This window comes from Candidatus Binatia bacterium (genome assembly GCA_036504975.1).
Lineage (GTDB): Bacteria > Desulfobacterota > Binatia > UBA9968 > UBA9968 > JAJPJQ01.
In genome coordinates this window covers 1-56797 of sequence record DASXUF010000129.1, presented here as the reverse complement: position 1 = coordinate 56797, position 56797 = coordinate 1, and the positions used below count along the sequence as shown (strand labels likewise).

Genomic DNA, 56797 nt, shown 5'->3' with positions numbered 1-56797 from the left:
GCAAACAAACCCAGCCCGACGCTGAATAGAAGAAAGGCCCAGAGCGCGAGGAGACCTTTGCGCTCTACGTGCCTGGCCAGGAGGAGCGCGAGCGTGGCGACGGTTCCGCCGACGGCCGGCGCCGAGGCCAAAAGCCCGAAGCCCGCAGGCCCGACTTTAAAAATATCTTTGGCAAAAACGGGTAACAGAGGGCGATAGTAACCGACGCCGACGATGGCGAAGTCCAACAGAACGAGGGTCAAAACCGTCCGCTGGCCGATCAGAAAACGCACGCCGCCGAGAAGGCTTTTTAGCGAGAAAGTTTCCTTGACGTGGTCGGGTATGCGCGGAACTTTCAGTAAGAAGATTCCGATCGCCGCGGGAAGATAAAACAGAGCGTTTACCAAGTAGGCGCTGCCCGCATCCATGAAGGCGAAACTGAGGCCTGCGAGCATCGGACCGATAAAATGAGAGCCTTGGGAGATGCTGGAGTTGAGCGATACGGCGTTGGTTATGTGGGAACGGGGCACCAGCCCGGAGACTATCGCTTGGCGAGTCGGATTGAGCACGATGTTGACGCCCGACGTCAACGCCGTGCCGACGAGAATGTGCCAGACTTCTATCGTGCCGGCGATCGTCAAAAGGCCCAAGATAACGGCCACGAAAAAGTTCGCGGCTGTGGTTAGAAAGAGAAGCTTGCGGCGATCGATGAAGTCGGCGAGCGTGCCGGCAAAAATTCCGATGGCAAATAACGGGATGCCCTGGGCGAGGCCGGTGAGCCCGAGCTGGAACGCGGAGCCCGACAATTCGTAAACGTGATACAAATTTTGCGTTTGGCGCATCTGATGCGCCATCGTGACGAAAAGCGACGTTGCGAAAAGCAGGCTGAAATCGCGATAGCGGAACGACGCCCATGGCAGCAGAGGGCCCGTTGGGTTGTCGTTTCCCGGTGGAGTATCGGCCATGGATGTGGTTTCACCGTCGGCTGGTTTCAAATCCGCCCTACTTGTTAGAATTTCTTATGACCTCGTCATAGAGCGCCTTGAGAGGGATTTTTTTCCTTGCGGCGATTCGTTTTAAGTCGTCGTACTCGGGCGTCGCTCGTTTGCTCCCGTCGGATTGTTCGATAATTTTGACCGCCACCGTGCCGAATTTGGTCTTCACGCGGCCGGCGCTGCGCTTCAGGATCAGGCGCTGGACGGGATAATAACGCAGGCCGATCGTCGTGGTCTCGCTAAAGACAATATTCGTTAGATTTTCCCTGAGAACCGGTTCGGCGATGATTCGCAGCAAAGTCCCGGGCCGATTTTTTTTCATCTGGATCGGCGATAGAAAAACATCGCGCGCGCCGGCCGCGAACAATCGATCGAGAACGTAGTCGTAAAACTCCGGATTCATGTCGTCGATGTTCGTCTCGATGACCACCATCTCGTCTTGCGCCAAGCTGGCCGAATCCTGGCCGAGAACCAACCGGAGAACGTTGGGACGATCCGAAAACTCTTTTGCGCCCGCGCCGTAGCCGATTTTTTCCACTGTCATCTGCGGCGTTGCGCCAACGCGTGATCGCAGAGTAGCAATAATGGCAGCAGCCGTCGGCGTGACCGTCTCTCCGTCCAGGTCGATGAACTCGACCGGCAGGCCTGTGAGAAGTTCCAGCGTCGCGGGACCGGGCAGCGGCAGCACACCGTGGCGGGAGCGAGTCACGCCTCGTCCTAGCGGGATGCGCGAGAAATGGAGGCTGTCGATCTTTAGACGGTGAATCCCTATCGCCGTGCCGACGATGTCCACGATCGAATCGGTCGCGCCGACTTCGTGAAAATGGACTTTTTTCGGCGTCACACCGTGGATTTTCCCTTCCGCTTCGGCCAGGCGCGTGAAGATCGCGACGGCGCGTTCCTTAACTTCGGCTTCCAGCGCGCTGCCGTCGATCAAACGGCGGATCTCTTCCCACGTTCGCTCTGCCTCTTTTTTGCCGGTGAGCACGCGAAAGCGGGTCGCGCGAATAGCGCTCAGTTTCTTGGTCCCGATCTCGAGGCGGTATTTCAGCGACGGGATTTTTTTAAGCTCCCCCTTGAGCGTCTCGAATGGAAGGCCGAGGTCGAGCAGGGCCGCGACGAACATGTCGCCGCTCGCCCCGCCGATCAGATCGCCGTAAACGATGCGCATCGGCTAAACTTTCCAGATTGTCGGGATCGTAGCAAGCTCCCTCGGGAAACGCGCTCTCGGCTGCGGCCGATAGGTCTCTACCTTGAGGGCCGCCGCCCAATCCGCACCGAGTGTGATGACTCCACCGGGCGGGGCCTGCGCCGACCTCCACGTCCCTGCGTCCGCAACCTCGCTCGCGCTTCCCTCGGTCGCTCCGGATTTCTCCGGCCTCTCTTTTCTCCCGGGACCGCCCTGTTCCCATAAGCGAAGATCGACTCGGAGGCGTTGTAACTCTCTGCGATGCCGAGGACAAGCAGCATCGATGTTCGAGCCCGTTTTGTTTTTAGGGCGAGTTTCGATGCTGCCCGAGGCGAGCAGTTAGAGTTACAGCCGAGGAGGCGCTGAGCCAAGGGGATAGGGTGGTCCCGTTCTTTCCTCACCACGGCGTGTGGATCTCTTTGCCGCTCAGCTCGACGTAGATCTTCTCGGGCTTAAACGGCTTGCCCGCCAGTCGGTCGGCGAGCCAATCGACGATCAGAGTGCGCGAGCGCGGGTTGCGGATCGAATGCTTCTCGCCTTCGTAAACGACCAGAACTTTAGGCCCGCGGATTTGTTCGATCAGGTCGTACACGAATTCGATCGGGCACAGCTCGTCGTCTTCGCCGGCGACGATGAGATAGGGGCAAGTGATTTTCGAGGCGATCCTGGTGAGCGTCAGCGTCTTGGCGAACTCGTCGAAGGCCGCCTCGTCGTCGTAACCCGACATGTACATGTAGTTGAGCTTGAAGGTCGGCGAGGCGGTGTTGAAGATCGTGTACTGTCCGGGCTCGACGCAAACGCCGCTCACGGCGCAGGCCTTGAAGCGCGGCTCGGCCGCGGCGACGCGCGGCCCCCAGTACGAGCCCATGCTGGAGCCCATGATCGCGAGGCGGTTGGCGTCGATCTCGGGCCGCTTGACCAGATAGTCGCAAGCGAGCTTGCCCGCGTCTTCGTAATTCGACGCGGTACACTTGATGCCGCGCGCGCGCGTCTCGCCCTGGCCGGGGCCGTCGATCGCCAGCACGGCGACGCCTCGCTCCAAAAACGGGTCGTTGTGGAGCGGGTTGTCTTCTTTGACGCCGTCCATGCCGGGGATGTAGAGCACGCAGGGAACTTTTTCGCCCGCTTTCGTGCCGGGCGGCAAGTGTAAAAGCGCGGCGATCGATTTCCCCTCGTACGGCAGATCCACGCGCTCGATCGGCCGGCCGGCGAACTGGATGAACTTGTCGTAGCAGGCGCGTTTTTTTTCGCCCCAGGCGATCCGCTTGGTATTGTTGTCTTCGTAGATCGCCCACATCGCGTTGGTGTAGAAAGTCGCCGCGACGTAGTAGTGCTCGCGCGCTTCCACGTTGTGGCCGGCGCTTTCCGCCTCGCGCGCCAGTCCTTCGCGGCGCTCGGCCGCGCGCGAAAACTCGCGCGGGATGTCGGTGAATTTTTGCACCCTGCGGCCGATCTCGCGCAGCTCCGCCTCCACGCTCGGACCGCAGTTGCGGAGGATCTTTCCGCTCCGGCCCTGGTCCCAATCGATGCCGCGGCTTTGGATCACCTGGTCGAGAAGCCACCTTTGCTCGCGCCAGCGTTTCATTTTTCGTTCAGTCTCAACTCTCATGGTCACCTCATCTCGCCTTCACGAACCTATCGTCGATGAACTTTTTGAGATCGGCGTTCTTGAGCGCGGGCGCGCTTTCGGCGAAACTCTCGCGCACGGCTTCGAGCCCTTTGAGCGAAGGATACGGCGGGCTCGTGAGCGCGCTGGCATATTCGCGGTACCCCGCTTCCAAGATCGAATCCTTCTCCACTTTAGCGTAGCGCTTCAGAACGACGAGCGCCGCCTTGGAGTTCTCCGCATAGATCTTCGCGCCCTCGGTCAGCGCCGTCATGAATGCGCGCGCGACGTTCGGATTGGCGTTGACGTAGCCGCGTTGGGCGGCGATGCCGGAGAAAGTGAACTCTTTGCCCAGGTCCGGGATGAAAAGGAGGCGGCGATAGCCGAGATCGAGCGCGGCGGTCGAGAACGGCGGCGAGAGGATCGCCGCTTGAACCGCACCGGCGCGGAGACCCGTGAGAATATCAGGTATGCCGCCCATGCTGATCAAGCTGACATCTTTCGACGTCAGACCGAAATGCTCCAGAGCCGCTCTCACCGCCAAATCGGCCGCCGAGCCGATGCGCGTGATGCCGATCTTTTTGCCTTTGAGGCTTTCGCCCCGCATGATCGCCGGCTCGGCCACCAAGGTGAAGACCATTTTATGGACGGTCGTCCCGATCCAGACGAAATCCGCCCCCTGCGCCCAGGCCGCCATCATCGGCCCCGGCGCGAGGTGGCCGAAGTCGATTTCGCCGGCGAGGAGCGCCTGCGCCGCCGTCGTGCCGCTACGAAAATAGATCAGCGACGAATCGAGGCCGTGCTTCTTGAAGATCCCCTGTTCATGCGTCAGCCACAAACCGCCGATGCCGGCCGAGATCGCGCTGTAGGCGACCTTCACGGGGCGGTTTTGTCCGGCTGCGCTGCCGGCTACAAGCCAAAACAGCGCGAAGACTAAATGCGCGCTGCAAAAACGCTCAACGTTGGTCACGAGGGGTTCCTTTAAGTCCGCTAAACTCTAGTCAAAAAAGCCCGCGATGGCAATGCCGTTCGCCGCCGAAACATTGACGCTGAGAGGGATTTGTGCCTATAATAATTTCAGTTGGTTTTCCTCTTTTAGTCTGATATCAAAGCCGACAATCAGCCATGCTTTTCGATTTCGCCAATGTTCTGGTTTTTACGGCCTTGGGCGCCGGTTTCGTCGGCGTCAACTTACTCATAGGCAAGCTGCTCAGGCCGAACAACCCCCAGACGCGCAAGCTTTCCACGTATGAATGCGGCGAGCCGGCGGCCGGCAGCGCATGGGTCAACTTCAATATTCGTTTTTACATCGTCTCTTTGATTTTCATCATCTTCGAGGTCGAGATCGCCTTTATGTTCCCCGTAGCGACCGCTTTTCGCCGTTGGGTCGAAAGCGGGCAAGGCGGCTTTGCCTTCATCGAAATTCTGGTGTTTGTCGGCATCCTCTTCCTCGGTCTGGTTTACGCCTGGGCCAAAGGCGATCTCGAATGGGTCAAGAAAGTTCAAGCGCAATAGAGGGGTAACTAAATGCAACCGCTGCTGAATTCACTGCCCGAGACGGTTTTTACCACCAAGGTGGATCAGCTCCTCAATTGGGGCCGGGCCTCTTCACAGTGGTACATGCTGTTCGGCCTGGCCTGCTGCGCCATCGAGCTGATGCAGACCGGCGGGCCGCGCGCTGACGTGGACCGCTTCGGTTGCGTGCCTCGTGCGACGCCGCGCCAGTCCGATCTTATGATCGTCGCCGGGACGCTGACCTACAAGATGGCCAAGCGCACCAAGCTGCTCTACGACCAGATGCCAGACCCCAAGTACGTCATCTCGATGGGAAGCTGTGCCAATTGCGGCGGCTTGTTCCAGGTCGCCTACTCGGTGTGCAAAGGGGTCGATAAAATCATCCCGGTGGATGTCTACGTGCCGGGCTGTCCGCCGCGGCCCGAAGCCCTGACCGAAGGTCTCCTCAGAATTCAAGATAAAATGATGCGCGAGCGCTGGCTGGTGCGCGCTCCGGCGGCGGCCGAGGGGCAGACGGGTACATAGGTGGAGGCCCAAGAGATCTACAATAAGCTGGAGCGGCAGTTTCCGGGCAAAGTTGGCAACTTTCGCGGCGACGTCATCGACCCGTGTCTCAACGTCGACGCCCGGGCCGTCGTCGATGTCTGCCGCTACCTCAGGGACGATCCCGAAACGGCTTTCGAAGTTCTTTCCGATCTGACCGCCCTCGACCTTTCCAAAGAGGACAAGTTCCAGGTCGTCTACCATCTCTATTCCTATTCCAAGCGTCACCAGATCGTCCTGAAAGCCGATCTGCCGCGGGAGGGCACGCCCAGCATCGCCACGATGGAGGGCGTCTGGAAGGCGGCCAACTGGTTCGAGCGCGAGGTCTTCGATCTTTTCGGCGTGATTTTCGAAGGCCACAGCGACCTTCGCAGAATCATGCTGCCGGAGGACTGGGTCGGCCATCCGCTGCGCAAAGACTACGTCGAGCAGGAAGAGTACGACGGCATCAGCACGCAGCGGGCGCCGCTGGTGGAAAAATTATTGCGCTGAGGTGCTTCGATCCTTCGGCTAGCTCAGGACAGGCAAGGTCAGCACGGATTTTAAAATGAGCGAAGCGGTTGTTCCCGAGAGCGAGGCTTTCCACACCGAGGACATGACCATCAGCGTCGGTCCGCAGCACCCGAGCACGCACGGGGTGCTGCGCTTCGTGGTCCGGACCGACGGCGAGGTGATCAAGGACGCGATCCCCGACGTCGGCTATCTCCATCGCTCGATCGAGAAGATCGGCGAGAAGTGCACCTGGCACGGCTATGTGCCGTACACCGACCGCGCCGATTATCTCGCGGCGATGTTCGCCAACCAGGGCTTCTGCATGGCGGCGGAGAAGCTCGGCAACACCGAAGTCACGCGCCGCGGGGAATTCTGTCGCGTCATCGCCTGCGAGCTCAACCGTCTCGCGAGCCACCTCATCTCCGTCGGCACGTTCGGCCAGGATATCGGCGCGATCACGCCGTTTCTCCACGCGCTCCGCGAGCGCGAGACGATCAACGATTTAATGGAAGAGATCTGCGGCGCGCGGCTGACGTACAATTACATTCGCATCGGCGGCGTCGGCTACGACATCACGCCCGAGATCTGCGCCAAGATCACCGTGTTTCTCGATCATTTCGAGCCGATCATCGACGAATACAACCGTTTGCTCTCGTACAATAAAATTTACATCGAGCGGCTCGCCGACGTCGCCGCGATCACCAAAGAAGAGGCCTTTCAGTACAACCTCGTCGGGCCGAACCTCCGCGCGTGCGGCGTCAAGTGGGACGTCCGTAGAGATATTCCTTACTCCGTTTACCCGGAACTGGAATTTGATGTTCCCGTCGGCACTGGCGCCATAGGCACGCTGGGAGATTGCTACGACCGTTACTGGGTGCGCATCCGCGAGCTGGAAGAGAGCTGCAAGATTCTCCGCCAGTGCCTCAAGATGATACCCAAGGGGCCGGCGATCTCCAAGGTCGCGCGCAAGTTCAAGCCGCCCGCGGGCGAGGCGTACGTCCGGGTCGAAGCGCCGCGCGGCGACATGGGCTTTTACGTCGTGAGCGACGGCAGCGAGTATCCGTATCGCGTGAGAATCCGCACCGGGTCGTTCACGGCGATGGGCATCATCGACAAGCTGAGCCGCGGCATCATGGTCGCCGACTTGATCGCTCTCATCGCCAGCCTCGACGTGGACGCGCCTGAAATCGATCGCTGAGAAAATCATGCGGGAATTTGTCGATCAGTTGATCCAGCAAGGCTACTTTCCGGGAGTGCCGCCTCAAGTCGTCTATGCCCTGGCAATGATCCTCGTGGCCTTCGCCGTCCTCTCTTTCTTCGTCGCGCCGCTCGCGGGCGTGACGAGCTGGCTCGAGCGGCGGGTGTGGGCGCGGATGCAGTCGCGCGTCGGTCCCAATCGCGTCGGACCGCAAGGGATTTTGCAGTGGATCGCCGACGGCATCAAAAATCTACTCAAAGAGGACATCATCCCGACGGCCGCGGACAAGATTCTTTTCCCGCTCGCGCCCTATATCGTTTTTGTCGGATTTTTGTGCACCTTCGTCGTGATTCCCTTCGGCGGCGCGCTGATCGTCGCCGATCTCAACATCGGCATCCTTTATCTACTCGCGGTCACGTCGATCGTCGTCGTCGGCATCCTGATGGCCGGCTGGTCGTCGAACAACAAATGGTCGCTGCTCGGCGGCATGCGCTCGGCGGCGCAAATCGTGAGCTACGAAATTCCCGCCGGCCTTTCCGTGCTGACGATCATCTTCGTCGCCGGCACCATGAGCACGCAAGGGATCATCCAGGCCCAGGGCTGGGCGCCCTGGGATTGGTATCTATTTTACAATCCGTTCACCTTCGTCGCCTTCTTCCTCTTCTTCACCTCGGCGCTCGCCGAGGGCAACCGCACGCCGTTCGATATCCCGGAGGCGGAGTCGGAACTCGTCGCCGGCTACGTGACCGAGTACAGCGGCATGCGCTTTTTATTTTTTTTCTTCGCCGAGTGGGGCAACCTCTACGTCATCGGCTCCGTGGCGACGATTCTTTTTCTCGGCGGCTGGCAGGTGCCCAATATACCCTGGGTAACGGATCAGCCGATCGTCCTGGGCATTCTCCAGTTCGGTGTATTCTTCCTAAAGGCGTATCTCTGGGTCTTTGTATCCATGTGGGTGCGCGCGACTTTGCCGCGCGTCAGGGTCGATCAATTGATGGCGCTCTGCTGGAAGTACATGGTGCCGCTTTCGTTTCTCTGCGTGATCGGCACCGCGGCCTGGATGGTCGTCTGGCCGCAGGGAAACCGATGGGCCAGCGTCGCGATGTTCGTCATTGGCACGGCAATCCTGGCTTTGTTCGCTAAGCGCGTGGGCTACCAGATCCGCCACTCGCGGCCGGAGCTCTACCTGAAGCCGTATATTTAGGCGAAGGCTTTGACTTTCTATTCCGACTGAAATATCCACTAGAACAATATGGGAGCATATCTAAAAAACATCTTCGAGACCGTGACGACGATTTTCGAAGGGATGTCGATCACCCTATCGCATCTGGTGCGCCGGCCGATGACGATCCAGTATCCCGACCGGATCGAAAAACCGGTCCAGGAGACGCTGCCGCTCCGCTACCGCGGAATTCTCGAAGTGGATATGGACATCTGCACCGGCTGTCTCGCCTGCGAGAGGGTGTGCCCGATTACTTGCATCACGATCGGCATCGACATGAACAAAGAGACCAAGCAGCGTAGCTTCAGCCACTTCGACATCGACATCTGCAAGTGCATGTACTGCGGTCTCTGTGCGGAGATCTGTCCGACAGGGTCGATTCGCCATTCGCAAGAGTTCGAAGGCGCGAGCTATAACCCGGCCGGTCTGGTGCGCCACTTTGTCACGGAGCCGGTATCGCTTTATAAGCCCAAGAAGGGCGGCGAGACGGATCCGACCATGGCCAAGAAGGTCGAGATCGGACAAAAGTATCTGGACGAGTTTGCCACTCCGGAGGGAACGGGAGCGGCCGGAGCGGGAGAGGGATAGATGGTTGATGAGTCCGGCGCATCGGCCGGTCGCCGTCCTCGATTCCCGATCGTAATTCACTGACCCAAAAAGCTTCGGCTTTTTGGGATTTTTTTTAAGCGCGAGACGAATTTATGGAACTTGCCACGGCAGTCTTCTATCTGGTTGCTATCGTCACGGTCGGCTCCGCCGCGATGGTGGCGTTCTCGCGCAATATCATATACTCGGCTTTTTCTCTTCTCGGGACCTTCGCCGGCGTGGCCGGGATCTACGTCCTCTTGGGCGCGGACTTCGTGGCCGCCGTGCAGCTTTTGATCTACGTCGGCGGCATCCTCGTCCTGATCCTCTTCGCGGTGATGCTCACGCACAGAATTACCGACGTGCAGATTACCAACCGCGCGGCGGGAAGAATTCCGGGGCTCGTGCTCGTCGCGGTGCTGCTGGCGCTTTTGATCCAGACGATCCGGGAGACCCCCTGGGCGAAGGCGAAGGAGATCGTTTATGCTCCGACCTCGGCGAAAATCGGCGACATGTTTCTGCAAGAATATCTGCTGCCCTTCGAGCTGGCCTCGTTGGTCTTGCTCGCGGCGCTGATCGGCGCCGTGGTCCTGGCGCGGAAGGAAATTAAGGAGTGACGAACGAAAGCCGCCACCCGCTCTCCGAGCCCGCGCAATGGGTTCGTGGTTATTCCGACCGGCGGTCATCGGATGCGCGGGCTCTTCGAACGGGCAGCGGCTTTCATTCGAGGGAAGGGAGAAGGTTGGAGATGCTTCGGCGAGGTGACTCGCGCCGCGAGCGGCCGCCTTTGGGAGATTTTTAAGTGGAGATCGGGCTCACTCATTACCTGATTCTCGGCGCGACCGTCTTTTGCCTCGGTCTTTACACCGTGCTCACGCGGCGGAACGCGATCAGCGTGTTGATGGGAGTGGAGCTGATCTTAAATTCGGCGAATATAAACTACGTCGCCTTCGCGCATTACAGCAGCGGCGGCGTGGACGGTCAGATTTACGCGATCTTCGTCATCATGCTGGCGGCGGCCGAGGCCGCCGTCGGGCTCGCCATCGTGCTGGCGATTTTCCAGATCTTCCACACGATCGACGTCGGCGCGATGGAAACGCTAAAGGAATAAGGCGGAAGGATGAAGGCGGAAAAAACAGAGGAAAATTTCATCCTTCATCCTTTATCCTTCATCCTTTTTGGGTAAAGATGGAACATCCGATTCAGACAGATTATTTGAGGTGGATCGTTCTCCTGCCGCTGATCGGCGCCGCGTTGAACGGCCTCCTCGGAGCGCCGTTACAGAAGCGGATCGGCAAGTGGTGGGTGAGTCTCGTCGCCTGCGCGCCGGTCGTGCTGTCGTTTGCGCTGTCTCTCGCCGCCTTCTTCAAGCTCCTTGCGCTCAAGCCCGAAGAGCGCTTTCTGATCGACAAAGTTTATTCCTGGCTTTCGCTCGCCTCGCTCAACGTCGACGTCTCTTTCTGGGTCGATCCGCTGTCCGCAGTGATGATCCTCGTCGTCACCGGCATCGGCGGCCTCATCCATATCTATTCGATCGGCTACATGCACGACGACCGCTCGTACTGGCGCTACTTCGCTTTCCTCAATCTGTTTACCTTCTCGATGCTGCTGCTCGTCACGGCGGACAGCCTGCTCTTGATGTTCATCGGCTGGGAGGGCGTCGGCCTCTGCTCCTGGGCGCTGATCGGCTTTTGGTACCACGACCACACGAACACGCGCGCCGGCAACAAAGCTTTTATCGTCAACCGCGTCGGCGACTTCGGCTTCATACTGGGAATCTTCTTGGTCTTCTGGTCCTTGGACCAGCAAGGCCACGCGACCGTCACGTTCCGTGAGATCGCGAAGCACGCTGCGCTGCTCCAGGGCCAGCAGATCTGGGGAATCGGCGTGGTCACGCTGGCGACGTTGTTTCTCTTTGTCGGCGCCACGGGAAAGTCGGCGCAGATTCCTCTCCATGTCTGGCTTCCCGACGCGATGCAGGGCCCGACGCCGGTCAGCGCGCTCATCCACGCCGCCACGATGGTTACCGCGGGCGTTTACATGATCGCCCGGCTGAATTTTCTCTTTTCCATGGCCCCGTTCACGCTGTCGATCGTCGCGGGCATCGGCGTCGCCACCGCGCTCATGGCGGCGACGATCGCGCTCACCCAGACCGACATCAAGCGCGTGCTCGCCTATTCCACCATCAGCCAGCTCGGCTACATGTTTTTGGCCGCGGGCGTCGCGGCTTACGGCGCGGCGATTTTTCACCTGATGACGCACGCGTTCTTCAAAGCCTGTCTATTTCTCGGCTCGGGCAGCGTAATCCACGCCATGGGCGGAGAGCAGGACATGAGAAAGATGGGCGGGCTCAGAAAGTACATGCCGGCGACCTTTGCAACTTTCACCATCTCGGTCCTGGCGATCGCCGGCGTGCCGGGATTGTCCGGATTTTTTTCCAAGGATGAGATTCTCTGGCAGGCCTTTTCCAGCGAGCACGGCTCGGTCCGGCTCTGGCTACTGGGCGTCGTTTGCGCCGGCCTGACGGCGTTCTACATGTTCCGCCAGGTGTTCATGGTCTTCTTCGGCGAGTGCCGCGCCGACCACCACACGAAGGAACATCTGCACGAGTCGCCGAAGGTGATGACGCTGCCGCTCGTCGTGCTCGCGATCGGCGCGATCGTCGCTGGCTGGATCGGCCTGCCGGCGGTCTTCGGCCCGAATCTTTTTGCCCATTGGCTCGAACCGGTTTTGGGCGGACATCACGAAGTCCACGCCTCGGCGGCCGAGGAGCTGAGCTTGATGGGAATATCGGTCGGCGTCGCCGCGTTCGGCGTTTTCCTCGCCTACCTCATGTACTACAAGCAAGCGCTGTCGCCGGAGCGCTTTTCCTCTCTCGCCGGCGGGCTATTTTACCGGCTGTTCAACAACAAATATTATTGGGACGAATTTTATCAGTTCGTTTTTGTCGGCGGGACGCTGCTGCTCGCCCGCATCGGCGTCTGGATCGACCAGCACATCATCGACGGCATCGTCGATGGATCGGCCAAGGCGACGGCGTTCGTCTCCTGGCTGAACGGCCTTTTCGACAACTACATCATCGACGGCATCGTCAACGCCCTGGCGAACGTCACATTCGGAATGGGCAACAAATTCAGAAAGGTCCAGACCGGCAACATCAACAGCTACCTGTACGTGATTCTCGCCGCGGTAGTGGTGGCGATCATCATCAAGTTGCGCTATTCGAGCTGATTCGAATGGGGGAAGCGAAATATGACAGACCACGTTCTCACCTACATGGTTTTTTTTCCCGTGGCCGGCATGCTCGTCGTGCTCCTGCTGCCAAGCGACCGTCACGGTCTGATCCGCTGGACGTCGGCCATCTTCACGGTTCCCCCGCTGCTGCTCGGGATTTGGCTCTATCGCAATTTCGACGTAACGAATCCAGGTCTCCAGTTCAAAGAGCAGGTCGATTGGATTCCGGCTTACAACATCCAGTATTTCGTCGGCATCGACGGCATCAGCATCTCGATGGTGCTCCTGACCGCGCTCTTGAGTTTTCTTTGCATCTTCGCCTCCTGGGGGATCGACAAGGGCGTCAAAGGCTACTTTGCGCTCTTTCTTCTGCTCGACGCCGGCATGATGGGCGTCTTTGTCGCGCTCGACTTCTTTCTCTTCTACATTTTCTGGGAAGTGATGCTCTTGCCGATGTATTTCCTGATCGGCATCTGGGGCGGGCCGCGGCGTGAGTACGCCGCGATCAAGTTCTTTCTCTATACGCTCTTCGGCAGCGTGCTCATGCTGCTGGCGATCCTGGCGCTCTATTTCACCAGCGAGCCGCACACGTTCGACATGACGCAGTTGATCGCCCGGAGCGGCAAGTACGCCACGACGCCGCTTTCCATGTGGCCGTTCGATCAGTTGCGCTGGGGATTCCAGCACGTCGTCTGGATGGCGCTGTTTATCGGCTTTGCGATCAAGATTCCCGCCTTTCCGTTTCACACCTGGCTGCCGGACGCTCACGTCGAGGCGCCGACGGCGATCTCGGTGATTCTGGCCGGGGTTCTTTTGAAGATGGGGACGTACGGAATTCTCAGGATCAACTACCCGATGCTCCCGCAGGCGACCGCCGACCTGGCGTATGTTTTCCTCGCCGCCCTCGGCACCTGGAACATCATTTACGGCGCGCTCTGCGCCATGGCGCAAAAAGATTTCAAGAAGCTCGTCGCGTACTCGAGCGTGAGCCACATGGGCTACGTCATGCTCGGCATGGCGAGCTTCACGCCGCAGGGCATCAGCGGCGCGGTCTTGCAGATGTTCAATCACGGCACCATCACCGGCATGCTCTTTCTCATGGTCGGCGTTATTTACGACCGCGCCCACCACCGCGACATCGAGGGCTTCGGCGGCCTGGCGTCGATCATGCCGCTCTACACAGGCGTCAGCGCGCTGGCGATATTCGCGTCGATGGGATTGCCCGGCCTTTCGGGATTCATCTCGGAAGTGCTGGTGTTGCTCGGATCGTGGCAGAAATATACCATCCTCACCGTGTTCGCGGCGACCGGCGTGATCCTGACCGCGGGATATCTCCTCTGGACGATCCAGCGCGTCTTTCTCGGCGCGGCCGACGAGAAGTACAAGATGCTGCCGGAGATCACCGGCCGGGAGCTTTTTACCATGATCCCGCTCGGAATCATCGTGATTATCGTCGGGGTTTATCCGAGCGTGGTTCTCGATCTATTGCGCGCCTCGCTGGACCAGCTCAATCAAATCGTCATCCCGCATCTCAGCTAAATTCCCATGGACCTCGGAAATCTCGAAAGTCTCGACTATTTCTATCCGGAGGCGATTCTTACCGGCACGATTCTTCTCGTTATCTTACTGGACCTTGTCCTGAAGAATAAGAAAGTTCCCGCTCTGCTGGCTTTCGCAGGGTGTGGTGTGTCGCTCTGGTTCACGTGGAAGCTCTACGGCGCCTCCGGCGGCTGGCTCTTCCACCGCATGATGGTTCTGGATAATTTCAGCCTCTTCTTCAAGCTGGTCGCGCTCGCCGCCACGATTTTGGTTATCTGGATGTCCTCAGCCAGCCGCGAGATCGAACAGGTGCACCAGGGGGAATACCTTGCGATCCTGCTCAGCTCCACGCTCGGGATGTTTTTCATGGCTTCCTCGACTAACTTGCTGATGGCTTACCTCTCGCTGGAATTCGTGAGCATCACCTCCTATATTTTGACGGGGTTTTTGCCCCGCAACCGGCGCTCTAGCGAAGCGGCGCTCAAATATCTGATCTACGGCGGCGTCGCATCGGGCGCCATGATCTACGGCATGAGCTGGATCTTCGGCATGACCGGGAGCCTCGACTACGCGCAGATTAATCAGGCGCTCGTTCTAGGACAGCCGAACCGGCTCGCTCTTTTCATCGCGCTGGTCTTCATCCTCGCGGGGTTCGGCTACAAGATCGTTTTCGTGCCGTTCCACATGTGGTCGCCGGACGTCTACCAGGGCGCGCCGACGCCGGTCACCGCCTTTCTCTCGGTCGGCTCCAACGCGGCGGGCGTCGCGATTCTCGTCCGTTTCTTTTTTCCGGCGTTGTCGCATCCGGCCGCCGGCGGCGATTGGCAGTTTATCTCCGGCGTCGAGTGGCCGCAATTTTTGCTCGTGGTGAGCATGGTGACGATGACCTTGGGGAATCTCTCGGCTTTGAATCAGCAAAACGTCAAGCGCATGCTCGCCTACTCGGGGATCGCGCACGCCGGCTACATTCTGATGGGACTGGTCGTGCTCAACAACGAAGGTCTCCAGGCGGTGCTGTTTTATATCGTCGTTTACCTCATCATGAATCTCGGCGCCTTCCTCGTGGTCGTGGTCGTCGCCAACGCGACGGGTAAGGAGGACATCGACGTCTACCGCGGCCTCGCCTGGCGCGGCGCCGCCGTCCCGGCGGTCGCGATGGCGATCTTTCTTTTTTCTCTCACCGGTCTTCCTCCGCTCGCCGGTTTTATCGGCAAGTTTTTTCTCTTTGCCGCGGTGATCAAGCAAGAGTTTTATCTGCTGGCCGTCGTCGCCGTCGTCAACAGCGTCATTTCGCTCTATTACTACGCCCGCGTCGTCAAGGTCATGTTCCTCGACTTCCCCGAGCCGGCGGACGGCGAGGTCCAGATGAACGCGGGCGCCGCGGTCATGCTCGGCCTGCTCTCCGCCATGACTCTGCTGTTTGGAATTTACTGGGGCCCGCTGGTCGCCTTCACCAACCAATCGCTTAGATTCTTCGTCAAGTAATTCTCGACGGCGCCATTGACCTTTTTTGGCCAAGTGCCACCGTTTGTGACAATTTATACTCGAAAGCCGTTTCTTTATTTAGGAAAAGTCTAATAAACACAAGCCTTTTTTCAGAAAACTGCCGCTGGCCCTTCGCTTGCTTCTAGTCTTTGCCCGCACAATCGTCTAAGGAGAGGCGGATGATTAGAGACCGGAAGCTTTTCAGTTGGGCGCTGATAACGTTGACGGTGTTGTGGTTGGCTTATCCGCGGCTTGCTTTCGCCGAACAGCCGATGGACCGGATCAAGAATGTCATCGAGCGCGTTTCCGAGGTGCTCCAGGACGTCAGCGCCAAGGCAGGCGCCAACAAAAACGAGGCGGCACAGACAATCCGCGAAATTATTTTGCCGAGCTTCGACTTCGCTGAAATGGCCAGGAGATCTCTGGGCGACCGATGGAAGAGCCTGGACGGAAGACAGAGCGAGTTTATCGGCGCTTTTACCGCTTTCGTTGAAAGCTCGTACATGAACACCCTCGCCTCCTACCGCGGTGAAAAGGTCGTCTATCTGCGCGAGCGCGTGAATCAAAATCTGGCTCAGGTCGACACCCAGGTCGTGGCGCGGAAGGGAGATCCGCTCTCCGTCAACTACCGGCTCCACCTCACGCAAGGCGATTGGAAAGTCTACGACGTGGTCGTGGACAACATCAGCCTCGTCAGCAACTTCCACGCTCAGTTCAAGCGCATTCTCGCCACCGCGTCGCTCGACGACCTGCTCAAAAAACTTCGCGAGAAATCCGACAAACCGGTCTGACGATACCGCCGCCGCTCCCGTGATTCAGGTCATGGGCGTTTTGCTTTTGAACCTTCCATGCCGCGCTGACGCGGCTTGACAACCGATCCAACGAGAAACTAAGAAGTAACATAACGGCGTAGCGGCCGTGTCCGCCGGCCGGAGATTTCTTATGCTCGACCTATCCAAGCGAAAAGAGATGCTCGGCGCGATGCTCAAGGTGCGCGCCTTCGAAGAAAAGCTGAACGAGCTTTACCAGAATAAAGTCATGTTCGGCAGCCCGCACTCCTACCGTGGCCAGGAGGCGATCGCCGTCGGCGTCTGCTCCGCCCTGGTGCCCAAAGACCTTATCGCGAGCTACCACCGGGGAACCGGGCATCTCGTGGCCAAGGGCGCGGATCTTTACCGGCTCCTCTGCGAATGCATAGGGCGCCTCGACGGCTACTCCAAAGGCCGCGGTGGCAAGATGCACATGGGCGACCTTTCGTTTGGTTTTTTGGGCAATACGGGAACTGTCGGCGCGACGGTGCCGTTCGCGACCGGCGCCGCTCTGGCGGCGAAGATCAGGGGCAGCCGGGAAGTCGCCGTGAGCTTCATGGGCGATGGCGCCATGAATCAAGGCGTGGTGCACGAGGCGATGAACTTCGCCGGCCTGTGGAAGCTTCCCGTCATCTATGTAATCGAAAACAATCTGTACGCCATGACCGTAAGCCTGGAGAAAAGCGTCGCGGTCAAGCATCTCGCCGAACGTGCGGCGGGTTACGGTTTCGAAGGCAAGGTGATCGACGGCAACGACGTCGAGCTGGTCTACCATGAGACGCTGAAGGCGGCGGATAAGGCGCGCGGGGGCGAAGGGGCGACGCTGCTCGAGTGTCTCACTTATAGATGGGACGGCCATTTCGGCGGCGATCCGGGGACCGGCTACCGCGCGCGGGAGGAGATCGACCGGTGGAAAGAGCGCTGCCCGATCCGCCGGTTCAAAGAAAAGTTGATCGCGGAAGGAAACTTAAGCGAAGCCGAATTCGAGAAGATCAGCGGGTCGGTCTATGCCGAGTTGGAGGAAGTCTCCGCCAAAGCCCAAGCGTCGCCGCTGCCGCCGAAAGAAGTTGAGATCGAGAGCGTGTTCGCTGAACCGGAATTGGATTCCGCAAACCTCAGGGCAAGCCCCTCCGGCCGAGGGCAATAGATCGTGCCTTGAGGCGGCCTGCAAACGATTGGTTTGGATCGAACGTCGAGAAGAACTGCAAGCATATGGCCAAGCACCTAACGAGTCGTGGCGACTCTAGTCTCCTGTGCCCTCGGCCTCCGGGGCTCGCCCCTCGGTCTGCACGCTGGTTTTTTCTCGATTGAGGTTGATGTTCGACAAGACTATGGAAGCAGTTGCGCTTAGCGGGACCGTTAAAGAGATGCGTATTCAGGAGGCGCTGCGCGAGACGCTGAGATACGAGATGGCGCGCGACCAGCGCGTCTTCGTGATGGGCGAAGACGTGGCGCTCTTTGGCGGCGCGTACGGCGTGACGCGCGGGTTGCTCCAGGAGTTCGGCGCCGAGCGCGTGCGCGACACGCCGATTTCCGAGGCCGCGCTCGTCGGCCTCGCCGTCGGCGCCGCAATCAACGGCATGCGGCCGGTCGTCGAGATCCAGTTCTGCGATCTTTTGCCGCTCTGCATGGACCAGCTCGTCACCCACGCCGCGCGCTACCACTACATGACCGGCGGACGGATTTCCGTGCCGATCGTGATCCGGAACAAATTCGGCACGCGGCCGGGTGGCGGTCCGAGCCATTCGAGCTGCAATCACGGCGCGTTTATTCCATTTCCGGGGCTCAAAATCATCGTCCCGGCGACTCCCGCGGACGCTAAAGGGCTCTTATTATCGGCGATCCGTGATCCCAACCCCGTCCTCTGCTTCGAAAGCCACCATCTATACGGCGTTAAAGGGCCCGTGCCCGACGGTGACTACACCGTGCCGATAGGCCTGGCCAGCGTGCGCCGCGAGGGAAAAGATTTGACGATCGTTACCTGCGGCGGCATGGTCCTCAAAGTGGATGAGGCGGCCGAGAGGCTCAAAGAAAAAGGCATCGCCGCCGAGATCATCGACCTGCGCTCGCTGGCGCCGCTGGACAAGGAAACCATTTTAAAATCCGTCGCCAAGACCAAGCGAGCCATAATCGTCGATGAAGGACCGATCGTCGGTGGACTCACGGCCGAGCTTGCGGCGACGATTCAAGAAAATCTTTTTTCCGATTTAAAAGCGCCGGTCATCCGCGTCGGCGCTGCGTTTATTCCACCGCCTCACAGCGGTCCGCTCGTCGAAGCGATGGTGCCGAACGTGGAGCGAATTGAAACGTCGGCGTTGCGGTTGGTTGGAGGGAAGTAGGCAGAAGGCAGTCTGTCGTCAGGTTTTGTTCTCTCTTTCGAACAGAGGGACTGTGTTCGTCCCTCGACTACTGCAACTCAGCTACCGCCGCCTCGAAGCTCTTAGGGAAACGGTACTCGTAAATCGTCTGCCCATCGACCGGGTCTTTATGCGCGATGAGTCTCGCCCCACGGAACCTCAAGCCCTTGCGAGATCCGACGTCCAGGACAACTGAGTCGACTTCTGGATGAACACGCTTCTCTCGTTCCTCAAAAGAGACCAGTGTGTGTCCCGCGGTGATGAACACCTGTGCACCTGCCAGATCGAGAAGTGAAACGATCTCCCCGGAACTCCGCCAGTAATTGGGGTCGCTAAAAATGCTGCTGCCTCGCACTCGGAATGTGCCGGTCGCTGGCTCATATTCCAGGTTGATGTCCCATGGGCTCGCATCATCCTGCTCAAAATACATCTCGATATCGGGATCCCTGACGCTGCGGCTCGGCTCGATGGCACCATAATGCGGAAACTGGCGTATCTCGATAGGCGTGCGGTAGAAGCGCATCGTAATGGTAGTATTCTCGAAGACCGTATAGGCAAAACGTTCACTGCCCTCCTGGGGGAACAGCGGGGAGTCCTGGCGCACATTAACCGTAAGGACCTTGCCGTTCATGTCCTTGGAACTCGGGTATGCGAGGGCGTCGCCTCGCGAAGATGCGTCCGATTCCCAGCGGGCGATCAGTGGATTGACGGACGTAACGAATCGCTTGACGAAGCCGCGCAATTCGGGGTGTTCTAGCGACACTCGCAGCCAGAAGCTAGCCCGTACGTCAGACAGGGGATTCAGCCCGCGATTGATTTGCGTGAGTAGCCGAGTGTTGGCTTCGAGTTCGAGTTGTGTCCGGTGTTCTGCGTCGCGGCGCGCCTTGTTTGAAAGAATCAACTCGACAGATTGTGCTGCAGCCGATGAAAGTCCGGAGGCGAACACCCCGATAAGCGCAAAGCGCCCCCATCGAGTGATATTGCCGTCATCGTCTCTGTATTTTGTCAGGAGCGCCAAGACGCCGAACGCCATCGACAAACCAATGCCAGTGAACTTGAGGATCGCGAGAATGGTGGTGAGGATGGTGGCCCAATCCAATTGTCTGAATACCTTTCGTCAGCTAACTATCAAGTGAGCTGCGCTAGGCAGAGTCGTCGTCGGCGGCCTATCGCAGACAGCTCTTCAATCCACTTTTCAGATCAGAGATCCTTGACTGCTCCCTTGGCTTTCTCTTTCATCTCCGCTTCTTTTTGTTTTTGGATTGTTTTTACTCTACTTCCTCGGCGTACTCGTCCAGCACAGTGTCCGAAAGATGTGGAAGGTGCTTCTGTGCAGCAAGTTCCCGTAGGCTATCGTATGAAAGATAGGTGCAACTTTCCGCGAGCGGGCCTTTCTCCAGCAGGGAGAACACAGGGCGCCGTATCTCTTGAAACACCTTCTCGCGCTTAGCAGCGGGAGCGACGATATGAAGCCGGATGTTCATGTTCGGCTGAAGCGCGAGGAGATCAGCCATGCGTAGGATGCCGGAGTACACCGAGGTTGTGTGCTCGACCTCAAAGGCGCGAATGATTGACCGACCACGAAGCCATAGCACGTCGATCTGTTCGATCGTCCGCAGGGTAGTGTCGTCGTAATTGAGAGGAAGTCGGTCGAGAAGATTCTGCCCGTTACTCTTCCACTCTTTAAGCACGGCACCACGATCAGCCCGAGGTATCCATATAGACATACCCATTCGTGCACCAATTTGGGCAATCAAGGCTTGAATACGAATTGACTCGCGGCCTTCTGTTTCTTGAGCCGGCTGCGCCTCCTCGACGCCGGCAGCATCGTCTGGAACCGAGACGGCGACAACCTTATCAGGGCGGGTGACAGTGTGAGTGGTAAGTTTCTTGATGTCCTGTTCATCGAGCGGGTACGCCCTACCCTCGACCGTCTGGGCGCGCAGTTTTTCAGCGAGGAACTTACCGTCCCGGTCGTCAAGACGCACAAGGCTTCCGCGAACCTTTCCAGTCCATGCGATAGAGCCCTTCTCTAGGCCACGGGTGAAAGAGAGACCATTCCAGATCGCGTCGTCGTGAATCGGCATGGCCTTTTCGATCTCTAGCCACACTGATGGTCGGACACGAAAGCGGACGACGAACGGGTCATTGTCTGGTACGAAGATTGGAGTGTCGTCAATGAAGGGACCGTCGATGACTTCCAGCAGCCCAAACCAGCGAGACAGGCGTGTGAGGTAGCACACGAACACGTCGCCGGGCTTGATCCGATCCGCCATTCCTTTGTGACGAAGGCGGAACCCAGAGATATCACGGCCAGAGCGCGTGAATGCTTCGTGCGTTTCGGGCGAGAACAGGTCAATATAGTACGCCATGTCCGTGCTTCCACTTCGAACAGCTTAATGGCCTTACAAAACCGGAACTGCGCGCAATATCCCTCATTTGGAGAAATCTTGTCAAACGGCGGGTTCACGGCCGAACTGGCGGCGACGATTCAGGAAAATTTTTTTTCCGACCTGAAAGCGCCGGTCATCCGCGTCGGCGCTGCGTTTTATTCATGGTAGGAGGACAAATCACCACAGAATGTCGGAGGGCGTACTCACCGCAGAGTTCGCATGGTTCGACCCTTCGGCTTCGCTCAGGGCAGGCTCCCTCGACCGCGCCTTTAGTCCCGAGCTTGTCGAGGGATCACCACGAACGGAATTCTTCATAGCCGCGCATCCTGAGCTTCGTCGAAGGACGCGTCCTCCGCGCCTCGGCGGTGAATAGTCCGGGCTAGGTGTTAGACGCCGCGCGTTGTCTTGGTCTGGTCGCGCTGGCAAGACGCTGGTTGACGATCCGCCAAAACGTGGCTACCGCCTTTGGTTTGGCATCGAAGAAATCCTCAAAAAATCCACTGACGTTCAGCGGCGGCGGATAGGCGTATCGCTCGCCTTCTTCGCCTCTTTCTGTGACCCAATCCTCGGGTTTGTCGGGGTCGATAATCTCAAAGAGGCGCGAAGGATAGAGATACGGGCGGCCTTGATCGTTCAAAATGCGGAAATCATTAGCTTCAATTCCAATCACGACATACGGCAGCCCGGTGGTCAGGTCCGGATATCGCGCGTACTTTCGGCGTAGCTTGACAGTCATCGGGATTGTACCTGTCTCCGTTTCAGTTCAACCCGGCCAATACCGGGGTGTTCATACCAATGATACTCGTACTGGTGATCGCCCATATCGAAACGGGGGCTACTCTTCTTCACCCACTTCGACGATTTTCCACCATACGTCTCCACCAGGCGTCGGACATCGCGAATACGCTTGCCTTTGGCAATGACCCGCGATTGGGCGATCATCCATGAAGTCAGTTGAGCAATTGTACCAGTCCTTTCTACAGATGACTAGCTTCTCCTGATGAGATCCGCTTCTCCTAAGGCAGCTAAATGTGGTGCGGGACGAGTTGCCGATCCCACTGGAGGCGTGTGCACGGAGAAAGTTAGCACTAAGCCGCAGATATCTCTCATTTCCATAAATATTGTCAACCAGCGGTCTCACGGCCGAACTCGCGGGGACGATCCAGGAAAATCTTTTTTCCGACTTAAAAGCGCCGGTGATCCGCGTCGGCGGTGCTTTTATTCCTCCACCCCACAGCGGCCCGCTGGTCGAAGCCATGGTGCCGAGCGTAGAGAAAATTGAAGTGGCCGCCTTACGGCTTGTTGAAGGCAAGTAGGCAGAAGGCAGTCTGTCGGCAGGTTTTGTTCTCTCCAAGGCTTTGGGTAGAGGCGCGATCCGCCGCGTCCTTCTCAACCCAATGGTTATGCCGTACGCTTGCGGGGCCGCTGTCTCGATGCCGTACGCGTCAGGCGAGCGATCGTGCGCAACGCCTCGTTCACCGCACGAGCGTTAGGAAAGATTTGGGCGACATCCGGGTCGAGAAGAACAACGTTGGTGCCTTCCGCGTACCGTGCCGCGGTGACGCCGCGGACCGCCTTAGAAAAATCGTACTCGGGCCGCATTGTGTCTTCGTCAGCCCCAAGCGGCCGGGCTTTCCCTTTACTCTTCTTCATATTGCTTTCGTTCATGTCGAGTTGCCAGCCGAGCACTGATTATTCGCGTTCGCGGTGGCCTTTCGGTGTAGGAAACGACCAGCAGGCGATAACGGTCCGACATGCCGAGCGCGATGAACCGTTGTTGCCCTCTGAATGGTCCGGATCTGGCATATTCATTGACAAGGGATCTCCAAATGCCGTAACAGCCTCTACGAATGAAACGCCGTGCTTGCTGAGATTCGCTTCCGCCTTTTCCGGGTCCCACTCGAAGATGTAACCCACCAGCGCATTCTACCCTTCTAGTTCATCCATAACGATGGAGCGGTAGGCATTTTTGATGTTCTCTTCAAGTTCCTCCACGGTTTCTCCTTGCGTCATGATTTCAGGATGCTCCATCAACTTGCCGAGCCAGAACTTGTCCCCTCTCCAGTAGACCATCGTCAACTTGTGTTTCATGAGGTTACTCGTTGTGGCAACAAATTATCATGGGCAATCGATCAATGCCAGACCGCCAAACCCCGCTGATCTCACTTCAGTTCTCTTCTGGTTGAAATGCACACGTGTGTGGGCAAATTTTCCGGTGGAAATCCACCAAACGTTCGCGCCTTCGGCAGAGTTGAGCTGGCCCCTAAATTCTTTGCCGCCTGATTAATCCCCGATTTCGCTCAAACAATTCCGCAATCGGCCGTCTATCCGAAAGTTAAAAAAAACATAGACATTTTCCTCCCGCTGCGATAAGAACGCGCTACAATTTATGTGGCAGCATCGCGGCATTTTCCGTCGCCCGGAAGACGGCAAGGAGGGCGCAGGCATGGAGCGTATTGTATCGGTGAAGGCGGCTGCGATCGCGGCTGGAATCCTTCTCTTATTGTATCTGACGACAACCGTTGTGCCCGCGGGGCATGTCGGAGTCAAGGATTTCTTCGGTAAAGTCTCCGACCAGCCGCTGCACCCGGGGATCAACTTCGTTTTTCCCTTCACTCGGGTAATAAAATTCAGCGTCCAGACCCGGGAAATGAAGGAGTCGGCCGCGGTTCCAACGTCGGAGGGACTCATCGTCAACCTGGACGTGTCTTTGCTCTTTCGCCTCAAACCGGAAGAGGCGCCCAGAGTCTATAAGACGGTTGGGAGAAATTATGAATTCGTCGTTATCGATCCGCAGCTCCGCTCCGTCATCCGCGACGTTACGGCCGAGTACGAGGCGAAGTTCCTCTATTCGGCCTCGCGCGAGATGGTGGCCAAGAACATGTTCAAACACATCGAGCTGCTTATCACTCCCCGGGGCATCGAAGCGGAGCAGGTGCTTCTCAGGGCGGTGCAGCTCCCGCAGCTTTTGACCCAGTCGATCCAGGAAAAGTTACAGGCGGAACAGCAGTCTCAGAGGATGAGATTCGTTCTTGACAAGGAAAAGCAGGAAGCCGAAAGAAAGCGCATCGAAGGCCAAGGAATCGCCGATTTCCAGGCCATCGTATCGAGGGGTATCAGCGAGCAGTTGCTCAAATGGAAGGCGATCGAAGTGGCGAGCGAGCTTTCCAAGAGCCCGAACGCAAAGATCATTGTCCTGGGTGACAAGAGCGGCTTGCCGATAATTCTAAGTGATAAATAGTGGCGGGGTTGGCGGCTACGTCATCGGAATCATGATGTGGGTCTGATACGGCGGACGCTGGCAGAGGCGATCGTACCAAGCGCTTAGGTGCTTCAGCGCGGGGCGCTCGATCGGCAGTTTGAACCAGCGGTAGGCCCAAACGGCCAGCGGGATATCGCCGATGGTAAAATCATTGCCGGCGAGGTAAGGGGTCTTCGCCAACTGATCGTCGACGATCTTCCACGCATTCGTGGTTCTCTCCAGCGCGGTTGCGAGCGCCGCGCGGTCACGCTTTTCTTCCGGCGTGCGGACAATTCCCCAAAAAAGCGGCACGATGGCCGGATTCATCGTGCTCAACTGCCAATCCATCCAGCGGCTGGCGTTCGCGCGTCCTTCCGGACTCGGCGGAAGCAGTTTTCCGCCGCCGTATTTTTCGGTGAGATAGCGGACGATCGTGTTCGATTCCCACAGGATAAAGCCGCCGTCATCGATCGTCGGCACGAGGCCGTTTGGGTTCATATCGAGATAGGGCTTCTCTTTGTTGCCGCCGAATTTGCCGCCGAGGTCCACGCGGTCGAAGTCCACGCCCAGCTCATCGCAGCACCAGACGACCTTTTGCACGTTCGATGAGTCTCGTCTGCCCCAGATCTTGATCCTGGTTGCGCTCGCCATAACCCCTCCTTTTTGGACCCTTACCACCGTTTGGCCATAAAGTGTACCGGGCGCTACCGCTTTTCTCCGCGATCTGATAAGTGAAATTGTTTTAGAGGCGGAAAAATACGGAGGAGGGTAATGGAACATCGATTGGCTTTGGGCGGAACGGTGACGTTGCTTTTGATCCTGGCGCAAACCGCGGCGGCCCAGGACAAGGCCGAGGGCAAGAAACACTACATCACTTATTGTTCCGGTTGTCATGGAGAGAGCGGGAAAGGGAACGGTCAGGCGGCGGTATCCCTGCCGGTCAAGCCGACCAACCATACCGACGGGGCTGCGATGAACCAGCTCCCGGACAAGTTCCTGTTCGAGATCATCTCAAAGGGCGGCCAGGGGGTCGGAAAATCGCCGTTTATGCCGGCTTGGGGCAACCAACTGAGGGAAAAGCAAATCCGCGATGTTATCGCATACGTCAGAAGCCTGGCCAGCCCGCCCTATAACCCGTCTGGCAAGTAAAGAGACGAAAAAATTTGTGCCGGACCCTTGACGTTTGCGGATGCGAGCTTATATTTGCATCCAATCCACGGCTCCGTCCATTATAAATTCACGTTTTATAGAGGAGGTTTCGTATGGCACTCAAGGTTCGTCCCCTGCATGACAGGGTTATCGTCAAGAGAATCGAAGAAGAGGAAAAGACCAAAGGCGGCATCATTATTCCGGACACCGCCAAGGAAAAACCCCAGGAGGGCCGCGTCGTGGCCGTAGGCGCCGGGAAGCATGAAGACGGCAAGGTGATCCCATTGGACGTGAAAGCCGGCGACAAGATCCTGTTCGGAAAGTATTCCGGTACGGAGATCAAGCTCAACGGCGAGGAACATCTCATCATGCGCGAAGAGGACATTTTAGGAATTGTCGAATAAGGAGGGGGATATGGCTGCAAAGGAAGTAAAATTCAGCGAGGACGCGAGGAGCAAGGTTCTTCGCGGGGTAAATATTTTGGCTGATACGGTGACCGTAACGCTCGGTCCTAAAGGACGCAACGTCGTTCTGGAAAAGTCCTGGGGCGCCCCCACCATCACCAAGGATGGTGTCACGGTGGCGAAAGAGATTCAGCTCGAGGACAAGTTCGAAAATATGGGCGCGCAGATGGTCAAGGAGGTGGCGAGCAAGACCTCCGATATCGCCGGCGACGGCACGACCACTGCGACGGTCTTGTCCAGGGCGATTTTCAGCGAAGGTCTCAAGATGGTCGCCGCGGGTCACGATCCGATGGCGATCAAGCGGGGCATCGATAAGGCGGTAGCAAAGGTTGTCGAGGAACTCAAAGCCCAATCCAAGCCCACGCGTGACCGCGATGAGATCGCCCAGGTCGGAACCATCTCCGCCAACAACGACAAGACCATCGGCGACATCCTCGCCGAGGCGATGGATAAGGTCGGCAAAGAAGGAGTCATCACCGTCGAAGAGGCCAAGGGGCTGGAAACCACGCTGGATCTGGTCGAGGGAATGCGCTTCGATCGCGGCTACCTCTCGCCTTATTTCGTCACCGATCCCGAGCGCATGGAGTGCGTCTATGAGGATTGTTACATCCTGATCAACGAAAAGAAGATCTCCAGTATGAAGGATCTGTTGCCGGTGCTGGAAAACGTCGCCAAGACCGGCAAGCCGCTGTTGATTATCGCCGAAGACCTTGAAGGCGAGGCGCTGGCGACCTTGGTGGTGAACAAGATTCGTGGCACGCTGAAGACCGTGGCGGTGAAGGCGCCCGGATTCGGCGACCGGCGCAAAGCGATGTTGGAAGATATCGCGATCCTGACCGACGGCCGGCTGATCGCCGAGGAGCTTGGCATCAAGCTGGAAAACATCACACTGAAAGACCTTGGCCGCGCCAAGCGGATCATCGTCGATAAGGACAACACGACGATCGTCGAAGGCGCGGGGAAAAAATCCGCCATCGAGGCCCGGATCAATCAGATCCGCGCGCAGATCGAGGAGACTACGTCGGACTACGATAAAGAGAAGCTCCAGGAGCGTCTCGCCAAGCTTGCCGGCGGCGTCGCCGTGGTCAAGGTCGGCGCGGCCACCGAAGTGGAGATGAAGGAAAAGAAGGCGCGCGTCGAGGATGCGCTTCATGCCACCCGCGCCGCGGTGGAAGAAGGGATCGTGCCGGGCGGAGGAGTGGCTCTGGTGCGCGCGTCCGCTAATCTCGGAAATCTCCGCGTGAGCGATGACGAGAAAGTCGGCGTGCGGATTATTCAAAAGGCGCTGGAGGAACCGGCGCGCTGGATCGCCCAAAACGCCGGCGCCGACGGTGGTGTCGTCCTGGACAAAATCAGAAACGGCAAAGGCGCATTCGGCTTCAACGCGGCGAAAGAAGAGTTCGAGGACTTGGTCAAAGCCGGCATTGTGGATCCCACGAAGGTGGTCCGCACCGCGCTACAGAACGCGGCTTCGGTTGCAGGCTTGATGATTACAACCGAGGCGATGATCGCGGAGAAGCCGGAGAAGAAAAAAGAGGCGTCGCATTCGCACGGCGAGGAGGATTACTAGGCAGGCCGTCTGCAACCGCCCGTCCGTGAGTCTCTCTCCGGGCCGATGCGATACGTCCGTGTTACGCCGGCACGAGCGGTCTTCATAGTAACTCCGAAGTACGCCTGAGGCTCCTCGTCCCCACGCATCGGCCCTTCGAGAAACCCCCGGGCGGGCGGTTGCATCAGTTGACCGGTGGGAAAAAGATTTTGAGAATGATGATACGAGGGCGCCGGGAAATTCCCGACGCCCTTTTTTTATAAAAAAAAGGGGGGAGAGAATTTCTTCTCTCCCCCCTTGGAACCCAAGCGTCGGCGAATCAGTTCACGCTGACGGTGATCTGCTTCGGCTTGGCCTCTTCGGCTTTCGGGACATAGACTTCCAGGATGCCGTCCCGGTAGGTCGCCTTGATCGCGTCCTGTTTTACGGTCTGCGGCAAGTAGAAGGAGCGGGTGAATTTTCCCGCCAGCCGCTCCACCCGGTGGTACTCAACGCCGTTAACGGGCTCTTCGACTTTCCTTTCTCCGCTCAAGGTCAACGTGCCCTCCTTGACCTCCACATTGAAATCCTCTTTCTTCATCCCCGGCAGCTCGGCGCGGATCAGATACGCCTCCTTGCTTTCTAGGATGTCCACCGGAGGATACCAGACGGCGCCGTTGGCGGCGGCACGCGTGAGCCGCGAGCCGAGGGTGTCCTCGAAGAGGTCGTTGATCCTGGACTGAATGCTGGGCAAACCTTCAAAAGGTTCCCATCTTACGAGATCCATAGTTAATCCCTCCCTTTTCTTATTTTTTTATCTGCAAAAAAGTTAATCACGGTCCGGCATGCTGTCAAGATCCGGCGGCTGCCTTGACAAGGTGGACATCGCGACCTAGCTTCTTAAAGATTGCGGAGGTGTAAAATATGGTATGGGACCCGTGGATGTGGCGGCAGGCGAGCGAGTTGTTGGAACAGGCGGAACGTATCCAACGGAGTTTTTTGCAGGCCGCGCTGGGCGGACTGCAAGCGTCCGTCGATCAAAGAGCGCGCTGGTCGCCGGCGGTGAACGTCGTAGAGACCGACGAGGACCTATGGGTGATTTTCGCCCTGCCGGGAGTCGCCGCCGATCGAATCGAATTACGCCTGGAAGGCGGCGCTTTGATCGTTTCCGGACACCGTCCGCTGCCCGAGTGTTTTTCGGACGGAGAGCTTAAAGTGCTCGAAATACCCTGTGGACGGTTTGAGCGGCGCTTGCAGTTGCCGCCGGGCATTTCACTCTCGCTAGGAGAGGTGCGCCGGCGCGAAGGATTATTGTTCGTTCAACTAAGGAAGAGCTGATGGCCAAAGAAAACACCGACAAGAACGCCGCGCGCGAGGCCGCTCCGTCGGAAGCCAAGGAGCAAAAGCAAAAACGGCCCGGCGCGCTGCCGACGGACGCTCTGATTATTCTCCCCCTGCGCAATACCGTGATCTTTCCTTCGACGATCGCGCCGTTGACCGCGGCTCGGCCCGCGAGCGCCAAGGGCGTCGAGGAGGCGGTTCGTCAAGAGATGCCGATCGGAATCGTCGCTCAGCGCGATCCCAAAGTGGACGCCCCCCAGCCCAAGGATCTGTACGACGTCGGCACGGTCGCCGATATTTTGCGCATGGCCAGCCTGCCCGACGGCCAGCGCCAGATTCTCGTCCAGGGCCGGCAGCGTTTCAAGATTCTCGATTTCATCCAGACCGAGCCGTTTCTGGTCGCGCGGGTTCTGTTCTTCGCCGAGCCTGTGCCGGCCACCAAAGAGTTCGAAGCGCGCATACGCCACCTGCGCCAGGAAGCGAACCGGGCGTGGTCGCTGCTGCCGGAGCCGATTCCGAATTTATCGTTGACGCTGCAAAGTCTCGACGACGCGCCGGCGCTGATCGACTTCATCGCCTCCTCGCTCGACCTCCCGGTGGCGGAAAAACAGGAAATATTGGAAACCGCCGAAATCGAGGAGCGCGCTGGGAAAGTCTCCGACAAGCTGGCGCACCAGATCGAGATCCTGGAGCTGACGAAAAAGATCGGCACCGAGGCGAAAGGCGCGATGGACAAGGCGCAGCGCGACTACATCCTGCGCGAGCAACTGAAGGCGATTCAAAAGGAATTGGGCGAGGACGAATCCAATCCCAAGAGCGCGGAAATCGCCGAGCTTAGAAAAAAGATCAAAGAAGCCAAGATGCCGCCGGAGGTGGAAAAGGAGGCGCTCAAGGAAGTTTCCCGGATGGAGCGCATGCCGGAAGGCGCGGCGGAGTACTCGATGGTCCGAACCTACGTCGACTGGCTCGTCGAGTTGCCGTGGAGCGTTGCGACCAAAGAGCAGATCGATCTGCCCAAGGCGCGCGAGGTGCTGGATGAGGATCATTACGATCTGGAGAAAGTGAAGAAACGCATTCTCGAATTCCTCGCGATTCGAAAACTCAACCCCACGGGGAAAAGCCCGATCTTTTGCTTCGTCGGCCCGCCGGGCGTCGGCAAAACTTCTCTCGGACAAAGCGTCGCGCGCGCCACCAACCGCAAGTTCGTGCGCCAGAGCCTGGGCGGAGTGCACGACGAAGCCGAGATCCGCGGCCACCGGCGCACTTACATCGGCGCCCTGCCCGGCCGGATCGTCCAGGGCATCCGCAGAGCGGGCAGCAAGAATCCGGTTTTCATGCTGGACGAAATCGACAAGTTGAGCGCCAGCTTCCACGGCGACCCGAGCGCGGCGTTGCTCGAGGTGCTCGATCCCGAGCAAAACGCGACCTTCCAGGATCATTATCTAGACGTGCCGTTCGATCTGAGCCAGGTCTTTTTCATCACGACGGCAAACGTTCTCGACGCGATTCCGAGCCCGCTCCGCGACCGGATGGAAGTGATCGAGCTGCCGGGCTACGCGGAAGAAGACAAGCTGATGATCGCGCGCCGCTATCTCGTGCCGCGGCAACTCAAAGCCACCGGGTTGCGGCCGGATCAGTTGAACTTGACCGACGAGGCTTTGCGGGAGGTGATTCGCGCCTACACGCGCGAAGCGGGCGTGCGGCAACTTGAGCGCGAGATCGCCTCGATCTGCCGGGGCGTGGCGGTTCGTCTCGCCGAAGGCGCGGCGGAGAACGTCACGATCGACGCCGGTTCGGTGGCGTCTTATCTCGGTCCGGCGAAATTTTACAACGAGGTCGCTCTGCGCACGAGCTTGCCGGGCGTCGCGACCGGCCTGGCGTGGACTCCGGTGGGCGGAGACATTCTCTTCATCGAGGCGACGAAGATGCCGGGCGAGGGCAAGCTGATACTCACCGGCCAGCTCGGCGACGTGATGAAGGAAAGCGCCCAGGCGGCGCTGAGCCTCGTCAAGTCGCGGGCTGAGATGCTCGGCTTGAATCCCGAAATCTTCAGAAAGCAGGACATACACATCCACATTCCCGCCGGGGCGATTCCCAAGGACGGCCCGAGCGCGGGCGTGACGCTCTTCGTCGCTCTGGTTTCTCTCTTGACCGGCCGCCGGGTCAGAAACGACGTCGCGATGACCGGCGAGATCAGTCTTCGCGGGCTCGTTTTGCCGGTGGGCGGCATCAAAGAAAAAGTGCTCGCGGCCAAGCGCGCGGGAATTTTGTTCGTGTTGCTGCCCAAACTGAACGGCAAGGACCTGGAGGAAATCTCTCCTACGGGGCGCGAAGGGATGCGCTTTGAATTCCTGGAAACGGTGGACCAGGCCTTGATGCTGGCGCTGGAGCCGGCGGAGTCCGACAAGGGCTACGAGCGCGAGGGCCGCGCCGCCTTCCCGCACTAAACCGCCGGTTCGAGTTGAGCGATAAGGCCGACCAGGGCAAGATCAGCGCCGGAGAATTTTGTGGCCATATCAAATCGCATCGCCGCGTCACCCAAGTCGAGGACGTTTATATTCGCGCTCGCCGGCCTGGCGTTGGGCGCGCTTTTGGTCTGGCAGCTCGCGGCGCGCGGCGCGGCGCTCACCGATCCTTCGGCGGCGCCGGGGCAGGTCGCGCCGCGCGGCGAGCTAGCCGCCGGCGAGAAAGCGGTGATCGCGCTTTTCCGTCAGGCCTCCCCGTCCGTCGTCCACATCACCACCATGGCGGTTCAGCGCGACTTCTTCTCGTTGAACCAGCAGCAGATTCCCGAAGGCATGGGCTCCGGGTTGATCTGGGACGAGAACGGCGACATCGTCACCAACTTTCACGTCATCCAGAACGCCGACGCGGCTCAGGTCACGTTGGCGGATCATTCCAATTGGAAGGCGCGGCGCGTCGGCGTCGCGCCCGATAAAGATCTCGCCGTATTGAGGATCGACGCGCCGAAGAACCGGCTGCGGCCGATTCCCATCGGCTCGTCCAAGGACCTTCAGGTCGGGCAGAGCGCGTTCGCCATCGGCAATCCGTTCGGCCTCGACCAGACGCTGACGACCGGAGTGGTGAGCGCGCTCGGCCGGGAGATCGAATCGGTCACGCGCCGGCCGATTCAAGGCGTGATTCAGACCGACACGGCGATCAATCCCGGAAACTCGGGCGGCCCGCTGCTCGACAGCGCCGGCCGGTTGATCGGCGTCAACACGGCGATCTACAGTCCGTCGGGAGCGTCGGCCGGCATCGGCTTTGCCATTCCGGTCGATACCGTGAACCGCGTCGTGCCGGAACTCATTCGGCACGGCAAGTTCGTCCGCCCGGGCCTCGGTTTTTCCGCGGCCGACGATCAGATCGCCGCCCGGTTGGGATTGAAGGGCGTATTGGTCTTGGTCGTCCCCCGAAACAGTCCGGCGGCCAAGGCCGGCATGCGTCCGACCATCCGCGACGCGCAGGGCCGCGTGACTCTCGGCGACGTGATCGTTGGCCTCGATGGAAAAAAGATCGAGACCGTGAACGATCTTTACCTGGCGATGGACCAGTATAAGGTGGGGGATACGGTGACCATCGCGCTGCTGCGCGACGGAAAGCAGATTCAGATCAAGGCGACGCTCGCTCCCATCGACGAAACGGCCGGCTAGGCGGGCCGGCCATATGAGTTCGCGCTGACATCCGTCCACCTGGGAGTCTCTCTCCGGGCCGATGCGATACGTCAGTTTACGCCCAACAAAAATGCTGAGAGCGGTCGGACTTGGTCGCGCCTTTATCCGCCGTATACGCCCGATTTCCTTGACTTCGCGGCCGTTTTCCAATACAAAAAAATTGGTTGTCTGCGGTTGCCTCAGGGCTTTCTAACGGCCTGTCTTTAACGTGACCCCCGGCGTGGTCGCCAACGTGGTCCATTGATGAGCGATCCGTTTTTTCCCGTCCTCGTCCTATTTTTCTTCGCAGGCCTGGTCGTATTGGGGCTCCTTTCGCTCGCGCAGATCGCCGGTCCCAAGAAGCCGAGCGCGGTGAAGGCCGAGCCTTTCGAGTCGGGAAATCCTCCCAAAGGCGACGCCCGGATTCGCTTTCCGGTAAAGTTTTATCTCGTGGCCATGCTTTTTCTGATTTTCGACCTGGAAGCGGTTTTTCTTTATCCCTGGGCCGTCATGTTTCGCCGCCTGGGGATTTTTGGCCTGGTGGAGATGGGAATCTTTTTAATCATCGCGGCGATCGGCTTTATCTACGCCTGGAAGAAAGGCGCCCTGGACCTGGAGTGAGTTTCATGGCCGAAGAGAGCCCGAGCATCCGATACCTCGGCGAAAAGTTCGGACCGGCGATTCTTGACGCGCACGCGTTTCGCGGCGACGAAACGGTCGTCGTCGGCCCGGAGAAGCTGATCGAGATCGTCCGCTTCCTCAAAGACGATCCCAGGCTGGACTTCGATTTTCTCGCCGACATCACCGCGGTCGATTACCTGGGAAAAAAATCGCCGCGCTTCGAAGTCGTCTATCACCTGCTTTCGCTGCGCTCGCATCGCCGATTTCGCGTCAAAGTTCCGCTGTCTGAAGAAGCGGCCGAAGTCGATTCGCTGACGCCGCTGTGGAAAGGGGCGAACTGGCTCGAGCGCGAGGTGTGGGACATGTTCGGCATTCGCTTTCGCGGCCATCCGGATCTCAGGCGGATTCTTCTCTACGAGGAGTTTCGCGGTTATCCGCTCAGGAAAGATTATCCGGTGAACCAGCGCCAGCCTCTCGTTCCCGAGCGGCCGCTGGCGGGGACGTTCGTCGATGTCCGGTCGGACAATAAGCTCTTGCAACTGAAGCAGAAGGCGGAGAAGCGCTAACCCGGATTGTTCAGTACGCAACCGGTAATCCTATGAACAAAGTATCATTCCCCCCGGTTCCTCAGGGGCGAGGCTTCCAGCCGCAGGCAATAGGTCAGTGCCTCGTAGACTCGGTCGAGATATTTGCGCTTAAGCGAACAATCGAAATACCATGCTCCGGTATATCAAGCACCAGACAAGCCATTGTACCTCCGCGTCCCTGTGCCTGCGGCTTTCATCCTCGCCCCCTGCGGAACCGTGCCGGCGCATGGAAGCGGGAAGCCCGAGAGCGCGAGCCCGAAGGGCGAAGGGCACAGGGACGTGGAGCAACACGGCAGGCCCGGCAAATGGAGTTAGCACCCTTGAGGTGGACGGCGAGGGCGGCCTTCGAGCCACAGAAACTATTGCCCGCGCCCGGAGCGGCTCGCGCTTGAGGGCTGATCGTGTGAATAATCCTGTCTAGGGCGCCGCTTGTCGTCACACTCATGAAAACCGAAGCCAAAGAGCTGCCGCTGGAGCCCATGGACTTGCAGATGGGTCCTTCCCATCCGGCGACCCATGGGACCATCAAGTTAAATCTCAAGCTGGAAGGCGAGAAAGTGCTCGAGTGCGACACGGAAGTCGGATATCTCCATCGCGGCTTCGACAAGATGTCCGAGCAGGCGACCTGGACTCAAGTCATTCCTTACACCGACCGTCTCAACTACGTCTCGCCGCTCATCAACAACGCGGGCTATGCGTTGGCCGTGGAAAAGCTCCTCGGCGTGGAGGCGCCGCCGCGCTGTCAATTTATCCGCACGATCATGAGCGAGATCTCGCGCGTGACGGATCATCTCACTTGCTGCGGCATGGCCGCCTCCGAGCTGGGTGCGATCACGGTGGGGTTTTACATGATCGAGGCGCGCGAGTTCCTGATGAGAATCATCGAGGAGGTGACCGGCGCGCGGCTTACGATCACTTACGTCCGCATCGGCGGTTTGAAGCACGATCTCCCGCCCGGCTTCGCCGAAAAGGTCGCGGACGCTTTCCGCAAAGTGCGCCGGCTGCTCGCCGACTGCGAGCGCCTGCTCGCGCGCAACCGGATCTTCATCGAACGGATGTCGAACGTGGGCGTGATTTCCCGCGAGACGGCGATTTCCTACGGTCTCACCGGCCCCATTCTCCGCTCGACGGGAGTCAGCTACGACGTGCGCAGAGCCAATCCGTACTTGATCTACGATCAGTTGGACTTCACGGTGCCGCTGGGGAGCAAAGGCGACAACTACGACCGGTTTATCTGCCGCGTCGAGGAGATCGAGCAGAGCATGAGAATCGTCGAGCAGGCGCTTAAAAAACTGCCGGCGGGACCGGTCTCGCTCGACGATCCGCGCGTCGTGCTGCCGGAAAAAGAAAAAGTTTACAACAGCATCGAAGGACTGATGCACCACTTCAAAATCATCATGGAGGGCATCCAGGTCCCGCCGGGGGAAGTCTATTTTCCCGTCGAGGGCGGCAACGGCGAGTTGGGCTTTTACATCGTGAGCGAGGGGGGGGGGAAGCCCTATCGCGTGCGCGTGCGCCCGCCGTGCTTCATTGCGATGGGCGCCTTTCATGAGATGATCAAAGGATACATGCTGGCGGACATCGTGCCGACCTTCGGGATGATCAACATGATCGGCGGGGAATGCGATCGATAAAGAACGAAGGTAGGGGCGGGTTTGAAACCCGCCCCTACGTCTAGAAAAAATGGCTTTGGAATTTTCACCCGAGACGCACAAAAAATTCGACGCAATCGTCGGCCGCTATCCGAAGAAGGAAGCGGCGATGCTGCCGGTTCTCTACCTCGCACAGGAAGAGTTCGGCTATCTCGGTCCGGAGGCGATCGAATACGTCGCCGCGATCATGGACGTGCCGGTGGCGCGGGTCTACGGCGTCGTCACCTTCTATACCATGCTCAACATGAAGCCGATCGGCCGGCATCACACCCAGGTCTGCCGGACGCTCCCCTGCGCGCTCGCCGGGGCGGAAAGGATCACGGCGGCGATCAAAGCTAAACTCGGGATCGAACTAGGAGAGACGACGGCGGACGGGAGATTCACGCTGTCGGAAGTCGAGTGCCTCGCCTCGTGCGGCACCGCGCCGATGATGCAGGTGAACGACGACTACTATGAGAACCTGAGCGAGCAAAACGTGGGCGAGATTCTCGACCGGCTGAAATAACTCGATGGAGAAAATTCTTCTACGCAACGTCGACGCGCCCGACTCGCACACGATCGGCGCATATCGCTCGCGGGGCGGCTACCGGGCGCTCGAGAAAGTCGTGCGCGAGATGTCGCCCGAGCGGCTGATCGATGAGATCAAAGCCTCGGGTTTGCGCGGCCGCGGCGGGGCCGGCTTTCCCACGGGGATGAAATGGGGCTTCGTTCCCAAGGACAGCCCCAAGCCGAAGTACGTCGTCTGCAACGCCGACGAGAGCGAGCCCGGCACGTTCAAAGACCGTCTCTTGATCGAGAAGGATCCGCATTCAATCATCGAAGGCACGATCATCGCCGCCTACGCGATCCGATCGCACACGGCGTTCATCTATATTCGCGGCGAGCTCAGCTTCGGCGCCAAAGTGCTCGGGCGCGCGATCGAGGAAGCCGTCGCGGCGGGATATCTGGGCAAAAATATTTTTGGCGCCGGCTACGACATCGACCTGATCCTCCATCGCGGCGCGGGCGCCTATATCTGCGGCGAGGAGACGGGACTGCTCTCTTCGCTCGAAGGCGGCAAGGGCTGGCCCAAGGTCAAGCCGCCGTTTCCGGCGACGCACGGTCTCTTCGGCTGCCCGACCGTCGTCAACAACGTCGAGACGCTGGCGTCGCTTCCCTGGATCGTCGAGCGGGGCGCCGCGAGGTACGCCGCGATCGGCACGGAGAAAAGCAAGGGAACCAAGCTCTTCAGCGTCAGCGGCCATATCAGAAAACCCGGAGTCTACGAAGTGGACATGGGTTATCCGTTCAAAAAATTCCTCGAAGAGGACTGCGGCGGCGTGCCGAACGGAAAAAAGTTGAAGGGCGTCATTCCCGGCGGCGCGTCGATGCCGGTGCTGCGCGCGGATGAGTTGGACGGCGTCACGATGGACTACGAGTCGTTCCAGGCCGCCGGCACGCTCCTCGGCTCCGGCGGCGTGATCGTCATGGACGAATCCACCTGCATGGTCAGGTCGGCATGGAACATTTCCCGTTTTTTTGCCCACGAATCGTGCGGCCAATGCAGCCCGTGCCGCGAAGGCTGCCACTGGATGGAAAAGATCTTCCGGCGCGTCGAGCGCGGCGAGGGAAAAGCCGGCGATCTGGAGCTCATCCTGAGCGTCAGCGGCAATATCATGGGGAACACGATCTGCCCCTTCGGCGACGCCGCGGCGATGCCGGCCGCCGCGTTCATCAAAAAATTCCGCCCGGAATTCGACGCGCACATCGCACAAAAGAAATGCACGGTTTCAGCGAGCTGAGACGATGGACCCGGTAAAAATCACCATCGACGGGCGGGAAATCGCGACGACGAAAGGCAAGACCGTCATCCAGGCGGCGGCCGAGGCGGGAATCGCCATTCCCCATTATTGCTATCACCCCAAGCTCACGATCGCGGGCAACTGCCGCATGTGCCTGGTGGAGATCGAGAAGATGCCCAAGCTCCAGATCGCCTGCAATACGCAGGTCGCCGAGGGCATGGCGGTCAAGACGGAGAGTGCGAAAGTTCTCGAAGCGCGCCGCGCGGTGATGGAGTTCCTGCTCATCAATCATCCGCTCGATTGTCCGATCTGCGACCAGGCGGGCGAATGCTGGCTGCAAGACTATTATATGGAGCACGACCTCTCGCCAAGCCGGTTCGACGAGAGAAAAGAGCACGACCGCAAGCGCGAGATCTTCGGACCCTTTGTCGTCTTCGACGGCGAGCGCTGCATCAAGTGCACCCGTTGCGTGCGTTTTTTGCAGGAGGTGACGCACACCGACGAGCTCACGGTAGTGAACCGCGGCGACGATTCCACGATCGCTCTGTTCCCGGGAAAGATTTTGGACAACCCGCTCTCGGTCAACGTCGTGGACGTCTGCCCGGTCGGCGCGCTCACCGACCGCGATTTCCGCTTCAAAGTAAGGGTCTGGTATCTCAAGAAAACGCCGTCCGTCTGCCCCGGCTGCAGCACCGGCTGCAATATCTCGGTCGAGACCTACCAAAATCGTATCGCGCGCTTCAAGCCGAGGATCAACGAAGCGGTGAACAGTCATTGGCTGTGCGACGAGGGGCGCTATTCTTTTCATGCCTTGACCGAAGGCGAACGAATCAGCGCACCGCTGATCCGGCAGGAGGGCGGCCTCGCGCCGACCGATTGGAGGACGGCGCTCCAGGCCGTGATCGCGGGTCTCGGCGCGGCGGCGCCGGTCGCCGGCGTGCTTTCCGGACGGAACACGAACGAAGAGGCGTTTCTCTTCGGGCGTTTGATGCGAAAAATTTTCTCGCAGGCCGCGATCGAGGTTTTCTATCGGGAGAGGGCGCTCACCGAAGTCGAGAAGGTTCTCATGAGCCCGGATCGCTCGCCGAATTTTCGCGGCGCCAGCGACATGGGCGTCGGCTCGGACGGCGGCTTCGATGCGCTCGCCGGCCGGCTGATCGGCGGCGGCTTTCGCGGCGCGTATATCGTCAGCGAGGACCTGGCGACGCTTCCCGGCGACGGCCAGAAGATCAGAAGCGCTCTGGAGAAGCTCTCTTTCCTCGTCGTACAGGAAACGCGCCTCACGCCGACGGCGAAGCTCGCGCACGTGGTTCTTCCCGCGACGAACTTCGCGGAGAAAGAAGGCAGCTACACGAACCGCCGCGGCAGGGTGCAGAAGGTCAACCCGGCGCTCGTCCCGCCTTCCGGGGCGCTCCAGGACTGGGAGATTTTTTCCCGGCTGCTGGCGGCGATGGGAGAGAAGCCGCCCTATCCCGGTCCCGCGGAAATCTTCGCGGCGCTCGCGCAGGCGATTCCCGTTTATCGCGGCCTGAGTTACGATCAGATTGGCGATTTGGGATTCCAACTCGAAACACGACAGCCATGATCATCGATGTCGGGATCATCGCGGCCAAGGCCTTTCTCGTTCTCTTCATGGTGCTCAATCTGGCCGGCATTCTAGGCTGGATCGAGCGCAAGGGCAGCGCCCTCATCCAGGACCGCATCGGCGCCAACCGCGCTTCGATCTTCGGCTTCGCCGGCCTGGGGCTGGTCAACACGCTGATCGCCGATCCGATCAAATTCCTCTTCAAAGAAGATTTCATTCCGGCGCGCGGCGACAAGCTGCTGCACACGCTGGCGCCCTGTCTGGCGCTTTTTCCGGCGCTGGTCACGTTCGCCGTCATTCCGTTCGGCGACGTCTTGATCCTCGGCGGCCGCGAGATCAACCTGCAGGTCGCGAACTTGAACATCGGCATCCTCTATCTCTTCGCCATGGCTTCGCTCGGCGTTTACGGCATCGTCATCGGCGCGTGGGCCTCGAACAACAAATTCTCGCTGCTCGGCGGCGTGCGAGGCGCGGCGCAGATGATCTCCTACGAGATCGCCATGGGCCTCTCGATCATGGGGGTGCTGATGTTCTACGCCACGCTCGAGCCGCAAGAGATGGTGCGGGCGCAGGGCGGGCTCCTCTGGGGGGGGTGGCTCCCGGCCTGGGGAATTTTTCTCCAGCCGGTAGGGTTCCTGCTCTTCTTTACCGCGGCGGTCGCCGAGACCAAGCGCATACCGTTCGATATCCCCGAGGGCGAATCGGAGCTCGTCGCCGGCTATCACGTGGAATATTCCGGCGGAAAGTTTTTGATGTTCTTCGCCGGCGAGTTCGCCGAGATCGTCACGGCCGCGGGCCTCGTCACGACGCTCTTTTTCGGCGGCTGGCAGGTGCCCTGGCTCATGCGCGACGGCTTTCATTTTCCCTGGGGCGGCACGCTCCTCCTGGCTCCCCTCGGCGTGACCTTGCTCCAGGTCGGCGCCTTCACGGTCAAAGTGATCTTTTTCTGCTGGCTGCAGATTCTCCTGCGCTGGAGCCTGCCGCGCTTTCGCTACGATCAGGTGATGCGCCTCGGCTGGAAAATGATGCTGCCGGTCGCGGCCGTCAACCTCGTCGTCACCGCCGTTTGGATCGTGCTCCGGCAAGGATTTTCCTCTCATCCATGAGTGCGCGATGATCCTCTTTTTCATCCTCGCCGTTCTTTCGGTCGTGTTCTCTCTGCTCGTCATTTTTCGCCGCAACGTGGTTCATAACGCGATGGCGCTCGCGGCGACGCTCTTCCTGGTCTCCGTTTTGTTTATCACGCTGGATGCCCCGATGGTCGGCGCGCTGCAGGTGCTGGTCTACGCCGGCGCGATCATGATTCTCTTTCTTTTCGTCATCATGCTGCTGAATCCGGCGGCGCTGGAGCCGCGGCCGGCCGTCTGGTGGACCGCCGGCTCGCTCGCGTCGCTGGCGCTCCTCTGGGAGCTGGTCGCGCTGTTTTTTTACCGGCCGGCGGATTTCCAGCCGTCGCCCGTCGCCGGAAACTTCGGCGCGCCGGAGGCGCTGGCCCGGAGCCTCTTCACCGATTACGCTCTGCCTTTCGAGATCGCCTCGGTTCTCCTCCTGGTCGCGATCATCGGCGCGGTGACGCTGGGGAAGAAAGCGAGCTGATCTTGGTCCCGTTGCCTTACTATCTCGCGCTCAGCGCCGTGCTCTTCGTCATCGGCGTCGCCGGCGTCGTCATCCGGCGCAACATCATCGTCATACTGATGTCGATCGAGCTGATGCTGAACGCCGTCAATCTGACGTTCATCGCTTTCGCCCGCTTTCTCGGCTCGATGGACGGACAGGTGATCGTATTTTTCGTGATGACCGTAGCGGCGGCGGAAGCGGTGGTGGGGCTCGCGATCATCATCTCGGTCTTTCGCCACCGCCAGACCTTGGATCCCCAGGACATGCAGTTCCTCAGGTGGTAAATCGATTTTGGATCCTTCGACTGGGCTCAGGACAGGTTTTGGATTTTAGATTTTGGATTGATCCGGAATGACGGCAACTTTGACTCTACTTCGTTACATACCGCTTTTTCCACTGCTTGGCGCCGCGGTCAATATCTTTTTCGGGGCGCGGTTGGGCCGCAAATCCGCCGGCTTTCTCGCCTGCGCTGCCGTGGCGTTATCGTTCCTCGTTTCACTCCAGGTTTTCTTGCTTTTGTCACCGACGGGGGTCTTTCGCGATACGGTCTTTACTTGGATCGATTCGGAGCCGTTCAAAGCGAGCCTTTCTTTTCAGGCGGATCCCTTGACCGTGGTCATGCTGCTCGTCATCACCGGGATCGGTTTTCTCATCCACGTTTATTCGTTGGGCTACATGGCCCACGACGAAGGCATGATCCGCTACTTCGCGTATCTCAATCTCTTCGTTTTTTTTATGTCGCTCTTGGTCCTGGCCGACAACCTGCTCGTCCTCTTTGTCGGCTGGGAAGGAGTCGGTCTCTGCTCGTATCTCCTGATCGGCTTCTGGTACCGGGACCACACCAACACGATCGCCGGGAACAAGGCCTTCATCGTGAACCGCATCGGCGACTTCGGCTTTATCCTGGGCCTCCTGCTGCTCTTCTGGGAAATGAGCCGCCACGGCGTGCCGTCGCTTAACTTCTCCGACTTGCGCCAGGCGGCCCATCTCCTCAGGCCCGAGATCGTGGCGCTCGTCACCTTGCTCTTCTTCACCGGCGCGACCGGCAAGTCGGCGCAGATCCCGCTCTATGTCTGGCTCCCCGACGCGATGCAAGGGCCTACGCCCGTCAGCGCGCTGATCCACGCGGCGACGATGGTGACCGCCGGCGTTTACATGACGGCGCGCCTCAACTTTCTCTTCACGCTGGCGCCCGAGACGCTCGCCGTCGTCGCAGCCATCGGCGCCCTCACGGCGATTTTTGCCGCGACCATCGCCGTTGCCCAAAACGACATCAAGCGCGTGCTGGCCTATTCCACGGTCAGCCAATTGGGTTACATGTTTCTCGCCGTCGGCGTCGGCGCCTTCAGCGCGGCCGTGTTCCATCTCTTCACGCACGCTTTTTTCAAGGCCTGTCTGTTTCTCGGATCGGGAAGCGTCATCCACGCGCTCGATGGAGAACAAGATATGCGGAAGATGGGCGGTCTCCGGCGCCATCTGCCGGTCACTTACTGGACTTACCTGATCGCTGCCCTGGCGATTTCCGGCGCGCCGCTCACGGCAGGGTTTTTTTCCAAGGACCGGATTCTGTGGGAGGTCTATGCGAGCCGGTCGATCGCGCTTTGGGGGATGGCATGGCTCACGGCGGGACTGACAGCTTTTTACATGTTCCGCCAGTTCTTCATGGTGTTTCATGGCCCGTCGCGCGTGCCCGAGCCGTCCCGATCTCATATTCATGAATCGCCGCGGGTCATGACCGCGCCGCTGATCGTCCTCGCGCTGGGCTCGATCTTCGCCGGCTGGCTGGCCACGCCAGAGTTTATGTGGGGCGGCGTGTGGGATCATTGGCTGCAGCCGGTGTTCGGCGGGCCTAAAGCGGCGGAGCATCATGCGCTGAGCGAAGAACTATTTCTGATGGCGCTCACAGTCGGATTAGGCGCGCTCGGTGCCCTGGTCGCGTACTTTCTCTACGGCCGCGACAGCAAGATCGCGGAGCGAATCGCCGCCGGCGCACTCTATCGATGGCTCGGTAACAAATACTACGTCGATGAACTTTACGACCGGCTCTTCGTGCAGCCCTTCACTGCGTGGTCCAACTGGCTGGCGCGGCGCTTCGATCCCGGATTCATCGACGGCATCGTCAACGGCGTCGCCGCGAGCGTGCGCGCGAGAAGCCTCTCGTGGCGCCGGCTTCAGAGCGGCAACGTGCAACACTACCTGTTCGCCTTTCTGGCCGGAACGCTTTTGATCTTCGCGTATTTTTTGAGGTGGTGAAGCGGTGAAAGATTTAAGCCTCCTGGTTTTTCTTCCCACGCTGGGGGCGGCGGCGCTGCTTTTTATTCCCCGGCGCCAAACTTCGGCGCTGTTCAAGGCCGCGCTGGGGGTGAGCCTCCTCGCGTTTCTCCAGTCGCTGTGGATTCTCTGGCGCTTCGACCCGAATACCGGCGCGATGCAGCTCGTCGAGCGGCTTCGCTGGATTCCAGCCTATGGGATCGAGTACGCCGTCGGCATCGACGGCCTCAGTCTTTTTCTCGTTTTGCTCACGGCTTTCCTCACGCCGGTCGCAATCCTGGCGTCCTGGACGATCCACGACAGAGTTAAGGAGTATCTCTTTTTCATGCTGTTCCTCGAGACCGGCATGCTCGGCGCCCTGGTTGCCGTCGATCTGTTCCTCTTCTACGTCTTCTGGGAGGTGATGCTGGTGCCGATGTATTTTTTGATCGGCGTCTGGGGCGGCGAGCGCCGGATCTACGCCGCGGTCAAGTTCGTAATTTACACGATGGCCGGGAGCCTGCTCATGCTGGTCGGCATCATCTTTCTCGCGACGCGGAATTTTCAGGTGACCCAGAGCCTGACCTTCGACCTCCTCCGCATCTCGAATCTCAATCTTCCCTACGACGAGCAGATGTGGCTGTTCCTCGCCTTCGCGCTTTCGTTCGCCATCAAAGTCCCGCTGTTCCCGCTTCACACCTGGCTCCCCGACGCGCACGTCGAGGCGCCGACCGCCGGCTCGGTCATTCTCGCCGGCGTTCTCCTCAAGATGGGGACTTACGGTTTTTTACGCTTCGCGATTCCGTTGTTTCCCGCGGCCGCGCTTTCCGCGGCGCCGTGGGTCGTCGCGCTCGCGGTCGTCGGCATCGTCTACGGCGCCATGGTCGCGATGATGCAGGACGACCTTAAAAAGCTCGTCGCTTATTCGTCGGTGAGTCATCTGGGCTTCGTCATGCTGGGCCTGTTCGCGTTCAACCTTCAAGGCATCGAAGGTGCGGTCTACCAGATGCTCAACCACGGTCTCTCCACCGGCGCTTTGTTTCTTATAGTCGGCATGATCTACGACCGGCGGCACACGCGCCTGATCGACGACTTCGGCGGCTTGTGGAAGCAGATCCCGATTTTCTCCGGGTTTTTTCTCGTGGTCACTCTTTCTTCCATCGGGCTTCCTGGGCTCAACGGCTTCGTCGGCGAGTTTCTGATCCTGCTGGGCGCGTTCGCAACGGCCCCGATATGGACGGCAATCGCCGCCACCGGCGTCGTTCTCGGCGCGATCACCATGCTGTGGATGTTTCGCCGCGTGGTTTTCGGCCCTCTTGCGCGGCCGGAGAACCAGAGGCTCGAAGACATGAACGCGCGAGAGATCTGCATGTTGGCGCCGATCATAGCGTTGATCTTTTTCATGGGCATCTACCCCCAGCCTTTCTTAAGCCGGATGAAAAGCTCAGCTCGCCTGGTCATCGAGAGAGTCGAGAGCCAGAAGCTCGCTATCCCGCTGATCCAAGGCGAGACCGTCTGGGAGGAGAAAGCCGCGCGTGGAAACTAACCTCACGCCTCTTCTCCCGTCGGCCGAAGTGCTCTTGACCGCGCTCGCGGCGCTGGTCCTGGACCTGTTCGTCCCTAAAAAGGAGAAGGGCCTTCTCGTCTGGATCAGCCTCGTCGGCCTCGCGATCGCGGGCGGGATGGCGGTTTTTCTTCGCGACGGCCAGGGAGGCGCGTTTCAGAATACCATCCTGCTCGATCGTTTCGCGTTTTTCTTCACGCTGTTTTTTCTCGGCGCCGCCGCGCTGACGATTCTCTCTTCGGTTCAATACGTGCGGGAAACCGAGATTCGCGAGGGAGAATTCTACGTGCTCGTCTTGCTCGCCGCGTTCGGGATGATTCTCATGGCCGCGGCCAACGATCTCATCCTCTTTTTTCTCGGCCTGGAGACGATGTCGATCGCCGTCTACGTTCTGACCGGGATATGGCGCGAGCGCGCCGAGGCGGCGGAGGCGGCGATGAAATATTTTCTCATCGGCGCGTTCGCCACCGGCTTTCTGCTCTACGGCATCGCGCTTATCTACGGCACGACCGGCTCGACGCAGCTCGCGCGCGTCGCCTCGGCGCTGAAACCGGATGGAGGTCAGCCATCGCTGTTGCTTCTCACGGGCGTTTTTCTCGTGCTCATCGGCCTTGCGTTTAAAGTCGCCGCAGTGCCGTTTCATTTCTGGGTGCCGGACGTCTACGAAGGCGCGCCCACTCCGATCACGGCTTTCATGGCGGTCGCGGTCAAAGCCGCCGCTTTCGCCGGCTGGGCGCGGATCTTTCTCCACTCATTGTCGCCGCTGCAAGGCGAGTGGACGGTGCCTGTCAAGGCGCTGGCGATTCTCACGATGACCGTGGGAAACGTCGTCGCGATCTCGCAGTCGAGCGTCAAGCGGATGCTCGCCTACTCGAGCATCGCCCACGCGGGGTACCTGCTCATCGCGCTGGTGGCCGGCGGCGCGGCGGGCGGACAGGCGCTGCTCTTTTATCTGCTGAGTTACGCGGCGATGACGCTCGGCGCGTTCGCCGTGCTCATCGCTTTAAAGGACGGCGCGAGAGACAACGAGGCCTACGGCGACTTCGCCGGGCTCGGCTTCAAGCGGCCGTTTCTGGGCATGGCGATGGCGCTGTTCATGCTCTCGCTCGCGGGCTTTCCGCCGCTCGGCGGCTTCACCGGGAAATTTTATCTTTTCAGCTCCGCGGTCACCACCGGCCACGTCGATCTCGCGATCATCGGCGCGCTCAACAGCCTTCTCTCCGTGGTCTATTATCTTCGTGTGATCGTGATGATGTACATGGAAGAGGGCGGGGCGGAAGGAAAATCGTTCGCCCGCGCGCCGTATCTCTATCTCGCGATCGCCGTCGCGGTGCTCGGAACGATCTATCTGGGAGTTTTTCCCGCGCCGGCGCTGGACCTCAGCCTCAATGCTTTTTCTTCCTTGCGCTGAAAAAACCGGAGACCCTCGCTCGTGGCTTCCAACAAGCTAGAGTCCGTGACTTGTTTAAGATGAGCTGAATGCGGTCATGGCGCGGACCGTCTCGGCTTTGTTATTTTTGACGAAATGCTACGCTTGGCCGCCTCGGTGAAGCTTTGCAGCTCGGCTACTTTGGCGAATACTCTTAACTGGTGCAGCGTCATAGGGGCGGTCACAGCTTCAGAACTGACGACGAATCAAGATTTCAGCGACGATTTGCTGTGTAGCGTCCGCAAGCTTTTGAGCCGCCTCGGGAGCAATGAGAAGGAGGGGGATGTTTTTCTCTTCGAGGTTCGAGAGCTCTTCGTACCGGGATTTGACGCCTTTGCGCCCGACGATTCGCCCCGTATTCGCCAATATCTTCGAGCCGTCGGCGCCGAGAATATAGTCTATAAACAGGGCTGCTGCATGGGGCCGTTGCGCAGCCGTCGTGATGCCATCCAGGTTGGCCACCGTCCCGACGGTGGGGTTCGGAAAAACAAGAGCCGACGGGCATCTCAAGTCGTTTCTATATTGGGCGACCCTTGCAGCCAATAGATCGAGGGCGATCTTAAATTCACCGCCGCAAAGGAGTTGCGTTTGGAGAGTTTTGCCGCGCCGGGGAATGGCTCCATTTTGCATCACGCCTTTGAGAAAATTGCGGGTTTTTTGTTCGCCCCATTTTATCAACCATCCCATCACTACGCGCTCGGGTTCCGTGTCTATGGAAATCTCGCTTTTCCACTTGGGACTTAACAGGTCAGGATAGTCTTTTGGCGCCTCTTCCATTCTCACCAGATTGGTATTGTAACCGATGACGCTGATGGCGAGATGGCTGGAGTGCCAGTATCCTTCAGGGTCGAAGAACATCTTGGAATAATATTTACTTTCAGGTGAGTGATACCTCGCCCAAACACCGGCGTTTTTTATCGATAGTCCCGCCTCAAACGGCATTCCAACGATATCGGCATCCAGCTTGCCGGCGCGATGCTCAAGAAGCACGCGATCGGTTACCCGATTACCCCCACCGCGCCAGTACTCTATTTTTATCTCCGGGTATCGCTTCATGAATCCATCGGCGAGGTGGCGCATTTGATCGAGGTTGGCGTTGGAATACCAACTGAGGCGGCCTTCTTTTCGAGCTCCGTCCTCGAGCCTTTTTTGTCTTTGGTCGGCAGGCAACTGGTTGATTTCCGCCAAAACCTTTTCGACGGCCGCGGCCCAAGCAGGAGGGCACCAACCCGCCTGAAAAGCGATCAGGAGTGATACAACTGCAATAGGCATTCTCGGCATACCTTCATCCCTCGTTTTTATACTGCAATAGGAAATCTTTGAATTCTTTAACCGGTGTACCGCTGTTCCGCTTCTTATGGGTTACCACATACATTTGCCGCTTCAAATTGAATTCGGGAACTTTGAGTCTCTTTAATCGTCCCGCTTTTATATCGGCCTCTACGTGGCGCTTAGCTATAAATCCAATGCCGATCCCATTGGAAACCGCGCTCTTAATCGCGTCTCTGGCAATCGAACGGGTTTTCACTTCCAAGGTGGGGTTAAACGATATCCTGCTTTCGGCAAATCTTCTTTGGATCATGTCATACATGAGTCCGCCTCTCTCGAACATCACCGAAGGCTCCCGCGCCAGAAGCTCGAGCGGCACGGAATGTTTCTTGGTTAGCGGGTGGTTAGGTGACGCAATGACGATCAGGTCGTCTTCGCCATAGAGCGTATGCGCTAAAAGGGGAGAATGGACGTGACTTAGGACCCCGATGTCCAGATCGCCTTCTAAAAGTCCATTTTCTAGATTCCTGCTCCTATCGATGGTCAATGTGACCTCGATTTCCGGATGTGCCCTCTTGAAGGTTTGGATTGCCGCAGGCAAAAAGGAAGCCGCAAGACCCGATCCTCCTACGTTAAGCTTTTCCTTCCTCAGCCCTTGAATCTCATCGATCTCATCCTTCGTTCCCTCGATAATGGCGAGGGCTTCCTGCGCGCGGCGAAGAAGCACTTTGCCCGCGGGCGTGAGCGCGATTTTTATTCCCCGCCGCTCGAACAATTTGTACTTCAATTCGCGTACCAAACCTTGGACCAAGGAGGAAACGGAAGGCTGGCTGAGCCGTAATGCCTTGGCCGCCTCGGTGAAGCTTTGCAGCTCGGCGACCTTCGCGAATACTCTTAACTGGTGCAGCGTCATAGCTGAACACAGACAATTTTGTTGCCTTTAGTTACGAAGATGCCGTTCGAGAAGATGTTGCTCCGTCTGGACGACGAAGCGGTTGTCAGCATGGAATAGACGGTCCGGAAGACCCAGGTTGTTCAAATGGCATCACTGACCTCTGTAGTCTTTTACAAATTCAACGAATGCCTCGACGGCGGAAAACCGCTGGCGGTTTTTTCGAAAGGCGATGTAAACGGGGCGTTTTAGATCCAGCCCCGGGACACGGAGCTCTTTGAGTCTGCCGGCCTTGAGGTCCGATTCGATGTGTTGCTTGCAAAGAAAGCCGATTCCAAGGCCGCTCACCACGGACGCCTTGATGGCTTCCCAGCCGCCCCGGTCGATATCGATCTCCAACAGGGGAGCGAACCGAAGTCCCTTCTCAGCGAATTTTTCTTCCACCATGTCGCGCACGAGGCTGCCTTTCTGCTGGGCGATCAAGGACGCCTTGGCAAGCAGCGTCAAGGGGACGGTGCGCTTTCTGTTGAGCGGATGGTCCGGCGGCGCGACGACCAAGATGTCTTCGCGCTTGTAAAGTATGCCGCGTAAATTGGCCGAGCGGGGCACGCAACCGAGAATCGCGACATCGAATTCTCCCTCCACGAGCATCTTTTCCAAAGCGATGCTGCGCTGAATTTTCAAGCCGATATCGATTCCCGGATGAGACTCCTTGAAAGACTGAAGAGCGCCGGGAAGAAAAGACGCTCCGGCGATGGCGCACGCGCCGATGGAGAGCTTTCCCTTCTTTAGCCCGTGGATTTCGTCGATCTCGTCCTTGGTTTCCTCGATGATGGCGAGGGCCTCCTGGGTGCGGCGCAGGAGGATATTTCCCTCCTTTGTTAGAAAAACCTTCGCTCCCCGCCGCTCGAACAATTTGTACCTCAGTTCGGCGACCAAGTCCTGTACCAGGGCGGAAACCGAAGGCTGGGTGAGACGCAGCGCCTTTGCCGCTTGCGTGAAACTTTGCATTTCAGCCACCTTGACGAATACTTTCAGTTGGTGCAGCGTCATAAGTGATCGGCAAAGAGCACCATTGTAGGTCGGCTTTTTATACCACCCACCCTGTGTGACTGCAAGAAAAATGTCTGGAACGGAAGTCTTACTTCGCCGCGAAGAGACCGATGGCGACGGGGACTTCGACCGTGCCCGGCACGTATTCCTCGAACTGAGCCCCCCTGACGTGGAGCTGCGTCGAGCCGCCGCCGTCGAGGTTGAGCAGGTCGGATGTCTGCGCCTGCCACTCGGCCGAGCCGAAAAATTCCTGCAGCTCCACCCAGGTAAGACCACCGAAGAACGTATCGGTAACGGCGACGATCAACTTCTGGTTAGAGTCCATGCCGATGACCGAACGGCGGAATTGCCGGTCGGCGCCGCGCGTCACGCTCAAGGGGGCGCCTTTCGCCAGCAGCAATGGACCCGCCTGGAGACCCTCGTCGGCCTGGTGGGGTACGAATTCGTCTCGGTGCGCGATGAACGGCGCGCGGTCTTTGATGGCAAAGACGCCCGTATAGAGGGGACTTTTGGAGAGGTTGAGGTTGGCTTCATGGGCGGTTTTGAGAAACCCCAGCGGCAGTCCCTTTTCGTCGAAGTAATTGGCGTTGATCATCGCGATGGCGCCGCTCTTTTCCGCCAGCGTCTTCACGTTGGCGCTCTTGAGGTTGAATTGCGAGCTGCGGACGACGCGCGGCTCGATCCATCGGGTATCCAGGCGAACGAGCTTGAGCTCGAGCCAATGATACGGCTCGGCGCGCTCAAGCCTCACCTTGCGGAATTCGGCTCCTTTATAGATGACCTTCCAGCTCCCCAGGTCCGTTACCGCGAGGCCGGGACTGTTCTTGAGTCTATGGATCGGCGCTTGCGTTAAGCTTCTGGACGGGAATGTCAGCAGAAAAAACAATATCCAGAGAATTCTTGCTCGTCCGCGCGCCATTAGGCTATAAATGATAACAAAAGGGTCTGCGGAAAAAAACCGTGCCTCTCAGCAAACTCGTCGGCGCCAAGGTGAAGCGGCGCGAAGATCCGAGGTTGATTCGCGGTCGCGCTCGTTATGTCGATGATATCCGCCTGCCCGATATATTGCATGCGGCGATTGTCCGCAGCCCGCACGCGCACGCAAAGATTCAATCGATTCGGACCGGGCATGTACTCGGGCTGCCCGGTGTCGTCGCTGTTTTGGCGGGCGCCGACCTCCGGGATGCGATCGGGCCGTTGCCCGTCGATAGCCAAAACCCGACGCTCCGAGTTCCCAAGCATCATGTCCTCGCGATCGACAAAGTTTGTTTCGCCGGCGAAGGAGTGGCGGTGGTGGTTGCTGAGGACCGCTACGCCGCCGCCGACGCGCTCGAGCTGGTCGAAGTGAGCTACGAGCCTCTTCCCGTTGTCTCGGATCCTGAAGCGGCCCTCACAAAAGAAAGCCCCGTCGTCCACCCGGAGTGGCCCGATAACGTCGCCTTTCGCTCGAACCGCAGCCAGGGCGACCTCTCCGGAGCATTCGAACGGGCCGATAAGATCGTCAAACAACGGTTCATTCACCAGCGTCTTGCGCCGGTCGCGCTGGAAACGCGCGCGGTCCTGGCACGCTATCTCGGCGAAGAAGAGGAATTGACCGTTTGGTCTTCTACGCAGATCCCGCACCTGCTCAAGAGCCGGCTCGCCCAAATGCTCAAGCTGCCCGAAAAAGAGGTGCGCGTCATCGCTCCCGAGGTCGGCGGCGGATTCGGCAGCAAGCTCAATATCTACGCGGAGGAGGCGCTGGTCGCCTATCTCGCGCTGCGCCTCGGTCGCCCGGTCAAATGGATCGAAAACCGCCGCGAGAACATGCATTCCACGATTCACGGCCGGGGCCAGGCGGCGGAGATCGAGGCGGCGGTCAAAAAGGACGGAAGAATTTTGGGGTTGCGATCCAGAGTCGTCGCCGACATCGGCGCTTATCACCAGCTCTACACGCCGGAGATCCCGCGCTTTACCGGCTTGATGCTTTCCGGCTGCTATAAGATCCCGGCGATCGGCATCGAGGTCACGGGGGTCTTCACCAACAAGATGTCCACCGACGCCTATCGCGGAGCCGGAAGGCCCGAGGCGACCTACGTGATCGAGCGCATGATAGACCGGATCGCCGGCGAGCTCGGCGTCGATCCGGTGGAGGCGCGGAGAAAAAATTTTCCCAAGCCCGGCGAATTTCCGTTGAGCACCGCGACCGGGTTGAACTACGACAGCGGCAACTATCAAGGCGCGCTCAACAAGGCTCTCAGGCTCGCCGGTTATCCGAAGCTCAGGCGCGAGCAAAAGCGGCTGAGAAAGCAGAGAAGATATCTCGGCATCGGTCTCTCCACCTACGTCGAAATCTGCGCCATGGGACCGGGTTTGCCGGAGCACGCGAGCGTCCAGGTCGAGCCGACGGGGAAAGTCACGGTTCTTACCGGCGCCTCGCCCCACGGACAGGGACAGGAGACTTCGTTCGCGCAGATCGTCGGCGACGAGCTGGGAGTCGCTCTCGACGATATCACGGTGGCGCACGGCGATACCGCCGTGGTGCCGAGCGGCGTCGGGACTTTCGGCAGCCGCGCGACGGCGGTCGGCGGAGTTGCCGTGCTTCAAGCGGCCGAGAAAGTGAAGGAGAAGGCGCGCGAGATCGCCGCGCGCCTGTTCGAGGCGGACGTCGAGGATATCGTCTTCGCCGCCGGTCGTTTCAGCGTCAAGGGCGTGCCGAAAAAGGCGCTCACGCTCGGGCAGATCGCGTCCGAAGCTCATCTAGCGACGAAACCGGCTAAGAAGACGGCGCCCGGGCTTTTCGCGACCGCCGAGTTCGAGCCGGCTAATTTTACTTTTCCCTTCGGCACGCACATCTGTGTCGTCGAAGTCGATCCCGAATCGGGCGCGGTGAAAATAAAAAAATATATCGCCGTGGACGATTGCGGCAAGGTGATCAATCCGCTTCTAGTCGAGGGACAAATACACGGCGGCATCGCGCAGGGACTCGGGCAGGCTCTCTACGAAGAACTCGTCTATGACGAGAACGGCCAGCTCGCGACCGGCAGCCTCGCGGGCTACGCCTTGCCCAAGGCCGAAAATTTTCCGCCCTTCAAGCTGGCGCGGACCGAGACGCCCACGCCGGTCAATCCGCTGGGCGCGAAGGGGATCGGCGAGGCGGGGACGATCGGCTCCACGCCGGCGATCGTCAATGCGGTGGTGGACGCCCTTTCTCCCTTCGGCGTCGCTCACATCGACATGCCGCTCAAGCCCGAGAAGATCTGGCGCTTGTGCCGAGGGGCGAAAGTTTGATTGCAAGGCGGCGCCGTCTCGTGCTAGCGCTGTAATATAGAATTTATTTCGAAAGGGGGAGTAGCGATGAAATACCGATCGAGGACGGTTGCCTGTTTGGCCGTTGTACTGTTGTGGGGAACGGGCTGCGGCAAGGATGAAAAAAGCTCGGCCGAGAGGGATGCTGAAATTAAAAAGGCGCTCCAGGAAGGAGCGGCCAAGGAGCAGAAAATGTACGAGGGGATGGCGAAAGGTATGGAGAACGTGGAAAAGAGCCTTCAAGAGCAGAAGGAGAAGCAAAAGTAACCTTTCTTCAGAACGACCGTTCTCTTCAGGCGTGAGCGATCGATGGCTCTGGTTGCTGGCGGGCCTCCGGAGAATCAGTACGCTGCCCGCGCGCCGCTATCGATTTATCGAGCTAGAGTTTTTGCCTATCTTGGTCTCTCTCGATATTTGTGCAAGACTCAATCAACGGAGTTTTCCCGGCTATGATGATATCCTGAACGTCTTTTCCGATCCCAGGCCGACGATCGTCTCTGCCGGTTAACGTGCCGAAAAAACGTCGAGAGGAAGTTCTTGAGGATCGCGCAAGTTTCCCCTCTGTACGAGAGCGTGCCGCCGAAATACTATGGAGGGACGGAACGAATCGTATCGTGTCTGACCGAAGAGTTGGTGCGACAGGAGCATGAGGTGACGCTCTTCGCCAGCGGCGATTCGGTCACATCGGCCAACCTCGTTCCCGCCTGCGACGAGGCGTTGCGGTTAAACGCCGAGTGCGCCGACCCGATTCTCTACCACATCCTCGAGATCGAGCAGGTGGCCAGGTCAGCCGGCGAGTTCGATATCATTCACTTTCACCTGAGCTATCTGCATTATTCTCTCGCTAGACGGTTGATGACGCCGAATTTCACGACGCTCCACGGGCGGCTCGATCTTCCCGATCTCGTGCCCCTCTATCGGGAATTTTCCGAGGTGCCCGTAGTTTCCATCTCCGACAGCCAGCGAGCGCCGCTGCCGTGGTTGAATTGGCAGGGAACCATTCATCATGGACTGCCGGAAGACCTCTACTCGCTTCATACGAAACCTGGGAGGTATCTCGCTTTTCTCGGTAGATTTTCCCCGGAAAAAAGAATCGAGCGGGCGATCGCAATTTCCAAACAGACCGGAATTTCTCTCAAGATCGCCGCGAAGATAGACCACGCCGACTTGGAATATTACAAGAGCCGCGTCGAGCCGATGATCAAAGACCCGTTGATCGAATACGTGGGCGAGATCGGCGAGGCGGATAAGCAGGAATTTCTCGGCAACGCCTATGCCCATCTTTTCCCGATCGATTGGCCGGAGCCTTTCGGCCTGGTGATGATCGAGGCGATGGCTTGCGGCACGCCGACGATCGCGTTTCGCTGCGGCTCCGTCCCCGAAGTCATCGACGACGGCGTTACGGGCTTTATCGTCGATACGGTCGAAGACGCGGTCGCGAGCCTCGAGCGGATTCCCGGCCTGAGCCGGGAAGAATGCCGCCGGGTTTTCGAGAAGCGCTTCAGCGCCGCGCGCATGGTCGAAGATTATCTCGAGGTCTACCGTACACAGGCTGAAACTCGAACCTTCGCCGCATAGGCATCGCTTGGACGACATCATCAAGGTCGAAGATCAGTTCTATATCCTCGCCACGACGGCCGCGGCGGAAGACCGCGTGCGCGTGCTCAAACACGGCGAGACCTTCGCCGTTTTCGATCGCTACGGCGATATCCGCCCCGTCGGTTTGGGCGAAGAAGGCGTCTATCACGAAGGCACGCGGTTTCTCTCGCGCCTGGAACTGAGACTGGGCAACACCCGACCGCTGCTGCTGAGTTCCACCGTGCGTGACGATAATACGCTGCTGGCCGTGGACCTCACCAACCCGGACGTCAAAGTGGGCGAAGAGGTCGTGGTGCCACGCGGCACGCTGCATATTTTTCGTTCCAAGTTTCTTTGGCAGGCGGTCTGCTACGAGCGTTTCAAAATCATGAATCACGGACTGACGCCGGTTAAATTGTCGTTGTCCCTCAACTTCGGGTCCGATTTCGACGACATCTTCGAAGTCCGGGGCATGAGCAGACCGAAAAAGGGACGGCGCCTGGAAGACCAGGTGGAAAAAAAATCGGTGGTGCTGGCCTACCAGGGCCTCGACGGCGTGATCCGCCGGACGCGGCTGGAATGCGCGCCCCAGCCGAATGAAATCTCCCGCTCGTACATGAATTTTGTCCTGACCGTAAATCCGAAGGACGAGACCACGATTTTTTTGACCGCTTCGTGCGAATCGGGGAACGCCCGAAGGGCGCCGCTCGCTTACGACGAAGCCTTGGAACAAGCGGAGCTGGCTTTTCATCCGCCGCAAAATATAGCAGGCGCATGCGGCATCGATACTTCGAACGTGCAGTTCAACGATTGGCTCAATCGTTCCGTCGCCGACCTGCGCATGATGATCACTGAAACACCGAACGGGCCGTATCCATACGCCGGCGTTCCCTGGTTCAGCACGGTTTTCGGACGCGACGGCATCATCACGGCGCTGGAATTTCTCTGGATCGATCCCTCCATCGCCAAGGGGGTTCTCGCCTATCTCGCCGCGAACCAAGCCAAGGAAGTCATTCCCGAGCAGGACGCCGAGCCGGGCAAAATTCTCCACGAAACCCGCAAAGGGGAGATGGCGGCGTTGGGCGAAGTCCCATTCGGGCGTTATTACGGAAGCGTCGATGCGACGCCGCTCTTTATCATCCTGGCGGGCGCTTACTACGAACGGACCGCAGACCGGGCGTTCGTCGAATCGATCTGGCCGAATATCGAGCGCGCCCTCACATGGATCGACGAGTACGGCGACATGGACCGAGACGGCTTCGTCGAGTATCTCAAGCACTCCAGCAACGGGCTCATTCATCAAGGGTGGAAAGATTCCAAGGACTCCGTCTTCCACGCCGACGGCGCCTTGGCGGAAGGGCCGTTGGCGCTTTGCGAGGTACAGGGCTATGTGTATGCGGCCAAACAATACGCCGCCCAGCTTGCCGACTTGCTGGAGAAAACGAAAACCGCGGCCGATCTTTGGCGCGAGGCGGATGCCCTGGAGGAGCAGTTCGAAAGAACCTATTGGTGCGAAGATCTCTCCACATATGCGCTGGCGCTCGACGGTAAAAAACGTCCGTGTCGGGTGCGCACATCAAACGCGGGGCATTGCCTCTTCGCGGGCATCGCCGCCCCGGAGCACGCACGAGCGGCGTCGGAGACTCTGTCGAGCGCGGATTCGTTTTCCGGGTGGGGCGTCCGCACCGTCGCGGCGTCGGAGGTGCGTTACAATCCGATGTCCTACCACAACGGCTCCGTGTGGCCGCACGACAACGCCATGATCGCTTACGGACTGGCGCAGTACGGATTCAAGGAGGTGGCGATAAAGGTTTTAACCGGTCTCTTCGACGCGAGTCAGATCTTGGAGCTGCGGCGCATGCCCGAGCTTTTTTGCGGATTTTCGCGCCGTCCGGGAGAAGGGCCCACACTCTATCCCGTCGCGTGCGCGCCGCAATCGTGGTCGGCGGCCGCGGTTTTCTATCTCTTGCAGGCCTGTCTCGGTATCTCGATCAAGGCGCCGGTGAACCAGATTCACATCTCCCATCCCGTGCTGCCCGAATTTTTGCGCGAGGTTCGGATCAAGAATCTCAAGGTGGGCCAAAGTTCCGTGGATCTCGTCTTTCAACGGCACGAAGACGACGTCGGCGTCAATATACTGAAAAAAGAGGGCGACGTTAAGATCCTGCTGGTGAAATAAAAAACAGTTTCGGGTTTCGCGTTGCGAGTTCCGAGTTGAAAGCCCGAAACCCGGAACCTGAAACTCGGAACTCAACCGGCCGGCGCCATCTCGAAGACCATGCGCTCCGACAGCGGCGTCGCGTCGCGTAGCTTGAGGACGCGCACGCGTAGCTTTTCATCCGCGACTTGCCGCGCCTGACAGGAAAATTTCTCGCCTTCCGCTTTTACGGTTACGTTGGAATTCTCGATCATGTTCCGGCACCAGTGCTTGCCCTCGAGGTTGCTCGACGCGGCGTAGAATTTTCCGTCGAGATAAACCATCCTCAGCTCGACCGTGCGCGGAATACCGCTGCTCCGGCCGACCGTCGTTAGCTCGCCGACGAAGACGGATTCGTTTTTTAATTTCATGGGCTGAATATAAGCGGGTGTAAAAATCCGTGCAACATCTCTAAGAGCGGAGGGATCGGCCCGCCCGTTCGCTTCAGCGTCTCGTCGGCGGGAACTCTTTCTGCTCGCTTCGGGCAGCATCGAAACTCGCCGCCGAAAAGCATGGCGGCTCAAACATCGATGCTGCTTTTCCTCAGCTTCGCAGAGAGTTCCTGTGCCTCCAAGCCGATCTTCGCTCACGGACAGGCCGGCTCCCTCCGCGTGGAGATAGGAAACATTGCCGCTGACTGTTAAGATTGCGGCTTGACTCCCTTTTCTTCGCGGGTTAATTCTGAGCGCAATCGATCAGGAGAAGCGCATGGAAATAAAAACTCCGAAACTTGCGGTCAAGATGAGCGCCGACGAGGCCAAAGCATATCTGGACGCGGTGAACGCGAAGGTGATTAAGCGTTGGGACGAACGGGTGACTCAGGGACCGTTCATGAAGGCGCTCATGCAGGGGAACTTGCCGCTCCCGGTGATTCGTCTGTTCTTCAAAAATTGGGGCGCTTTCACCATCGAGATCAA

Annotated in this window: 55 protein-coding genes and 1 pseudogene (1 of these 56 cut by a window edge); 39 read left to right on the top strand and 17 right to left on the bottom strand. The window is 58.9% G+C overall.

The window, feature by feature from the left end:
- The 4 genes from VGL70_17005 to VGL70_16990 form a co-directional block, all read right to left on the bottom strand.
- On the bottom strand, positions 1-974 hold the 5' portion of the coding sequence (locus VGL70_17005; GenBank protein ID HEY3305225.1) for an MFS transporter. 316 nt of this gene lie to the left of the window's left edge; only the first 974 of its 1290 coding nucleotides appear in the window; the start codon lies at positions 972-974; its stop codon lies off the left edge, out of view.
- 7 nt (positions 975-981) lie between these two features.
- Positions 982-2145 (bottom strand): nickel pincer cofactor biosynthesis protein LarC, encoded by a 1164-nt coding sequence (gene larC, locus VGL70_17000; GenBank protein ID HEY3305224.1) that lies wholly within the window; start codon positions 2143-2145, stop codon positions 982-984.
- Positions 2146-2560: 415 nt separating this feature from the next.
- Entirely contained in the window at positions 2561-3772 is a 1212-nt protein-coding gene (locus tag VGL70_16995) for a prolyl oligopeptidase family serine peptidase (GenBank protein ID HEY3305223.1), read from the bottom strand.
- A gap of 7 nt (positions 3773-3779) precedes the next feature.
- On the bottom strand, positions 3780-4739 hold the full coding sequence (locus tag VGL70_16990; protein HEY3305222.1) for an ABC transporter substrate-binding protein: 960 nt from the start codon (positions 4737-4739) through the stop codon (positions 3780-3782).
- Positions 4740-4894: 155 nt separating this feature from the next.
- Here VGL70_16990 and VGL70_16985 point away from each other — a divergent pair, with 155 nt between their 5' ends.
- The 14 genes from VGL70_16985 (at position 4895) to VGL70_16920 (ending at position 18730) form a co-directional block, all read left to right on the top strand.
- Positions 4895-5284 carry an NADH-quinone oxidoreductase subunit A gene (locus VGL70_16985; GenBank protein HEY3305221.1) on the top strand — a complete coding sequence of 130 codons (390 nt, stop codon included), beginning with the start codon at positions 4895-4897 and terminating at the stop codon, positions 5282-5284.
- A 12-nt stretch (positions 5285-5296) separates the two neighbouring features.
- Complete coding sequence (gene nuoB / locus VGL70_16980) at positions 5297-5809, top strand: NADH-quinone oxidoreductase subunit NuoB (GenBank protein HEY3305220.1); 513 nt, start codon at positions 5297-5299, stop codon at positions 5807-5809.
- Positions 5810-6319 (top strand): NADH-quinone oxidoreductase subunit C, encoded by a 510-nt coding sequence (locus tag VGL70_16975; GenBank protein HEY3305219.1) that lies wholly within the window; start codon positions 5810-5812, stop codon positions 6317-6319.
- Between the two features lie 55 nt (positions 6320-6374).
- A complete protein-coding gene (locus VGL70_16970) occupies positions 6375-7517 on the top strand; it encodes an NADH-quinone oxidoreductase subunit D (GenBank protein ID HEY3305218.1) in 1143 nt (380 codons plus the stop codon).
- Positions 7518-7524: 7 nt separating this feature from the next.
- Complete coding sequence (gene nuoH / locus VGL70_16965) at positions 7525-8721, top strand: NADH-quinone oxidoreductase subunit NuoH (GenBank protein HEY3305217.1); 1197 nt, start codon at positions 7525-7527, stop codon at positions 8719-8721.
- Positions 8722-8769: 48 nt separating this feature from the next.
- The gene (locus VGL70_16960) at positions 8770-9327 is read left to right on the top strand and encodes an NADH-quinone oxidoreductase subunit I (GenBank protein ID HEY3305216.1); all 558 of its coding nucleotides are present in this window, start codon (positions 8770-8772) and stop codon (positions 9325-9327) included.
- A gap of 113 nt (positions 9328-9440) precedes the next feature.
- The gene (locus VGL70_16955) at positions 9441-9941 is read left to right on the top strand and encodes an NADH-quinone oxidoreductase subunit J (GenBank protein HEY3305215.1); all 501 of its coding nucleotides are present in this window, start codon (positions 9441-9443) and stop codon (positions 9939-9941) included.
- Positions 9942-10126: 185 nt separating this feature from the next.
- Positions 10127-10435 carry an NADH-quinone oxidoreductase subunit NuoK gene (gene nuoK, locus VGL70_16950; protein HEY3305214.1) on the top strand — a complete coding sequence of 103 codons (309 nt, stop codon included), beginning with the start codon at positions 10127-10129 and terminating at the stop codon, positions 10433-10435.
- 77 nt (positions 10436-10512) lie between these two features.
- Positions 10513-12555: an NADH-quinone oxidoreductase subunit L gene (gene nuoL / locus VGL70_16945; GenBank protein HEY3305213.1), complete on the top strand. Its 2043-nt coding sequence runs from the start codon at positions 10513-10515 to the stop codon at positions 12553-12555.
- 21 nt (positions 12556-12576) lie between these two features.
- A complete protein-coding gene (locus tag VGL70_16940; protein ID HEY3305212.1) occupies positions 12577-14097 on the top strand; it encodes an NADH-quinone oxidoreductase subunit M in 1521 nt (506 codons plus the stop codon).
- A gap of 6 nt (positions 14098-14103) precedes the next feature.
- Positions 14104-15582: an NADH-quinone oxidoreductase subunit N gene (locus tag VGL70_16935; protein HEY3305211.1), complete on the top strand. Its 1479-nt coding sequence runs from the start codon at positions 14104-14106 to the stop codon at positions 15580-15582.
- Between the two features lie 179 nt (positions 15583-15761).
- Positions 15762-16373, top strand: coding sequence for an ABC transporter substrate-binding protein (locus tag VGL70_16930; GenBank protein HEY3305210.1), 612 nt, complete (start codon positions 15762-15764; stop codon positions 16371-16373).
- A gap of 151 nt (positions 16374-16524) precedes the next feature.
- Positions 16525-17538: a thiamine pyrophosphate-dependent dehydrogenase E1 component subunit alpha gene (locus tag VGL70_16925; GenBank protein ID HEY3305209.1), complete on the top strand. Its 1014-nt coding sequence runs from the start codon at positions 16525-16527 to the stop codon at positions 17536-17538.
- A gap of 169 nt (positions 17539-17707) precedes the next feature.
- The gene (locus tag VGL70_16920; GenBank protein HEY3305208.1) at positions 17708-18730 is read left to right on the top strand and encodes an alpha-ketoacid dehydrogenase subunit beta; all 1023 of its coding nucleotides are present in this window, start codon (positions 17708-17710) and stop codon (positions 18728-18730) included.
- 67 nt (positions 18731-18797) lie between these two features.
- On the opposite strand, the gene VGL70_16915 is transcribed toward VGL70_16920, so the two are convergent.
- From VGL70_16915 to VGL70_16905, 3 genes are all read right to left on the bottom strand, one after another.
- Positions 18798-19847, bottom strand: a complete 1050-nt coding sequence (locus VGL70_16915) for a hypothetical protein (GenBank protein HEY3305207.1) — start codon at positions 19845-19847, stop codon at positions 18798-18800.
- Positions 19848-20016: 169 nt separating this feature from the next.
- Entirely contained in the window at positions 20017-21120 is a 1104-nt protein-coding gene (locus VGL70_16910; GenBank protein HEY3305206.1) for a hypothetical protein, read from the bottom strand.
- 400 nt (positions 21121-21520) lie between these two features.
- Complete coding sequence (locus VGL70_16905; GenBank protein HEY3305205.1) at positions 21521-21877, bottom strand: hypothetical protein; 357 nt, start codon at positions 21875-21877, stop codon at positions 21521-21523.
- A gap of 385 nt (positions 21878-22262) precedes the next feature.
- On the opposite strand from VGL70_16905, the gene VGL70_16900 reads away from it, so the two are divergent.
- Positions 22263-22457: a hypothetical protein gene (locus VGL70_16900; GenBank protein ID HEY3305204.1), complete on the top strand. Its 195-nt coding sequence runs from the start codon at positions 22263-22265 to the stop codon at positions 22455-22457.
- 85 nt (positions 22458-22542) lie between these two features.
- On the opposite strand, the gene VGL70_16895 is transcribed toward VGL70_16900, so the two are convergent.
- The 3 genes and pseudogenes from VGL70_16895 to VGL70_16885 all read right to left on the bottom strand — a co-directional run bounded on the left by VGL70_16895 (position 22543) and on the right by VGL70_16885 (position 23232).
- A complete protein-coding gene (locus VGL70_16895) occupies positions 22543-22830 on the bottom strand; it encodes a hypothetical protein (protein HEY3305203.1) in 288 nt (95 codons plus the stop codon).
- Positions 22781-23058, bottom strand: a pseudogene (locus VGL70_16890) (BrnT family toxin). Before VGL70_16890 ends, VGL70_16895 begins: the two are co-directional and overlap by 50 nt.
- 9 nt (positions 23059-23067) lie before the next feature.
- The gene (locus tag VGL70_16885; GenBank protein HEY3305202.1) at positions 23068-23232 is read right to left on the bottom strand and encodes a type II toxin-antitoxin system HicB family antitoxin; all 165 of its coding nucleotides are present in this window, start codon (positions 23230-23232) and stop codon (positions 23068-23070) included.
- Between the two features lie 355 nt (positions 23233-23587).
- Between VGL70_16885 and VGL70_16880 the strand changes: the two genes are divergently transcribed.
- Positions 23588-24382 (top strand): prohibitin family protein, encoded by a 795-nt coding sequence (locus VGL70_16880; GenBank protein HEY3305201.1) that lies wholly within the window; start codon positions 23588-23590, stop codon positions 24380-24382.
- Between the two features lie 15 nt (positions 24383-24397).
- Here VGL70_16880 and VGL70_16875 read toward each other — a convergent pair whose 3' ends face one another.
- A complete protein-coding gene (locus tag VGL70_16875; protein HEY3305200.1) occupies positions 24398-25033 on the bottom strand; it encodes a glutathione S-transferase in 636 nt (211 codons plus the stop codon).
- 120 nt (positions 25034-25153) lie between these two features.
- Between VGL70_16875 and VGL70_16870 the strand changes: the two genes are divergently transcribed.
- The 3 genes from VGL70_16870 (at position 25154) to groL (ending at position 27565) form a co-directional block, all read left to right on the top strand.
- A complete protein-coding gene (locus VGL70_16870; protein HEY3305199.1) occupies positions 25154-25531 on the top strand; it encodes a cytochrome c in 378 nt (125 codons plus the stop codon).
- 113 nt (positions 25532-25644) lie between these two features.
- On the top strand, positions 25645-25935 hold the full coding sequence (gene groES / locus VGL70_16865) for a co-chaperone GroES (GenBank protein HEY3305198.1): 291 nt from the start codon (positions 25645-25647) through the stop codon (positions 25933-25935).
- A 10-nt stretch (positions 25936-25945) separates the two neighbouring features.
- Positions 25946-27565 (top strand): chaperonin GroEL, encoded by a 1620-nt coding sequence (gene groL, locus VGL70_16860; protein HEY3305197.1) that lies wholly within the window; start codon positions 25946-25948, stop codon positions 27563-27565.
- Between the two features lie 298 nt (positions 27566-27863).
- Here the strand turns inward: groL and VGL70_16855 are convergent, their stop codons facing one another.
- Positions 27864-28310 carry an Hsp20/alpha crystallin family protein gene (locus VGL70_16855; GenBank protein HEY3305196.1) on the bottom strand — a complete coding sequence of 149 codons (447 nt, stop codon included), beginning with the start codon at positions 28308-28310 and terminating at the stop codon, positions 27864-27866.
- Positions 28311-28447: 137 nt separating this feature from the next.
- Here VGL70_16855 and VGL70_16850 point away from each other — a divergent pair, with 137 nt between their 5' ends.
- The 15 genes from VGL70_16850 to VGL70_16780 all read left to right on the top strand — a co-directional run bounded on the left by VGL70_16850 (position 28448) and on the right by VGL70_16780 (position 45585).
- A complete protein-coding gene (locus VGL70_16850; protein ID HEY3305195.1) occupies positions 28448-28861 on the top strand; it encodes an Hsp20/alpha crystallin family protein in 414 nt (137 codons plus the stop codon).
- On the top strand, positions 28861-31311 hold the full coding sequence (gene lon / locus VGL70_16845; protein HEY3305194.1) for an endopeptidase La: 2451 nt from the start codon (positions 28861-28863) through the stop codon (positions 31309-31311). Before VGL70_16850 ends, lon begins: the two co-directional genes overlap by 1 nt.
- 60 nt (positions 31312-31371) lie before the next feature.
- Positions 31372-32517: a trypsin-like peptidase domain-containing protein gene (locus tag VGL70_16840; GenBank protein ID HEY3305193.1), complete on the top strand. Its 1146-nt coding sequence runs from the start codon at positions 31372-31374 to the stop codon at positions 32515-32517.
- Between the two features lie 264 nt (positions 32518-32781).
- Entirely contained in the window at positions 32782-33138 is a 357-nt protein-coding gene (locus tag VGL70_16835) for an NADH-quinone oxidoreductase subunit A (GenBank protein ID HEY3305192.1), read from the top strand.
- A 5-nt stretch (positions 33139-33143) separates the two neighbouring features.
- Positions 33144-33704, top strand: coding sequence for an NADH-quinone oxidoreductase subunit C (locus tag VGL70_16830; GenBank protein ID HEY3305191.1), 561 nt, complete (start codon positions 33144-33146; stop codon positions 33702-33704).
- Positions 33705-34168: 464 nt separating this feature from the next.
- Positions 34169-35359 carry an NADH-quinone oxidoreductase subunit D gene (locus VGL70_16825; protein HEY3305190.1) on the top strand — a complete coding sequence of 397 codons (1191 nt, stop codon included), beginning with the start codon at positions 34169-34171 and terminating at the stop codon, positions 35357-35359.
- A gap of 49 nt (positions 35360-35408) precedes the next feature.
- Positions 35409-35882: an NADH-quinone oxidoreductase subunit NuoE gene (gene nuoE / locus VGL70_16820; protein ID HEY3305189.1), complete on the top strand. Its 474-nt coding sequence runs from the start codon at positions 35409-35411 to the stop codon at positions 35880-35882.
- A 4-nt stretch (positions 35883-35886) separates the two neighbouring features.
- On the top strand, positions 35887-37158 hold the full coding sequence (nuoF, locus tag VGL70_16815) for an NADH-quinone oxidoreductase subunit NuoF (GenBank protein HEY3305188.1): 1272 nt from the start codon (positions 35887-35889) through the stop codon (positions 37156-37158).
- A gap of 4 nt (positions 37159-37162) precedes the next feature.
- Positions 37163-38743 (top strand): molybdopterin-dependent oxidoreductase, encoded by a 1581-nt coding sequence (locus tag VGL70_16810; protein HEY3305187.1) that lies wholly within the window; start codon positions 37163-37165, stop codon positions 38741-38743.
- The gene (locus VGL70_16805; protein HEY3305186.1) at positions 38740-39849 is read left to right on the top strand and encodes an NADH-quinone oxidoreductase subunit H; all 1110 of its coding nucleotides are present in this window, start codon (positions 38740-38742) and stop codon (positions 39847-39849) included. The genes VGL70_16810 and VGL70_16805 overlap by 4 nt, the downstream gene beginning before the upstream one ends.
- A gap of 7 nt (positions 39850-39856) precedes the next feature.
- A complete protein-coding gene (locus VGL70_16800) occupies positions 39857-40339 on the top strand; it encodes an NADH-quinone oxidoreductase subunit J (protein HEY3305185.1) in 483 nt (160 codons plus the stop codon).
- A 2-nt stretch (positions 40340-40341) separates the two neighbouring features.
- Positions 40342-40644: an NADH-quinone oxidoreductase subunit NuoK gene (gene nuoK / locus VGL70_16795; protein ID HEY3305184.1), complete on the top strand. Its 303-nt coding sequence runs from the start codon at positions 40342-40344 to the stop codon at positions 40642-40644.
- 67 nt (positions 40645-40711) lie between these two features.
- Positions 40712-42613, top strand: a complete 1902-nt coding sequence (gene nuoL, locus VGL70_16790; GenBank protein ID HEY3305183.1) for an NADH-quinone oxidoreductase subunit L — start codon at positions 40712-40714, stop codon at positions 42611-42613.
- Positions 42614-42617: 4 nt separating this feature from the next.
- On the top strand, positions 42618-44156 hold the full coding sequence (locus VGL70_16785; protein ID HEY3305182.1) for an NADH-quinone oxidoreductase subunit M: 1539 nt from the start codon (positions 42618-42620) through the stop codon (positions 44154-44156).
- On the top strand, positions 44146-45585 hold the full coding sequence (locus VGL70_16780) for an NADH-quinone oxidoreductase subunit N (protein ID HEY3305181.1): 1440 nt from the start codon (positions 44146-44148) through the stop codon (positions 45583-45585). Before VGL70_16785 ends, VGL70_16780 begins: the two co-directional genes overlap by 11 nt.
- A 207-nt stretch (positions 45586-45792) precedes the next feature.
- Here the strand turns inward: VGL70_16780 and VGL70_16775 are convergent, their stop codons facing one another.
- The 4 genes from VGL70_16775 to VGL70_16760 form a co-directional block, all read right to left on the bottom strand.
- Positions 45793-46875: an ABC transporter substrate-binding protein gene (locus VGL70_16775; GenBank protein HEY3305180.1), complete on the bottom strand. Its 1083-nt coding sequence runs from the start codon at positions 46873-46875 to the stop codon at positions 45793-45795.
- A 13-nt stretch (positions 46876-46888) separates the two neighbouring features.
- A complete protein-coding gene (locus tag VGL70_16770; protein HEY3305179.1) occupies positions 46889-47599 on the bottom strand; it encodes a substrate-binding domain-containing protein in 711 nt (236 codons plus the stop codon).
- A 318-nt stretch (positions 47600-47917) separates the two neighbouring features.
- Positions 47918-48817: a LysR family transcriptional regulator gene (locus VGL70_16765; protein ID HEY3305178.1), complete on the bottom strand. Its 900-nt coding sequence runs from the start codon at positions 48815-48817 to the stop codon at positions 47918-47920.
- 88 nt (positions 48818-48905) lie between these two features.
- Positions 48906-49736 carry a phosphodiester glycosidase family protein gene (locus tag VGL70_16760; GenBank protein ID HEY3305177.1) on the bottom strand — a complete coding sequence of 277 codons (831 nt, stop codon included), beginning with the start codon at positions 49734-49736 and terminating at the stop codon, positions 48906-48908.
- Positions 49737-49777: 41 nt separating this feature from the next.
- Between VGL70_16760 and VGL70_16755 the strand changes: the two genes are divergently transcribed.
- From VGL70_16755 to VGL70_16740, 4 genes are all read left to right on the top strand, one after another.
- Positions 49778-52087, top strand: a complete 2310-nt coding sequence (locus VGL70_16755; protein HEY3305176.1) for a xanthine dehydrogenase family protein molybdopterin-binding subunit — start codon at positions 49778-49780, stop codon at positions 52085-52087.
- Positions 52088-52153: 66 nt separating this feature from the next.
- A complete protein-coding gene (locus tag VGL70_16750) occupies positions 52154-52372 on the top strand; it encodes a hypothetical protein (protein HEY3305175.1) in 219 nt (72 codons plus the stop codon).
- Between the two features lie 270 nt (positions 52373-52642).
- Positions 52643-53683 (top strand): glycosyltransferase family 4 protein, encoded by a 1041-nt coding sequence (locus tag VGL70_16745; GenBank protein ID HEY3305174.1) that lies wholly within the window; start codon positions 52643-52645, stop codon positions 53681-53683.
- 7 nt (positions 53684-53690) lie between these two features.
- Complete coding sequence (locus VGL70_16740) at positions 53691-55862, top strand: amylo-alpha-1,6-glucosidase (GenBank protein HEY3305173.1); 2172 nt, start codon at positions 53691-53693, stop codon at positions 55860-55862.
- A gap of 71 nt (positions 55863-55933) precedes the next feature.
- On the opposite strand, the gene VGL70_16735 is transcribed toward VGL70_16740, so the two are convergent.
- Positions 55934-56251: a nitroreductase/quinone reductase family protein gene (locus VGL70_16735; protein HEY3305172.1), complete on the bottom strand. Its 318-nt coding sequence runs from the start codon at positions 56249-56251 to the stop codon at positions 55934-55936.
- 337 nt (positions 56252-56588) lie between these two features.
- Between VGL70_16735 and VGL70_16730 the strand changes: the two genes are divergently transcribed.
- Positions 56589-56797 (top strand): hypothetical protein (locus tag VGL70_16730; GenBank protein ID HEY3305171.1); only part of this gene is annotated, 209 nt, incomplete at its 3' end.

What these genes read in the sequence shown, in the direction of transcription:
- larC (HEY3305224.1), bottom strand. Translation starts at nt 2,145, where the DNA reads ATGCGCATCGTTTACGGCGATCTGATCGGCGGGGCGAGCGGCGACATG.
- VGL70_16995 (HEY3305223.1), bottom strand. Translation starts at nt 3,772, where the DNA reads ATGAGAGTTGAGACTGAACGAAAAATGAAACGCTGGCGCGAGCAAAGG.
- VGL70_16985 (HEY3305221.1), top strand. Translation starts at nt 4,895, where the DNA reads ATGCTTTTCGATTTCGCCAATGTTCTGGTTTTTACGGCCTTGGGCGCC.
- nuoB (HEY3305220.1), top strand. Translation starts at nt 5,297, where the DNA reads ATGCAACCGCTGCTGAATTCACTGCCCGAGACGGTTTTTACCACCAAG.
- VGL70_16970 (HEY3305218.1), top strand. Translation starts at nt 6,375, where the DNA reads ATGAGCGAAGCGGTTGTTCCCGAGAGCGAGGCTTTCCACACCGAGGAC.
- nuoH (HEY3305217.1), top strand. Translation starts at nt 7,525, where the DNA reads ATGCGGGAATTTGTCGATCAGTTGATCCAGCAAGGCTACTTTCCGGGA.
- VGL70_16960 (HEY3305216.1), top strand. Translation starts at nt 8,770, where the DNA reads ATGGGAGCATATCTAAAAAACATCTTCGAGACCGTGACGACGATTTTC.
- VGL70_16955 (HEY3305215.1), top strand. Translation starts at nt 9,441, where the DNA reads ATGGAACTTGCCACGGCAGTCTTCTATCTGGTTGCTATCGTCACGGTC.
- nuoL (HEY3305213.1), top strand. Translation starts at nt 10,513, where the DNA reads ATGGAACATCCGATTCAGACAGATTATTTGAGGTGGATCGTTCTCCTG.
- VGL70_16940 (HEY3305212.1), top strand. Translation starts at nt 12,577, where the DNA reads ATGACAGACCACGTTCTCACCTACATGGTTTTTTTTCCCGTGGCCGGC.
- VGL70_16935 (HEY3305211.1), top strand. Translation starts at nt 14,104, where the DNA reads ATGGACCTCGGAAATCTCGAAAGTCTCGACTATTTCTATCCGGAGGCG.
- VGL70_16930 (HEY3305210.1), top strand. Translation starts at nt 15,762, where the DNA reads ATGATTAGAGACCGGAAGCTTTTCAGTTGGGCGCTGATAACGTTGACG.
- VGL70_16925 (HEY3305209.1), top strand. Translation starts at nt 16,525, where the DNA reads ATGCTCGACCTATCCAAGCGAAAAGAGATGCTCGGCGCGATGCTCAAG.
- VGL70_16920 (HEY3305208.1), top strand. Translation starts at nt 17,708, where the DNA reads ATGTTCGACAAGACTATGGAAGCAGTTGCGCTTAGCGGGACCGTTAAA.
- VGL70_16910 (HEY3305206.1), bottom strand. Translation starts at nt 21,120, where the DNA reads ATGGCGTACTATATTGACCTGTTCTCGCCCGAAACGCACGAAGCATTC.
- VGL70_16905 (HEY3305205.1), bottom strand. Translation starts at nt 21,877, where the DNA reads ATGACTGTCAAGCTACGCCGAAAGTACGCGCGATATCCGGACCTGACC.
- VGL70_16885 (HEY3305202.1), bottom strand. Translation starts at nt 23,232, where the DNA reads ATGAAACACAAGTTGACGATGGTCTACTGGAGAGGGGACAAGTTCTGG.
- VGL70_16880 (HEY3305201.1), top strand. Translation starts at nt 23,588, where the DNA reads ATGGAGCGTATTGTATCGGTGAAGGCGGCTGCGATCGCGGCTGGAATC.
- VGL70_16875 (HEY3305200.1), bottom strand. Translation starts at nt 25,033, where the DNA reads ATGGCGAGCGCAACCAGGATCAAGATCTGGGGCAGACGAGACTCATCG.
- VGL70_16870 (HEY3305199.1), top strand. Translation starts at nt 25,154, where the DNA reads ATGGAACATCGATTGGCTTTGGGCGGAACGGTGACGTTGCTTTTGATC.
- groES (HEY3305198.1), top strand. Translation starts at nt 25,645, where the DNA reads ATGGCACTCAAGGTTCGTCCCCTGCATGACAGGGTTATCGTCAAGAGA.
- groL (HEY3305197.1), top strand. Translation starts at nt 25,946, where the DNA reads ATGGCTGCAAAGGAAGTAAAATTCAGCGAGGACGCGAGGAGCAAGGTT.
- VGL70_16855 (HEY3305196.1), bottom strand. Translation starts at nt 28,310, where the DNA reads ATGGATCTCGTAAGATGGGAACCTTTTGAAGGTTTGCCCAGCATTCAG.
- VGL70_16850 (HEY3305195.1), top strand. Translation starts at nt 28,448, where the DNA reads ATGGTATGGGACCCGTGGATGTGGCGGCAGGCGAGCGAGTTGTTGGAA.
- lon (HEY3305194.1), top strand. Translation starts at nt 28,861, where the DNA reads ATGGCCAAAGAAAACACCGACAAGAACGCCGCGCGCGAGGCCGCTCCG.
- VGL70_16835 (HEY3305192.1), top strand. Translation starts at nt 32,782, where the DNA reads ATGAGCGATCCGTTTTTTCCCGTCCTCGTCCTATTTTTCTTCGCAGGC.
- VGL70_16830 (HEY3305191.1), top strand. Translation starts at nt 33,144, where the DNA reads ATGGCCGAAGAGAGCCCGAGCATCCGATACCTCGGCGAAAAGTTCGGA.
- VGL70_16825 (HEY3305190.1), top strand. Translation starts at nt 34,169, where the DNA reads ATGAAAACCGAAGCCAAAGAGCTGCCGCTGGAGCCCATGGACTTGCAG.
- nuoE (HEY3305189.1), top strand. Translation starts at nt 35,409, where the DNA reads ATGGCTTTGGAATTTTCACCCGAGACGCACAAAAAATTCGACGCAATC.
- nuoF (HEY3305188.1), top strand. Translation starts at nt 35,887, where the DNA reads ATGGAGAAAATTCTTCTACGCAACGTCGACGCGCCCGACTCGCACACG.
- VGL70_16810 (HEY3305187.1), top strand. Translation starts at nt 37,163, where the DNA reads ATGGACCCGGTAAAAATCACCATCGACGGGCGGGAAATCGCGACGACG.
- VGL70_16805 (HEY3305186.1), top strand. Translation starts at nt 38,740, where the DNA reads ATGATCATCGATGTCGGGATCATCGCGGCCAAGGCCTTTCTCGTTCTC.
- VGL70_16800 (HEY3305185.1), top strand. Translation starts at nt 39,857, where the DNA reads ATGATCCTCTTTTTCATCCTCGCCGTTCTTTCGGTCGTGTTCTCTCTG.
- nuoL (HEY3305183.1), top strand. Translation starts at nt 40,712, where the DNA reads ATGACGGCAACTTTGACTCTACTTCGTTACATACCGCTTTTTCCACTG.
- VGL70_16775 (HEY3305180.1), bottom strand. Translation starts at nt 46,875, where the DNA reads ATGCCTATTGCAGTTGTATCACTCCTGATCGCTTTTCAGGCGGGTTGG.
- VGL70_16765 (HEY3305178.1), bottom strand. Translation starts at nt 48,817, where the DNA reads ATGACGCTGCACCAACTGAAAGTATTCGTCAAGGTGGCTGAAATGCAA.
- VGL70_16760 (HEY3305177.1), bottom strand. Translation starts at nt 49,736, where the DNA reads ATGGCGCGCGGACGAGCAAGAATTCTCTGGATATTGTTTTTTCTGCTG.
- VGL70_16750 (HEY3305175.1), top strand. Translation starts at nt 52,154, where the DNA reads ATGAAATACCGATCGAGGACGGTTGCCTGTTTGGCCGTTGTACTGTTG.
- VGL70_16735 (HEY3305172.1), bottom strand. Translation starts at nt 56,251, where the DNA reads ATGAAATTAAAAAACGAATCCGTCTTCGTCGGCGAGCTAACGACGGTC.